Raw genomic sequence first — 57,465 nt, 5'->3', positions numbered from 1 at the left:
TGGAAGTGGTAGGCGACGGTGTCGTCGTCGATCTGGCTGAGCGACCCCTCCTGCGCCCGGATGGCGCCTGCGAAGTAGCGGAAGTGGTCGACCGCCAACGGGATGTCGGCGTTCAGCGTTTCGCGGATCGGCTTGCCGTTGTCCCACGACTCGGCGAGCGCGATGGACTCGAGGTTCTCCTCGATGCGGTCGGCGATCTTGTTGAGGATCACCGCGCGTTCGGCCGGTGACGTCTTACCCCATGCCGGCGCGGCAGCGTGTGCGGCGTCGAGGGCCTTGTCGATGTCGGCTGCGGTCGAACGGGCCACCTCGCAGAACGGCTGGCCCGTCACTGGGGTCGGGTTCTCGAAGTACTCCCCACCGACCGGCGGCACCCACTCGCCACCGATGAAGTTGTCGTAGCGCGGTTGGAAGGACATCAAAGATCCCTCGGCGCCCGGTCGTGCGTAAACAGTCATGGCGTTCTCTCCTGCCTTCAGACGGCGAAGGTGTGTCCGTCGTCACTAAAACTAGGCGGGAGGGGGTTGCAGCGCGGTTGCAATCGGCCGACTTCAGGAGAATTCGGCGTCTAGTCCGGCCAGGTGGCCGTGGGCATGGGCGCGGGCGACGGCGTCGGCCGAAGCGTGATCGTGCAGCGCCTTCCAGCCGTCGCGATCGTCGCGACCCTCGGGCAGTTCGAGCCAACGCCGCAGCAGCGCGAGGCTTCCGGTCGAGAGCACCGCGGCGCGCAGGCCGGTGGTCAGCTCGGTGCGCAGCCGGGCGATCGCCGGTGACACCGACTGCGGTAGCAGTGCGCCCGTGTATCGGCTCATCGCCGAGTCGACGTCGCCACGCTGCAACGCGTCGAACACTTCGTCCACGTCGCTGTCGATCGGGGCCAGCAGTCGGTACGGCCGCGACGCCAGGTACTCGGCGCCGATCACCCGGCGCAGTCGGGACATCTCGACGCGGATGGTCACCGCGTCGAGGTCGTGGTCGTCGAGCAGCATCGCCAGGTGATCGGCGCTCAGTCCCTCGGGATGGCGGCTCAGCAGCACGAGGATGTCGGCGTGGCGTCCGGTCAGCGTGCCAGCCCGCAGTTGGCCGTCGCCGTCGGTGATCACCCAGCGGGGCCGCGGGGTGCCGAGCACCGACAACCGAACGGCGGCGATGCCGGGCTGCCTGGCGTTGGCGTTGGTGTTGGCGTTGGTCAGCCGCAGCAGAGCCAGGTGGTTCTCCACGGCGACCGCGGTCGCCCGCACCAACGCAAGCGTCTGCGGGGTGGCGACCTCGGCTCCACCAGTCAGATCGATGGCCCCGAGCAGGGCTCCGGTGACGGGGTCGTGCACGGGTACCGCCGTACAACTCCACGGCTGCACGATCCTGGTGAAGTGTTCCGAGCCGACGATCTGCAGTTCGCGGTCCAGCGCCAGGGCGGTACCCGGGGCGTTGGTGCCCGCGCTGCGCTCACTCCAGTCGGCGCCAGGCACGAAGTTCATCGCCTCGGCCTTCTGACACGCCGCCCGATCACCTTCCACCCAGAGCAGGGTGCCGTCGACGGCGGTCACGGCCACCACGACACCGGCGTCGGAGGCGTCCTCGACCAGGAGTCGGCGGATGACGGGCAGGGCCGAGGCGAGCGGATGGGTGGCGCGGAGCTGCTCCAGGGTCAGCGGCGCGGAAGTGCCCTTGACGCCGCCAAGATTCGGATCGACTCCCGTCGCGAGGCTACGTTCCCAACTTTCGGCGACCACCCGCCGAAGCGGCGACGAGTCCAGATAGCTCGCGTCGACCTCACCGGCGACGAATAGTTCGTGGACCGCGCGCACGGACGATGCGGACGGCAGGGCACTGGCCTTGCCGCCCGAGGTATTCGAGTTACCCATCGGCGATCACGCTCCTCGCCCGCGGCCGATTCCCGCTGGCCACGGCGCGTTACCCCCGACCCTAGTCCTATCCGAGGGTGCGATGGGGCAAAGCATCGTGGAGTTGCCGTGCGAGATCGACCAGATCCGAGGCCACGACGGCTGGTTGGAGTGTGCCTGGCGCGGGCAGCGGCGCATTGCCCGAACGACGGATCAGGGCCCCGCTGAACCCGGCCGCCTGCGCACCGATGGTGTCCCAGGTGTGTGCAGCCACCATCATGCAGTCCGACGGCTGCACCCCCAATTGCTTTGCCACATCGAAGAAGTGGTCGAGTCCGGCGCGCTGAAGGGGTGCCTCGCCCCCTGGGCTCGGTGGCGAGTTGGTCAGCGTGACCAGCCGGTAGCCCTTGTCGCGGAGTTGGCCAAGACCGCTGGCGACGTCCTCGTGGGCCGGCATGGTGCCGAATCCGGCTCGCACCGCGTGCAGATCGTCATCGGTGATCTCCACCCCGTGGATGTCGCCAAGCATCCGCAGCACTGCCTCACCGAGTGTGAAGAAGTCGGTGTAGACGTCGGACAGGGTGAGCGTCATCGAGTAGGTCACCAGCCTGTCCGAACCACTCCCAAACCATCCCCCCGTCGCTCCGCTCGCCCCGACGCACCCGCGGGTCACCGAAGATCTTCGCGAACACCGGCTCCAGAGCGGTGATGTCGAGCAGCGTTTCGTTGACGTCGAACACCAGCACGGTGGACGTCATGCCGAGATGCGTCGCTTAAGGAAGTCGCGGATCAGGTCCGCGACCTGACCGCCCGCGGATTCCAGAAGGAAGTGACCGCCGTCGAGAAGGTGAACCTCGGCCTCCACTGCGTCTCGCGCGAAGGCACGGGCACCGTCGGGCCCGAAGATGGGATCGCCCTTGCCCCACACCGCAAGTACCGGCACCCCGCTGGAGCGCAAGTAGTCGTGCAACGCGGGGTACGCAGGTGCGTTGGTGGCGTAGTCGACGAACAGGCGCAGTTGGACCTCGTCGTTTCCTGGGCGGTTGACCAGGGCGGCGTCGTGGGTCCAGGTGTCGGGGCTGAGCAGGGTCTCGTCGGCGACACCAGTGACGTACTGCCACTTGATCGAGTCGATGTCCAGGGCGGTGCGAATGGCGGCTTCGGTGTCCGGGGTTTGTTCGCGCTGGTAGTCCCACACGGTCTTCCAGAAGGAGGCGATGAAACCGTCGTCGTAGCCGTTGCCGCTCTGGGTCACGATCGCGGTGATCGCTTGCGGGTTCCGCGATGCCAGCCGCCAGCCGATGGGTGCGCCGTAGTCCTGGACGTAGATGGCGTACCGGTCCACCCCGAGTTGGGCGAGCAGGTGCTCGGTCAGGTCTGCCAGAGCATCGAAGGTGTAGTCGAAGTCGGCCGTGGCGGGGGCGTCGGAGAAGCCGAAGCCGAGATGGTCCGGCGCAATCACGTGGTAGTCATCGGCCAGCTGCGGAATCAGGTTGCGAAACATGAACGAGCTCGTCGGAAAGCCGTGCAGGAGCACCAACGTGGGGGCGTCGGTGGGACCGGCCTCCTGGTAGAACAAGCGCTGTCCGTCGACGGTGGCGAACCGGTGGTGAATCTGAGGCGTCATGTCTAACCCTTATGTCGTCGTTAACTGGTTAGTGTCGATCTAACACTTCGTCATGTAACCTGTCAATAGCGATTTGGAGGTTATATGGACGTGGTTGCGGCGGATGCTGCCGACGAGGTACTCCTGCTCGACCTGCTGAACACCACCCCGGTTGTCGACGGCCAGTCGCGCGACAACCTCGAGAATCCGACGGCCGCGAAAACCTGGATGCGCGCGCACGGCATCACGCCCAACCGGGCGGAATTGACGGCGCTCCTCGACGCGCGGTCGCTCTTGCAGGCAGTCGTACGCGGAGAGCGCAGCCCTGCCGGTCTGCGGACCTACCTCGACGCGGTCACCCTCAAGCCCGTCGCCACCGCACGAGGTGTCGACTGGCGGGTCACGACGACCGGTGCAGGGGCTGGCGCCGTGCGCGCCGTGCTGGCGTGGGACGCGCTGCGCATCACCAGCCCGGGCCGGCTGCGCGCGTGCGCGAACACCGAGTGCCAGCTGTTCCTGATCGACCGCAGCAAGCCCAACACCGCGCGCTGGTGCTCGATGGCAGGCTGCGGCAACCGCATGAAGGCACGCAGGCACTATCAGCGCGGCCGCTCGACGCCGAGCTCCGACCCGACCGATTGAGCGGCCGCCAAAACGGCTCGCACACAATCCTTTCGGACAGAATTTCGCCACGATCTAACTGCTAAATAGATGTTGACAGGTTATCCGTGATCCGCTCGACTCGGACACGTCACTAACCGTATAACGCAAGATAAGACCGCCTTGGTGATTGGGCGCGGCAGCGGAATCGCCCGCGCCGTGACCCTGCTGTCCCTCTCCGAGGGAGCGCGAGTCATCGTGGCGGGCCGTGACCGCGCCACGCTCGCGGCGGCGTACGACGAACCCGACGTCACCGCCGAGACCGTCGACATCACCGATGACGAGTCGATTGCCGCACTGGCCGAACGCGTCGGGCCCATCGACCACATCGTGTCCACTGCCTCGGCAAGGGCTCGCGGCACGCTCGCCGATCTGGACCGCGCCAGCCTGCAGCTGTCGTTCGACACCAAGGTGATCGGGCCGACGATGCTGGCGAAACACTTCGCCTCACAAATCAATCCGGGTGGTTCGTTCGTGCTGTTCTCCGGTGTGCACGCATTCAAGGCCAAGGTCGGCTATCTCGGCGTGGCGATCACCAACGGCGTGGCCGAGGCAGTGCTGTTCGCGATGACCAACGCGTTTCTCACCGGTATGACACTGAAGATCGACGGCGGCGAACCGCTGACCTGACTCGCGTCACGGCGAAGATCCGTAGTGATCGTCGACGTGCTCGGCGAGTCGTTGTGCGATCGCAGCAAGCGTGGAGTGCGCGGGGATCACCGGCAGCGTCACATGCTGGCGGTCGGGCTCCACGCGCATCGCCCCGGTGGTGAAACAAACACGGTCAGCGTCGCGGCCCTTCTTCTTGAACCGTGGGAAACCGACAGGTTTGCCGGCCTTGTTGCCCGCCCTGGAGGTCTGCCAGTTCCAGTACCCGTTCACTGCGCCGGCGATCCCGTCCGCATAAGCCTCTTTGGAATACTCACTCCACCATGGCGAACCCGTATCGACATCGACACACACGCCGTCCTTGACCGTGTTCCAGCGTTTGCGCAGCACCTGAAGTGATGGCTTCTTCGTGTCAACCCCGGTCGCATGCCACGCCTCGATATCGGCTTTCAACGTCGCAACAGTCCAGTTGTATGCCTTGCGGCGGGCACCGAAATGCCGCGCCAACGCACGGAAACCACCTACACGCGGTCACCCGCGCAACACCAATGCGCCCAGCCCACCCCGCCAGATTCATACTTCTGTTCCTACAACACACCACCGACAACTACCGACCACACAAACCGCAACAGCTGACAACCCCTCACGTCTGGCCGTCGGAGACGGCGGCCTCGCGGCAGGGTTGAACGAGGCGTTCACCGGCGTCGCGGAGCTGGACAACGTCGTCGTCTTCATCGACGAAGTGGAGGAGGTCGCATCCCGGCGCGGCCCGCACTCCCCTGCGGCCACCGCCGTGGTCAACGAACTGCTCAAGTGCCTCGTGCAGTTCCGCGATCGCGCAGGGCGGCTGCTCATCTGTGCGACCAACTCGGTGGGTGATCTCGATGCGGCCTTCCTGCGGCACGGCCGATTCGACTACGTGATGCCCATCGGCCCGCCGGATGAGCAAGCGCGTGATGCACTGTGGCGTCGCCTCATCACCGACAGCGATATCGACATGCCTGCCTTGATCGCAGCCACCCGCGGCTACACGCCTGCCGACATCACCCACGCCGCGCGCGCCGTCGCACAGGCCAGCTTCGAGCGCACCGTCGACAGCGGCGTGCGATCCCATGCTGGTACGCAGGACTACCTGCGCATCATCGACGCGACCCGACCAACCTTGACCGCCGATCAGGTATCGCAGTTCGACGCCGACATCGATACCTACGCGCGCGTCTGAAGGCATAATCTGCGTTTTCACGCGGGCGAAACATTCTGCATGCACTCTGTGCGCATGAGCAGCAGTATCGATTGCCAAGCCGTTGCCGAGAACGACGCCAATCCGGCTCTGGTTGCGGCATTTTGGCGTTACGAGTCAGCGCTGATGTCCAATGACGTAGCGGCACTCGATGACTTGTTCCTGAATTCCGAGCAGACCATACGTGCCGACCACGTCGCGGTGCTGCTAGGACACGATGCCATCGCGCGATTCCGGGCGTCCCGTACCACAGGGGCACCGGCCCGAACCATCGTGGGCGTTCACGTTCGCAAGCTGTCGGACGACACCTCGCTGGTCCTCGCCGAGACCTGCCGCCCGGATGGCGCCTTCGGCCTGCAGACGCAGGTCTGGACGAACACCGAAGACGGGTGGAAGGTCGCCTACGCGCACGTGAGTGCCGGCGCGCCACGCGACGCGACGATCTGGCGGAAAGTCGGCGCGCCACTCGTCGCCGCAACGGCTGCGGGCACGCTCAGTGGGATGTCGGTCGCCGTGAAGGACCTGTTCGCAATCGCCGGAGAGTCGATCGGCGGAGGCGTGCCCCAGTATCTCGAGCAGGCGCCGATCGAGACGGCCAACGCTCACGCAGTCGCGGCCCTCATCGGTCAGGGCGCGACCGTCATCGGCCTCGCACAGACCGACGAACTCGCCTACAGCCTCGGCGGAACCAATCCGCACTACGGCACGCCACCCAACCCGGCCGCACGCGACCGGATCCCCGGAGGCTCGACCAGCGGTCCGTCGGTGGCCGTCTCGTTTGGTGAGGTGGATCTGGGGCTAGGCACCGACACCGCAGGCTCGGTCCGCGTCCCAGCCTCTTACCAGGGTATCTATGGGCTTCGCCCCACCCACGGCGTCATCGACTGCACCGGCGTCCTGCCGTTGGCGCCGTCCTTCGACACCGTCGGCCTCCTGGCCCGCGACGTCGACACCCTCACCCGCGCCGCCGACGTCCTGCTGCCAAGCCAACCGATCGACGACATCGACACGCTGATCGTCGACCCTACGCTCCTCGGCTTCGCCGAACCCGAAGTTGCGCAATCGTTCTGGTCGGCCGTCGAAGCCCTGCGCGGTCACATCGCAGTGGAGTACCGCGATGTGATCTGCGGTCGGATCGAGGGGTGGTTCAACGCCTTCCGCACGCTGCAGGCATACGAAGCCTGGCAGGTTCACGGCGAATTCCTGACCCGCCATCCCGACGCTCTCGGGGCGGACGTCGACGGTCGCTTCACCACCGCGTCCAAGGTCACCGCGCACGACGCCGAGACGTCAAGGACGGTACTCGCTGCCGCGCGGGAAGCGATCGACTCCGCACTGCCGCCCACGACGGCGCTTCTCCTGCCAAGCGCCTCCGGCCCCGCGCCGCTGCGTTCGGCCGGATCGGCGGAGCGCGCCCGCACCGCCACCTTGCACCTCACGTGCCTGGCGAGTTTGTCAGGGCGGCCGGCGATCTCGGCACCACTCTTGCATGCCGAGGGTGCTCCCGTGGGGCTGTGCGCCGTTGGGTCACCGGCGGGCGATCGATCGTTGTTGCGATTTGCCTTGGACCACTTCACTTCTCGCTGAGAGCGCGGCTCCAAGGCAGGTTCCGTCGCACCTCGAGTGTTACGAGCAGATTGCTGGACGTCAAGAACGTGTTGCCAAGCGTTCCTCGGCTTGCACGGTGGCTTGGGCGCTCTTACGGTCGGTTCGTCCGATTGTCGGACCAAGATACCGATGGAGCTTCAGTGCCAGACGCACCGCTAGCGGGATTCGTCCGCCGTTCCACCGCGGTGGGCGTCGAGATCGTCGCCCACTTCGAGCGACTCATCTCGACCGGCGAACTCGCCCCTGGTACCCGTCTGCCACCCGAGCGGGAACTTGCCGCCTCGTTCAACGTATCTCGCACTTCGCTTCGCGACGCGATGGCCGAACTGCAGGTCAAGAACATGGTGGTCCGCCGCCCGGGGCGTGGCACCGTCGTGACCGAACCACCGGCAAGGGCCAACGATCTGTACGAGCGCATTTCGGAAGCCGAACGAACCCTGCGCGACGTTGCCGAGTTGCGGGAGACGATCGAGCCACGATTCGCCGAGCTCGCAGGCCGACGGATCACCAATTCGACACTGATGGCGCTCGAATCGGTCCTCGAACGTACCAAACAGCCTATGTCCCAGGAGGAATCGATCGAGCAGGACATCGCGTTTCACATGCTCATCGCGCAGGCATCCCAGAACCGCCTGCTCGTGGCACTCGGGGCGCTGGCCAACGAGTGGACGGCTTCGACCCGTGCACTCTCACATGCCGATGTGCCAGCTCGAAGTTTGTCCCACGACGGACATCACCGCGTGTACCTGTGCTTGCGCGACCGAGATCCGGAAGCCGCGAGACTGGCTATGTTGCAACACCTTTCCGAAGTCGCCGACCTTACCCGCTCCCGCCACCCGTCGTTCTGATCAATGACGATCATGCTGTCACGTCTCCACTTCCTCTGACCCGAAGGTTTGCCATGTCTGCAGCACGTCCACGTCGGCGCCTCCGGCGCCTGACGGTTGCTCTCGTCGCCTCCGCTGTGACGCTTGCCCCGGTGGCTTGCAGCGATGACTCGCCGCCCTCAGCAACAGGCTCGACCAAGATAACCGTGGTCCTGCCCTGGTACGCCGACCCGGAAGGAGGCGGGTACTTCGCCGCCCAAGCCGACAACCTGTACAAGGACAAGGGACTCGACGTCACGCTGCAGCCGGGCGGCCCGCAGGTATCGGCGACTCAGCTGGTGGCATCAGGCCGGGCACAGATCGGCCACACCGACGCGGCAGGCATCGTGCAGGCGCAGCAGCAGGGCATTCCGATCATCGCGATAGCCGCGCTCTACCAAGACAATCCGGTCGGCATCCTGTCGCACAAGGACCAGAACATCACCTCCTTCGACACCATGGCGGGCCGCACCTTGGTGAGCCAAGCGGGCGCGCTGTACCCGGTGTGGTTGGACAAGGAACTGGGTGTGTCGATGAAGACCATGCAGTACCAGGGGTCCATTGCCTCCTTCCTCAAGGATCCGTCGCTGCTGCAGCAGGGCTGGCCGACCAACGAAGTCCTGCAGGCCGAGGAAGCCAACGTGCCCGTGAACTTCGTGCCGTACTCGAAGTCGGGATTCAACCCATACAACGACGTGGTCTTTACCTCGAAGACCTACTTCGACTCCCACAAGGACGAACTCAAGACATTCCTGGAGACCAGCATCACCGGCTGGCACGACTACATGTCCGACGTGAAGGTGGCTACGGCGGCCAACGACGCGATCCTCAAGGCCAACACCGAGCAGTCCAGCAAGTCGGTGTGGTACGCGTGGGACAAGCAGCGCGAGTTCATCGTCGCCGGTGATGGGGCCAAACAGCTCGGTGCGATGACCGAGGCGCGCTGGAACACGTTGGTCGACCAGCTGGCGAAGCTGGGACAGGTCACCACGAAACCGCAGTCGTCCGATCTGTACGACGCCAGCTTGCTCCCGACGATCTCCGCCCCCACCGAGCTGCCGGGACCGCCCGCCGGGCCGTAGGCCGCACACGGAGTGATCGAGACCATGGGAAGCAGGCAATGAGAACGGTATTCAGCGGTGGCGGGCTCATCGTCGACGCAGACAGCGAGCTAGCATCTGGTTTCGTCGTCGTCGACGACGGTGTGATCACCGACGTCGGCGAGGGCGACGCCCCCATTGAATACCGGCAAGCCGCCGACCGCGTCGTCGACACCACGGGGCTGGCGGTGATGCCTGGCTTCATCAACGCTCATTGCCACCTCTTTCAGTCGATGCTTCGCGGCATCAGCACGACGAAATGCCTTGAAGACTGGCTGGCCAAGGACATCTGGCCATACACCGGTCTGCTCCAGCCTGCCGACTTCTATCTGGCAGCAACGGCGGGACTCCTGGAGAACCTGCGATCGGGCGTCACCACCGTGCTGGAGAACCAATACGTCCACCACCATGCCGACAACACCGACCACGTGGCCCGGGCGTTCCGCGACATTGGCATCCGTGGTCTCATCGCACGCGGCGGCGTCGACATGGACGCCAGTGGTGCGCGGTTATCCCGACTGGAATCCGTCACCGAGTATCTCGACAACCTCGCGTTGTTCATCTCGACTTGGGATGGCGCCAGTTCGGGCCGGATCCGATGCGAAGCGGCGATCCAAACCACCTGGCTCGCCTCGCGCGAATTGTGTGACCGCGTCGGCACCTATCTCGCGGATACCGGCGTCGGCCTGCACGCCCACTGCGCCGAAACTCGCACCAGCGTCGCTTCCACCGTTGCCGGCCATGGTGTCCGTGAAGTCGAGTACTTCCGTGGCTTTGGCCTGTTACAGCCTGCAACCCAGCTCGTGCACTGTGTGTGGCTGGACCCCGATGAATGCGCGTTGGTCGCCGAGTCCGGTGCCACCGTCGTGACGTGCCCGACGTCCAACGCCTACCTGGCGTCGGGTCCGGCACCCGTCTCCGACCTCCGCGCTCTCGGCGTGCCGGTCGCGATCGGATGTGATGGACCGGCAAGCAACAACGGGCAGAACATGTTCGAGTCACTAAAGTGGTCGGTGCTCTCGGACCGGCTCCGAACCCTCGACGCAGAGCGCCTCAGCGAAGTCGACGCCCTTGACATGGTGTGGCGCGGCGGTGCCCGTGCCGTCGGCATGCCCGACACGCTCGGCGCCATCCGGCCCGGGTACTTGGCCGACTTGGTGACCATCGATGTCGAGTCGCCGGGCTACAGCGGGTCGTCAACTCTTCGTCGCGGTGTCGTCTTCGCCGGGTCGCCTGCCGATGTACGGGGCGTCTGGGTCGACGGCGAACAAGTCGTGCGGGATGGTGAAGTACTCACCGCCGACCGGCACGAGATACACACCTCGATGCGCAGGCGGCGCGCAGCGATCGTCAATCACGACCTGGTGGCGGTGCCGACATGACGGTGACCGACTCCGCACCACGGCAATCGGAAACCCTTGTCACCTTCTCCGGGGCAGACAAGGTGTACGGCAACGGATTCCGTGCGCTGGCACCGATAGACCTCGCGATCCAGCGGGGCGAGATAACCGTCCTCGTCGGACCGTCGGGTTGCGGCAAGACAACCCTGCTGCGGATGGCCGCGGGCCTCACCGAACCTACTTCGGGATCGATGACCCGCGACACCGAGCGTCTGTCCTACGTGTTCCAGGACCCCACCCTGCTGGCGTGGCGCACCGTGCACGCAAACGTGCAGGTGATCGCGAAGCTGCAAAAGGTGCCGCGCGCAGAACGTCGGGCTCGCGCGAATGAGGCAATCAAGATGGTTGGCCTCGATGGGTTTCAGAAGGCGTACCCGCGAGAGATGTCCGGAGGAATGAAAATGCGGGCGTCACTGGCACGTTCGGTCACCAGCGACCCTGAGCTCCTACTCATGGACGAACCCTTCGCCGCCCTCGACGAGTTCACCCGCGAGAAGATGGGCGCAGAACTATTGCGGCTATGGCGCGAAAAGGATTTCAGCGTCCTGTTCATCACTCACTCCATTTACGAGGCCTGCACCCTCGGCCACCAGATAGCGATCATGGATACCGGCCCTGGCCACGTCGTCGACGTCGTCAGATCACCAAGCCCGCCGTCGCTCGACCCGACCACCGAGCGCGATGAGACCGCATTACGTGCGCTGCAGCAGCAGATCTCGGTCACGCTCGGAAGCTTCCGCGAATGATCGTCCTCGAGCGCGGATCCCTGATCAGCCGGATCGTCAAGCCCAAACCCAAGTCCACACCCGTGCGACCGACGGCTTCGGCGCGCACACGCATCCGTCGCATCGCACCACCTGTCGGCGCATTCACCCTCGTCATCGCGACGTGGCAACTGATCATCACGATCTTCGACGTGCCCTCGTACATGCTTCCCTCGCCAATGACCCTGCTGCGAACTCTTTGGGACGAACGCACGTCGATCTGGCAGCCCACCTGGGTCACCGTCCAGGAGTCCTATCTGGGGTTCGTAGTCGCCACCGTCGCCGGCGTCGCCATCGCGCTGGTGATGATGCGGTGGAACATCGCTGAACGCGGCTTCTACCCGTATCTCATCGTGCTGCAGACCATTCCGATCGTCGCGATCGCTCCGCTGTTCGTCGTGTGGATCGGTCCCGGGCAGACCACCAATATGCTGGTCGGTGCCATGATCGCCTTGTTCCCGGTCGCGGCGAATGCCTTGCACGGGCTCAAGTCCATCGACCGCAACCTCGTGCAGCTCTACAATATGGCGGGCGCTGCACCCCGCGTGACCCTGTTCTCATTGCGGCTCCCCGGTGCATCACCATCGATCCTCACCGGCATGCGGATCGCCGCAGGCGCCTCGGTGATCGGCGCGATCGTTGGTGAGTTCGTGGCCGGAGTCGGCGGCGGCGAAGGCGGACTGGGCTACATCATCACCCAAAGCGCCGTGCAGCTGCGCACCCCGCAGTTGTTCGTCGCCGTCGTGATGGCCAGCGTGGTGTCGTTGGTGTTGTTCGGGTTCGTGGTCCTGCTCGAACGATTGCTGCTGTCCCGGTGGCACGAATCCGCTCTCCCCGAAGATGAATGAGGATCCGACGTTGACCCGCATGTTTCATCTCGCTCACCTCACCACATCCGAAGTCGACGCGATCGACAAGACTGATGCGGTCGTCGTCCAACCGATCGGAGCGATCGAACAGCACGGACCGCACCTACCGCTGATCACCGACGCCATGCACGCCGAAGCGATCACCATGGCCGCCGTCGAGAGCCTGCCCGACGACGCCAACGTCTGGGTACTGCCGACCCTGCACTACGGCAAGTCGACCGAACACCTCGGCCGCGCGGGGACGATTGCGATGTCGGCGGCCACCCTGATGGCGGTATGCATGGACCTCGGTACCTCGTTGGCAGCCAGCGGATTCCGAAAACTGGTGTTCGTCAACGGCCACGGCGGCCAGCCGAGCCTGCTGGACGTCGTCGCCCGCGACATTCGCCACCAGACAGGCTTGGAGGTCTTCGGAGTCATGCCTCTTCGGTTCCCCACACCACCGGAGGTCGACCGCGTCCACGACGATTTCGACATCCACGGCGGCTACGTGGAGACCTCGATCATGATGGCGATCGCTCCCGATCTCGTGCACCACGACCGCGCATTCCCCGACGGGCAGGACGCCGCAGCGGAATTCGCCAAGTACAAGCACCTCACCCTCGAAGGAATATTGCCCACCGCGTGGCTGACGGACGACCTCTCCGATTCCGGAACGATCGGTGACCCCACCCAGGCCAGCGCCGATGTCGGCAAGGTCATCCTGGCGTCGGCGGCACAACAACTCGCCGAGTCTCTTCTCGAGGTCCGCGCATTCAGCTTCCCCAAGCGGACACGCACATCGTGAGCCGAAATCTGTGGTCCCTGAGGCCCGGACATGCCGACCTGCGCCGCACCCATCAGCCGCAGCGCCCACTCGAGGTCCCCGCCGAATCATCCGACGTCACCATCGATCTGTCCCGAACTGCGGTAATCGTGGTGGACATGCAGAACGACTTCGTGACAGAAGGCGGCTGGCTTCACCACATCGGCGTCGACGTCTCGGGCGCGATCGGTGCCGTCGCCGTGCTCAACCACGGATTGCCCGTGCTCCGCTCGGCGCAGGTCCCGGTCATCTGGCTCAACTGGGGTAATCGCCCCGACAAGGCCAACTTGCCTCCTGGCGTACTGCACGTGTACGACCCGAACGGCGAAGGAGGTGGGATCGGTGACGGTGCCGCCAGGTCCGAAGCGGTACTGACCCGCGGAAGTTGGGGCGCCGCCGTGACATCCGAGCTGCAGCCCAGCGAGGACGACCTGTTCGTCGACAAATACCGGATGAGCGGGTTCTTCGACAGCGAACTCGACTCGGTGCTGCGCAACCTGCGAGTCGACACCCTGCTCTTCGCCGGCGTCAACGCCGACCAGTGTGTGTATGCGACCCTCGTCGACGCCGCCTGCCTCGGATACGACGTGATCATGCTCGCCGACGCCGTCGCCACCACGTCGCCGGCGTACTGCATGGAGGCGACCCTGTACAACGTTCGCCAATGCTATGGATTCACCACGTATCTCGATGCAATGGTAAGGAGGATTGAGCAGGCATGAGCGTCGCACCGACACTGCACGGCCTTACCGATCTCACCGCGTACAAGATCAGCCCCGACGACACGGTGACACTCACGGTGCTGTCCGGCCCCAAGACATCCGGGTCGAACACCACTGTGTGCTTCGAGATTTGGGAGCCCGGCGGATCGCAGCCGGACAACTCCCACCCGGAGTCGACCGAGACCTTCGTCGTGCTGCGCGGACACGGCGCCGCGCATTCCGACGAACACGTCGTGGCGCTGACTCCGGGCGCGGTGATCGTGCTGCCGACCGGCTCCGTCCATCGCATCGTCAACACGTCGACGACGGACAAGATGTACACCATCACCGTGATGGAGAACGACGGCGGATTCGAAGACCTCATTCTGCGCGGAACCCCGGCGGAGCTGACCGACGATGACATCGCGGTGCTCGCAGCGTCGCATGCGCGGCGGGCCGCCCCGAAGTGACGACCACGGCAGGCACTGGCGTCGTCCTCGGGTCACAGCACCTGACGTCCACGCCGGAAACCGTGTTGTGTCGTCCCGGCACGGCGGAGGTGCGTTACCCGACGACCACCCGTCGGGGGACGTCACCAGCGTGTTCTGCAAGGCGGTCGGCACAGAGGGGATCCTGCCTCTTCGGCAGGACGAGTCGGCGTATGCCGGTGCGCACCGCTCGATTCGGTTTCCGTTGCGTCCATTCCTGGGAATCATGGGTGTCGCCGCGGCCGGCAGCGTGCGGCCGAACTCCATCCCGCCTGGCCTTTACGGCGGAAACCTCGACATCACCTGCCTCGGTGTGGGGGCCACGCTGTATCTGCCCGTCCAAGTTCCCGACGCGTTGCTCTACGTCGGGGATCCGCACTACTCGCAGGGCGACGGTGAGGTCGCGTTGACGGCCTTCGAGGCACCGCTTCGCGCAACGCTCCACGTCGACGTGGTTCGCGGCGGTGCTAGGGCGGCGAACGGTCGGCCGTTCGCCGAGACCGAGGAGTTGCTCATCGGCATCGGCCTCGACGCTGACTTGGACGAGGCGTGTCGCGACAGTGTTCGTGCCGCGCTGGACCTGCTGTCGCATCGCTACGACATCCCCGCGCACCTCGGTTACGCCTATCTCAGCGCCGCAGCCGACGTCCGGATCTCCCAGGTCGTCGACCGGGTGAAGGGATGTCACACCGTGATCCGGAAGGCCGACTTCCGGGAATGGCCGTGACTGGTTCCTGGTTCGCGGTGCGTGACTACGGGTGTGGCATCCACCTACTGTCGGAGCCGGGTCACGTCAACAGCTACCTGATCGTCGGATCCGAGCGGGCGCTGTTGTTCGATACCGGTCTGGGGATCGCTGACATCGGTGATGCCGTCCGCGGAATCACCGACCGTCCGTTGGTCGTCGTCAACTCGCACCATCACTTCGATCATCGCGGCGGTAATCAGCACGTCGAAACCGACGAGTTCCTGTGCCATCGCTCGGGTATGTCGCTCTATGGCGCGGTGCCAAGCGCCGAGCTGGCCGCCTACGCGGTCGCCGCCACGCGAATGTGTCAGATCTACAGCCAGTTTCGTGAACTGGACAAGATGAAGTTCTTCCTGAGCCCGGACGACCTCACCATGCGCTCACTTCCCGACCTGAGCAGCTGGACCATCCCGGCGACCCCGCCGACTCGCGGGCTCGATCACGGCGATGTCATCGACCTCGGCGACCGGCGACTGACGGCACTGCACACACCCGGTCACGTGCCGGATTCGCTGTGTCTGTGGGAGCCGGAAACGGGCATGTTGTTCTGCGGCGACACACTGTTGACGACGACGCACTGGGCGCATCTTCCCGATAGCGACGTAGCCGCGTTCGCGGCGTCATTGGCATCACTGGCCGAGCTGTCGGTAACACGAGCGTTCGTCGGACACAATCTCGTCCCAGACGTCGATCACGCGTTCGTCCGCCACGTCGCGGAGACCTTCGCCATCCTGGCCCAAGACCCAACGCGCGGTCGGGTGGTGGACGGACCGCACGGCGATCCGGTCAGACGCCATGACGGCCAGGGGTTCGCGATCCTTACGCGGCTGTGAACGAGACTGTGCGGTCCCGCCGGGCTCTCCTCCCAGCGGGGACCGCACAGGGTCTTGGTGGGCCGATCTTGGTGGGGCGCTGCTTAGAAGCCCCACGCGGCGGCCGCGCGCCGATCGGTGTCAGCGACGTCGTCGGCGCCGTCGCGCACGGCGTTGCCGAGGTTGACCAGAATCTCGTTCAGCGCCGCCGCCGACTGGTCCCAACGGGCCTGTTCGACCCGATACGCCTCGGCCGCCTCGCGGGTCCAGACCGCCGTCAACGGCGCGATCTGGGTCCGCAGGTCGTCCAGCGCAGCGTTGAACCGGGCCGACGTGGCGTGGATCTGTTGACGGACGGTGTACTCGATCTCGGAGAAGTCGTAGGACAGAACCGGATCCATGGGAGCTCCATTCGGGTTGGCGGTTAGAGGGATTGGACAGTGGCTGAGATCCGGTGCGAGTGACTGTCGGTGGCCTCGCGCAAGGTTCGCTCGTTGTAGGTGATGGTCTCGGCGATCCGCTGCAGTGCGGCGTGCAGCTTCACCGACTCGGCGTTCCACCGGTCGACGACGTCTCTGAATCGGGCCGCCGCCGCTCCTCCCCACACCGAGGCAGGCACGCTGGTCATCTGGCCGATGAAAGAGCGCAGCATCGCCCGGACCTCCTCATTGCGGGTGTCAATCCTGCCCGCGACGGCCGTCATGAGGTCGAAGTCGGTGTTCAGTGCACCGGGTGTCGTCATCTAAGTCCTTCCGTGTTCTGTGAAGCGGGACATGATAATTGGACGCACACGATCGCGATTCGGTTCCATGAGCCGCGAATGTCGATCACGGCGCGGTCACGGCAAGGTCCTTGCCGATCGAATGGCCGCCTCGCAGATCCGTTCAGGAGCCGGGCGGTCCGGCGCGTGTTGGCAGCCGATGGCGATCCGCACGCCGCGGTCGAGCATCACGGTCCACTCGACGTGGTGCTCCGTGCGGATCTCGCGGTAGGTGATGACGTTCTTCTCGGCCCTGCGGTCCGACGCGGTGAACTCGACGAAGACCCCGTCCGGCTGCTCGCCAAGCGCTCGTCGCAACACCTCGGCCGCGACGGCCAGCGATTCCTGCCCCGGCGACTGGGTAACCTGGATCGCGACGTGCGGCTCCCGTGGCGAAAGCACTTGCACCCGAGCCGAACCGGGACCCGAGTTGATGCGTTCGGTGGACCAGTCGGCGGGCACCTCGACGGCAACCCGCCCCTCGACCAGCCATGCCGAGGTAGCCGTCGCGTCGTCGTCGGCACCGTACCCTGCTGCGGCGACGGTCAACGCCGTCACCACCAGCCCGGCCCCGGTGAGCGCCGCGACGCGGGGATGGGTGAACCTGGCAGGCAGGCCGACCATGCGACGCCTGCCCACCCGCCGCTCCCGCGCCGCGCGCAGCACGCGTCGGTCGTCGGCCATCGATACCGCGACGCCCCGAGACCGCAGGACACGCGCGAGTTCGCCGCTCAGTCTCGCCGCCCCATCCATGCCACTTGGTACGTCGATCACCACGACCGCCTGGTCGACGAGCGTGTCGATCGAGTCGGCGACGACGCGCGGTTCACCGACGCGAGGCACGACGGACGTTGCCGCGCCGGGAGCGTGGACGACGACGAACTCCGGTGCGATCTCGACGATGGTCTTCGAGTCATCGGCCTGCAGGACGTCTGCCCGCCGCAGCTGCACGACATTGGTGGCCATTTGACGGGCGGCGTTGCCCACCATCTCGATTCGTGGCGGTCGCCACCATGACGGGCAGACGAGTACCACGGTGCCTGCGGCGTGACCGATGGCCGCCGCCATCACCTCCCGCCACACTTCGTCGACCGGCACGACGCGGTCGCCGACCAGAGCGGTGGCGTCGTCGATGGATTCGAATGCTGCCGTGACGAGTTCGCCGTCCACCGCGCGGGCACCGACGATCTCGGTCGGTCCCACCACGAGTACGGCATCGGGCGCGGTCACGGTGGATCCGTCCAGGACACCTGGACCACCTGGTTCGGCTGGCCACGCCGAGTCAGCGTGCCGCGGCCCGGCGGCTGTGTCGTCGGGCGAACCGCGCCCAGCAGCACGCCGTCGTCCGGGCCGGCGCTCATCGTCAGCCCCATGCATCCGAGGTCACGCAACCGGGCCAGGAACGGATCGAACATCGCACGCGCCGCACCACCCGACCGGCGTGCCACGACGACGTGCAATCCGAGGTCACGGGCATGCGGGAGCAGGTCGAGCAGCGCGGTGAGCGGGTTGACCGTCGATTCGGCGACCAGGTCGTAATCGTCGACGATGACGTACATTTCGGGACCCGACCACCAAGACCGGTCGCGCAGCTGCCGCTGGGTGACCTCGGCACCGGGCATGCGTGCATGCAGGCTTCGGGCCAGGTTTGCGACGTGCGTCTCCGCCGCCGCCGCGGACATCGCATAGCCGGCGAGGTGATCCGATTCGACCACGCCGAGCAGCGACCGGCGCGGGTCCACGATCAGGATCTGCACGTCACTCACTGGGCTGTTGCGAACGAGTTCGTGGCACAGCGCGCGCAGCGTCGTCGTCTTTCCGCACTCCGTTTCGCCGAGCACGACGAGGTGCGACTGTCCCCCGAAGTCGACGGCGATGGGCCGCAGGTCGTCCTCGGCGAGGCCGATCAGGATGTGTGTCGGCGGCCGCGCACCGGACGCCGCTGCGACGACGGCGTCGGAGGTCACCTTCGTGGGCAGCAGTTCGACGGGCGGCGCGACGGTCACCGGATGGCGGGCCCGCAGCAGTTCGGCATCCGCCCGCAGCGCCGCGTCCAGACCCACGCTCGACGAGCGACCGTCCAGCCGCGGCAATGCGATCACCATGTCCAGACCGTCACGGGTGATGCCCCGGCCGGGTGGGCAGTCGCCGAGGAGCCGGGCCCTGCGCCGGTCCATCTCCGAGTCGGCCGGATCGCCAAGCCTGAGTTCGATTCTGGTGCCGAGTTGGTCCTTGAGCGCGGGCCGCATCTCCACCCAGCGGGATGCGGTCACCACCACGTGCACCCCGACCGCTAGGCCCTGCATGGCAACGGCCGTGATGGACTCCTCCAGGCCGTCGAAGTCCTGCCGGACCGCTGCCCAGCCGTCGACGGCGAGGAACACGTCGCCGTACGCATCGTCGAATCCGGCGTCGAACCGCGCGTCGGCACCGTCACGGCGCAACCGTGCCTCGCGCGTCCGGATCAGCGCCTGCAGCTGACCGACGATGCGCCGGACCAGTGCGGGCTCGAACCGTCCTGCGACCGCACCGACATGGGGAAGCACCCGCGTGGACGCCAGCACTCCGCCGCCGAAGTCCAGCCCGTAGACCTGCACCCGTCCGGGCGGGTGCATCGCCGCCAGTCCCAACACCAACGTGCGCAACGCGATGGACTTGCCCGACCGCGGGCCGCCGACGATCGCGACGTGGCCACCTGGTCCGCTCAGATCGGCGATCAGCGGGTCGCACCGTTGTGCGAAGGGCTTGTCCACCAAACCGATCGGGACAACCAAGGGTGGTAGGCCCACCGACGATGCGAGCACCGTGTCGAGCGTGGGTGACTGCGCCAGCGGCGGCGACCACACCCGATGTGCAGGGGTGCCATGCCCGGCCAGCCGGTCGAGCACCGTGTCCAGAATGGTTCGGGTGGTGGCGTTTGGATCGTCGGGTGGAACCTCACTCGAAGTTCGTGGGACGTGACGCGCCGTGAACAACGAAGGGGCCAAGACACATTGCTCATTCCCCGGCATCACCGATCGCGGGACCGGGCTCGACACGAAGGCCGTGCGGAACCGGACGAGGTGGCCTGCTGCGGTCTTGAGGTAGGCCATCCCAGGCGTGCTTGGCAAATCGTATGCCTCCGGGGTGCCGAGCACCGCGCGGGATTCGGCAGCCGAGAACGTCTTCAGGCAAATTCGGTAGGAGAGGTGGTTCTCGAGCCCGCGCAGCCTGCCCTCGTCGAGACGTTGGCTGGCGAGCAGCAGGTGCATTCCGAGCGAGCGTCCCACCCGTCCGATCGCGGTGAACAAGTCGGCGAAGTCCGGCTGCTGGCTGAGCAGTTCGGAGAACTCGTCAACCACGATGAACAGCACGGGCAGTGGAGGTAGCGCGGCGCCCGCTGCCCGCGCGGCCTCGTAGTCGGTGACGTTCGCGTAGTTCCCCGCCGCCCGTAAAGCCTGCTGCCTGCGCGTCATCTCACCGGCGAGCGCATCCCTCATGCGGGCCACCAGGTGGGCCTCGTCCGACAGGTTGGTGATGACGGCCGCCACGTGCCTGAGCCTCTCGAAGCCGAGAAACGTTGCGCCGCCCTTGAAGTCGACGAGTACCAGGTTCAAGGCCTCCGGCGGATGGGTGGCGATCAGGCCGAGGGCCAGCGTCCGCAGGAACTCCGACTTTCCCGAACCCGTCGCGCCCACGCAGAGCCCGTGCGGCCCCATGCCGTCGTGAGCGGCCTCCTTGATGTCCAGTTCGACGGGCTCGCCTGCGTCGGAGACGCCAATGGCCACGCGGAGTCGCCGATTTCCGGTGCGAGGTGGCCAGCACGTCGCGGCGTCGAGGCGCTCCACGTCACCGACCCCGTTCAGAGCCGCCCAACCGCCGAGTGCATGAGGCGGGCCGACGATCCTCGACGAACCGACGCGAAACGGCGCCAGCCGACGCGCGCACGCCAGCGCCGCGACCGCCGGCAGGAAGTCCGGGCATTCAGCCAACCCGGTCCCGGGGCCCTCGGTACCGATCACCACCATCGTGACGCGGCCGGCAGGCGGGTCGCCGGAAACGTCACCGCCATCTACAAGCACCATCACGTGGGCGGCACCGTCGGCGTGGACCTCGGCCATGCTGCGATACGTCATCTGCGACGGCCCCGCGCCGTCATGCGAACGCGAGTCCGCGTGATGTGGAAGCCATTTCAGCCAGTCCCATTCGGGCGCCGCGGCTTCATCGACAACGGCCGCGATCTTCACGTGCTGGGGTCCGTGCAACATCGCCAGCTGACAGATCATCGCACTGGCCAGGCCGCGCGCCGCGAAGACGTCGTCGCCGCCAAGCGTGATCCGGGAATGCTCGCGCATGTCGATGACGACCGGCAGGTTCGACACCGTCGACCGGGTCGCCATCAAACGGTGCAATGCGTCCGCGGTCACCGGATCGCTGGATTCGGACGGCGTCGGTGATGGCGCGATCAGTCTGGTGGACAGGGCGAGCGTGCCGAGTCCGACGCGGACCTGGCAGAAGTCGGCGTCGTCGGGTTGGCGTTCCCACATGCGGCTCCCACCAGCCAGCCTCCACAACGATCCCGGATCGGGATGACTCCAGTGCATCGACCTGTGCTGAGATCCAGCAGTCCTGACGGTGGCGTCGTCCAGCGCTTCGAGGTAGCGCAGGTACTCGCGCCGATCCTGGTCCAGCTCGCCGGTGCGGCGGGTGCCGCGCGAACCGTAGGCCAGCGAGCCGACCACGGAGACCAGCATCATGACGGGGAACAACATGAACATCGGGCTACGGCTGGTACCGGATGTGAAGTACAGCAACGCCATTCCCAATGCGGCGACCAGCATTGCCGCAGGCATCAGCCACATCAGCGGGTTGGCCGGTGCCTGCCGCGGTACGTCTGGCGGCGGTTCGACGACGATGTCGCCGGCGTCGAGTTGCGGAGCGGCGAGGCGCGGAGCGCATACGAAGTCCATCGGTGAAAGGACGCGGCAGACGTCGATTCCGTTCCATCGCGAGGCGAGAGAATTGCCGCGCGGCCACCCCGTGCCAGTCGGTTACGGTGGCAATGCTGGACATCTACCGGGGGGTGATGCGATGTCAGTGTGTCGACTGTCGATTCAGAGCGACCGGGACGGTCAACCCGTCATGGTCGATTTGGCCCTGCCCTCGGGCACGCCGGTCGGGGAGCTGCTGCCGACAATCGTCGCGCTAGCCAGGCAGCATCCCGACGAGTCGCCGCTGTGCTGGCGACTGGACCGTCTGTCCGGGGCATCGCTCGACGAGTCGATCACCCTGGCCGAGAACGGTGTTCACGACGGCGAGGTCCTCATCCTCGCCGCGTCCGACGCACCGGCGCTCGGGCCGATGCGGTGGGGCCCGTTCCGCACGGTCGCAGAAGCTGGTCCGCCAGCAGACGTCTCTCAGTTCATACCCGCGGTCACCTGCGTGTGGGCGGCGGCCCTCGCCTCGCTGGCGTTGTGCGCTAGCCTGACCGGACACCCGAGCATCCATGTGCTGATCGCCGCGATCGGGACCAGCATTGCCGCGGCGATGGCGGTCACCGGCCAGAGCCCGCCAGCGGCCGTCGCCGCGGTGTCGTTGGCCGTCGCGACCGGCTTCCTGACGGTGCCCTCTGGCCCGGACCCCGCCAACGTCTTCCTGGCGGCCGCGGCATCGGCGTCCATGGCGCTGGCGCTGCTGCGGTGGGCCGATCAATCGGCGTCGACACTGGTTGCGACGGCAACCTTCTCGGCACTCGTCGCGATCGCGGTGATCGTTCCGATCGTTGCCGTGGTCCCCGTCGCGACCGTCGGGGCAGTCCTGGCCGTCGCCGCCCTCGGTGTGTTGGGATTGTCCGGCCGGATGGCGATTCTGCTGTCAGGACTCACCGTCGACCGACACGCCGACATCGACGAACGTGCACTCCGCGGCCACGCCACGTTGACTGGTCTGGTCGGGGGATGCAGCGGCGCAGCAACACTCGGCGCCGTTCTCATCGCGGTCGGATGCCATCGGTATGGCGCGCCTAGCCCGCCTGGAGCCGGGTTCGCCGCGGTGATCGGCGTCGTGTTGCTGCTGCGAGTGCGCACTTACGTCGACGAAGCACGACGTACGGCCCTTGCGATCGGTGGATTGGTCAGTGCGTCAGCGGCTTTCGTGATCTTCGTGACGGCACACCCAGCCCAGGTCGGGTGGGTGAGCGCCGTGCTCATCGCGATCGGCCTTGGAGCCACCCGTCCCCCGCGGCTCAATGCCGTCACGGCGCGCGCCGTGGAAGTCCTGGAGTACGCGGCGCTCGTCGCGGTGGTTCCGCTGGCCTGTTGGGTCGGCGGGGTCTACGCGATCGTGCGCGGCGTGTCTCTGCCATGACGTCCGCATTCGTCCTCACGTTACGAGTCGCCGCGGTCGTCGCGGTCACGTGGACGGCCGGTTTGACGTCCCCGCCAGCCGGTGCCGTGAATCCTCCGATCGTGGACGACGCATTGTTGCCCGTCCCGCAGTCACCTGCACCGCGGGAGCCGACCGAGCAGAGCGAACGCTGCCATTCGGCGGCCAGGCCCGCCGACGTCGGATCGGAGTCGCAGCTGAGCGGGATTGACCTGCAGTCGATCTGGCGACTGTCCCGCGGCCGGGGTCAGACGGTGGCGGTCATCGACACCGGCGTCGCCCGGCACCGACTGCTGCCGCACCTGGTTCCCGGCGGCGACTACGTGTCGGTTGGAGATGGCACGCAGGACTGCGATGGTCACGGCACCGTGGTCGCCGGAATCATCGGCGCGACAGAGGTCGACGTGGCGGGCACGTCGTTCGGTGGCCTTGCTCCCGATGCCGCCATCATGGGAATCCGGCAGTCGAGCAACGCGTTTCGCCGCGTCGGCGATCCCGGAAGTTCGGGGGTCGGTGACGTCGAGACTCTGGCCATGGCGGTGCGCACCGCGGCCGACGCGGGAGCGACGGTCATCAACATCTCCTCGGTCGCCTGCATTCCGGCGACCGACGAGATCGGCGACGGCGCCCTTGGCGCGGCGCTCGCCTACGCCGTCGACGTCAAGAACGTCGTCGTCGTCGCGGCGGCGGGCAACGTGGGCGGTCCTGGTGTGTGCCACGAGCAGAATCCGCCGTCCGACCCGTCCCGTCCCGGTCTGCCGGATTGGGACGCGGTGAACGTCGTGGCGAGCCCGTCGTGGTACGACGACTACGTCCTCACCGTGGCATCCGTCGACCTGGACGCCCGCCCGTCGACGTTCAGTCTCGCCGGGCCGTGGGTGGACGTCGCAGCTCCGGGCGAGGCGGTCGTCGCCCTGGATCCGGACGGGGAGGGCCTGATCGATACAGCACCCGGTTCCGATGAGCCGCTGTCGATTTCGGGGACCAGCTATGCCGCGCCGGTGGTCACCGGCATCGCCGCGCTGATCCGATCGCGCGAGCCGCAGCTCACGGCGAGGCAGGCGATGCAGCGCATCGAGGACACCGCGCGACACCCCGCGGCCGGATGGGACCCCCACGTCGGTCACGGCGTGGTCGACGCGCTGGCCGCGATTAGCGCGGACGGCCCCGGCGTTTCGCCGTCGACGCCGATGCCGTCCGTCCCGCCCGCCCCGGACGCTCGCCGGCCCGACCCGATGTCGCGGCAGGTCGCCTTCGGCGGTGCCGCGATCTGCGTTGCGGCGGTGACGGTCGCTTCGGTCTCGGCGGGTCGACTACGACGGCGCCGCCAGCCCGTCGCGCACGACTGAGGCCGCCTCGGTGCTCAGTTCCGGTCCCCGCGGCAGCGCCGCGAGAATCGGCCACGGGGCCGACACAGGCGGGCCGGCGAGACCGAGGTGGGACGCCACGTCGTCATCGTGAATGCCGTACACCACGCCCATGTCGCTGACCAGATACCGCGGACCGGACGTCCCGTCGTCCCCGATGATCGCGGCGGCCCTGGCGTCGACGGCGCGACCCGCAGGAACGACCACGGCGTCGACGTTCGGTCCGTCGCCATCGGCCTGGGCGAGGCTCGTCATCCCAACGGCGCTGATCGGCGGCTTCCCTGTCAGCACGACACTGCGCGACCGATCGTCGACCCGGTCGGCATGCCACAGCACGCACACCGCTGCGGAACCGTCGGCTCCTACCGGCTCGCGGGCGCGTTGCGGGAGGTGCCCGACGGCCAGCCCGTCGACGGCGCTGGTCCGCGCGATCGCCGACGGCGCGACGACAGGCACGCCGTCGAGGCCCCGGTAGGTGAACCTGATGAGGTCGGCGGCCACCTCGCCGATCCGTTGCACCCCCTCGCGCAGGACGGCGTAGTAGTCGGTGGCGTCGGCGCGCACCACGCGCACGACGGCACCGACTGGGACTCCCTCCAACGATCGGGGCCCAGCGGCACCGGCGCCATCAACGACCGGCGCAGCGATCGCCGGGACCTCGGGCAGGGTGTCGAGCAGTGCCCGCGAAACCAACACAGGGACAACGCCTTCGAGGCGAAGGGCACGCACCACTGCCGGGTTGCGGAGGTCCACCTCGGCACGCCGACCGTCGTAGAGCAGATAGGTCGTGGCGGGGCCCTCGCCGCGCGGGGCCACCAGGACGCTGCGCGCATCGTCGAACCTGTCGGTGGCCGAGGTCTCGGCGCCGACGATCACGACGGTGCGATCGGTGTCGCACACCATCCACGACGGCGCTGCCAGCGGTGCACCGATCGCCGCTGGCGCACCGGGAATGCCCATCGCCGGGCCCCGCTGCGCGCTCGCGATGGTCGCCTCTGCGACCACGACGGGGTTGGCCGCCGATCGGGCGATCATGCGGGCCGACGCGAGGTTCGGGACCGGGTGCAGCACGTCGTCGAGCCGCACGTAGAGCGCACCGGAATCGCGAGCCATGACGATCGGCGCGCTGCCCAGGCTGCCCTGCGGCCTGACGAACGCCAAGATCGCACACGCCGCGACCGCGATCACCGCGAGGACGCATCCCGCCGCCAGTGACAGAGATTGAGCGCGCAGCGGATCGTCGTGCATTGCAATGTTTCTGCGCACCAACGCATGTTCCATGCGCCGCATCAGAAAGCGATGACCACTCGCGGCAAGCCGGGTGGTCGGTTGATCGGCCATCAGTCCCCCGGCATCGAGCCTAACCTCGCTGGAGGGCCCGCCGGAGCACTGAATTCAGCGCCACCGCGCCCAGACGTAGGGCACCAGCGCGCGGAGGAAGTCGAGGTCGGGCCCGGAGGCGAAGGCCTGTCGGAAGCCTTCCTCGACGACCACGGCCCCCCGTCGCCACTAACACGAGCGTCAGTTTGCCTTCGAAGAGATCACCCAGATCTCACTCATCCAGCCCGCGTTGGGTTCATCCCGTCACTACGATGAGCTGACTGTTCGGCAAGAGGGGGACCCGGCATGCGCACCTTGCGATCCCCGTGGCCTGTCGTGCGGAGGGAGGCGCGCACGACGGTGGGCGGCATGCCGTGACGACTCCGGTACTCGACTTCGACGGCCGTGTGGTCGACCGGCGGGAGGAGATAGCGGAACTCCGCGAAGCCATTGAAGCGGCCGGACGCGTCGACGGAGGATGCGTCCTTCTCAGTGGGGTTCCCGGCGTGGGTAAGTCGACCCTCATGCAGGCCTTCGGCGCCGAGGTCGCCGGGCGCGACTGCGTTTTCGCCTACGGCAGATGCCGCGACGGCGCGCCCGCACCGTACTCGGCGTTGGGCGACGCCCTCGGTTCGCTCATCCGCACCATGGAGGCCACCGGCCCGGCTGAGCGGGCCCGCTGGCATGCGGGCCTGGTCAGTGGGGCGTCAACACTCGCCGGTGTCCTCAGCGAGCTCGTGCCCGGCCTGGCCCAAGTGCTTGGCGAAGTCTCGCACGTGGCCGACCTCGATGCAGCCGACGCTCGCCGCCGACTGCACCGCGCCGTTATCCGGCTCGTGTCGGACACCGCTTCCTATCGGCCGGTGGTCCTAGCGATCGACGACCTTCAGTGGGCCGATCGAGACACGTTGCTGCTGCTGTCGGAACTGTTGACGGTATCGCCTCGCAACGTGTTGTTCCTCGGTGCGCACCGAGCGGGTGAGTTCGACCCGGGCGCAGCGGGTCTCACCTCCGCGACGCTCCGTCCGATCGAGCTCAACCCGCTGTCCCGCGATGACGTCGAGGAGCTGCTCGCTGCGGTGAGCGGCCAGGGTGTGGAGCTCGGCGACGTGGCCAGCGAATTCCACCATCGGACCGACGGAAATCCTCTTCACGTCCGTCAGCTGCTGTACCGCGCACAACAAGAAGGCGCCCTTATCCCGGTCGGCCCAGGCGGACACCCGAGTTGGGACTTGCGCGTGCTCTCGTCAATCGAGGTCACGGCGACGGCCGCGGAGTTCCTCGGCCGATACCTCGACCAGCTGAGCCCTATCGACAGGGACGTGTTGACCTCGCTGACGTGCATCGGTGGCGAGTTCGATCTCGCCGACGCCGCGGTGGCGGCGGCGCAACCGCCCGACGTGGTAGTCCACGCGGTCTGGTCGGCCCTCGAGCTTCGCCTGCTCGAAGCCCTCGACAGCCGTGGCCAACGAATCACCAACGCGATCAGCCGCGACGCCCGCTACCGATTCAGCCACGACCGAGTGGCCGAGGTGGCGCGGGAAGGCATCTCCGCTGACGCCCAGCGCGAAACGCATCTTCGGATCGGCCGGCGGCTGGTCGCGCTCGGGGACGACCGGCTCTTCGAGGCCGCCCGCCACGTCGGCATCGGAGGCCGAGGGCTCGCCGACGACGACGAGCGGATCCGGTTCGTCGAGGTGCTGCGCCGCGCGGCACTCAAGGCGCGGGCGCAGGCATCCTTTCCGCTTGCCCTCGACTACTGCCGCAACGGTCTGGACTTGCTTGGCGAGCAGCGCTGGACAGTCGAGTTGCCGCTGGCCCGTGAGCTGCAGCTCGACGCCGCGGATGCCGCCATGTTGGTGGGTGACGTGGCGGCGCTACACGAATTGCTCGATGAGGCCGAGGAATTCCTGCACGACCCTGCCGACCGCGCGCGACTCGCCTACCTCAGACTCAAGGGGCGGGTGGCACAGAACCGCCTCAAGGAGGCGCTCGAAACCGGACTCCGAGCGCTCGACGAGCTCGGCGAGCCGCTGCCACCCGATCCAGGCAAACCAAGAATGGCCATCGCGCTAGCACGGATGAAGCTCTCGATGAGCCGTTGGACCAACGAACGGCTGCTCGAGCTACCTCACTGCGAGGATCGGCGGGTCATCGAGATCCAGCGGATTCTCGCCGAGCTACGCAGCATGTCCTACATCATCCGGCCCAACATCTTTCCCCTGGTCGTGCGCAAGCAGCTCGACCTCGCCCTCGAGTACGGCCACACCCCTTCCTCGCCACTCGTGCTCGCCAGTTATGGGCTTCTGTTGGTGATGACCGGCGACAGAGCGGGCAGCCAGCGCTTCGGCGAGGTCGGTCTGCTGCTCACGGAGCGGGCGGACTTCCGCGAGGCACGGCCGGAGACTTTGTTCTTGTACCTGAATTTCATCCGCCATTGGCGACACCCGCTCCGCGATGGGCTGGGCCAGCTGCGCGATGCCGTCGCGGAGGCGCTTGACCAAGGCGACCAGGAATACGCTGGATTCCTGGTCGCGGCCCTGCTCTCACAGTCATTCTTTGCCGGTCGCCCGCTTACGGAGATCGACGCCCTCGCCCAGTCCCTCATCCCCGAGATTCGTGCGCAGCCGGTGCCCCGCAGGCTTTGCCAGGCCACCCACCAGTTCTGCCTCAACTTGATGGGACGCAGCGAAGATCCCTTCCTGCTCGCCGGCGAGAGCGGCTACGACGAGCGTGAAGTACTGCCTGCGGCCAAGCGCGAGGGCGACGAGGTGGCTCTGAGCGCAGCCGCGACTCAGAAACTCGGTCTTCACTTCTGGTCCGGTGACTATCCAGGCGCGGCCGCCGCCACGGACGAGGCCATCGAGCACGTCGGTGGAATGGCAGGGACCGCGATCTGGCAACTCGTGTACATGATCAGCTCCCTGAGCAGAATTCACGCCGCGCCGAACGACCGCTCGACGCGGCATCTCGTGCGCAAGACGCTGACGATGCATCGCAAGTGGGCGGCGGGTGCGCCGGCAAACTATGCGGCACCGTGTGCGTTGATCGAGGGAACGTGGGCGCGAGCACGCGGTAAGCACCGCGATGCGGAGCGTTACCTCGATCAGGCCATGGGGCTTGCGGAGGATCATCAGCTGCCCCTGATCGGCGCACTAGCCCGCGAGGAGGCCGCCGCCCTCTACTCCCAGACGGGTCGGGCGACGCTCAGTGAGCACATGCTTCGGTCGGCGTACCAGCGGTTTTTGAGCCAAGGTCTGATTGTGCGCACGGACCGGCTTGCGCGGGCACATCCGTGGCTACTCAGCCGTGATCTCGTCCAGGCCGACTCCGCGGGTATCGACCAGATCAGCGCGCATCACCTGGTGCGTGCGCTGTCGGCAGCGCGGACCCCCGACGACTTGGCCAACATCATGCTCGGCACAGTCGTGGACACCACCGGTGCGGGCCGCGTTCTGTTCCTCACCGGCGAAGCCGAACACCTCATGGTCCGCGCCGTCCGCGAGCGCGGCGACACCACGACGGTCGATGGGCCCTGGACCGCGGTGCCCTACGACGAGACCATCGTCCGCCGCGTCGTGGACAGGGGTTCCCCCGTCGTCGTCGCGGGCGATCCGGTCCGCCTAGGCAACCGACCACCCGCACGACATCAGCCTCAAACGACGACGTCGTCCACCCTTGCTGTTCCGATAACGGTGCAGAACAAGACAATTGGCGTGATCTACGCCGAGCAGGACGAGTCGGGCAGGCGCTTCACGGCCGACCACGAGGAGGCAGTGGCTTTCCTGTGCGCCCAGGCCGCCGCGCCGTTGTGGAACTTCCAGCTCGAGGACCGGTTGCGGGACGCCGATGAGTACCGGCAGTCCCTGATGGACGTGCAATCGCGGTTCGTGCCCAACGAACTGCTGCGCATCCTCGACATCGACGACCTTCGCCGCGTCCGCAGCGGCTACCGGGTCGATCGCGAGATGACGGTCCTCATCAGCGACATCCGCGGCTTCACGACCATGCTCGAGGACATGGACGTGTCGGAGGCCAGCAGCTTGGCCATGGGATTCCTGCGGGCCGTGGAGATGCCGATCATCAGCTGCAACGGAATGATCCAAGACGTGCGCGGCGACGAGATCGTCGCGGTCTTCGAATCGGAGCCGGACGCCATCCGCGCAGGACTCGCCATGCTGCGCTCGCTGCGCGAGCACAACGAGGAGCGGCGGGCCCTCGGCTCCGTGGAGTTGCGGGCAGGAATCGGCATCAACACCGGGCGGGTCGGGGTCGGGCTCGTCGGCGGCGTGAATCGCATGGTGCTGACCATCATCGGCGATGCAGTAAACCTCGCCGCGCGCATAGAAAGCACCACCAAGCGGTACGGCTCGGCGATGCTCGTCTCCGATACGACCCGCAAACGCCTCCCCAACGGCGACGAGTTCGACATCCGCCGCATGGAGCGGGTCATGGTGGTTAACCGGCGCCGACCAGTGACGATCTACGAGGTATACGACGAGGACCCGACGCAGCTTCGCGATGCCAAGCGGGCCGCGCAGTCCGCCTTCGACGAAGCCTTTGCACTGTTCGACGACGGCGACGCCGATGGAGCGCGGGCCGCCTTCGAACGATGCCGCGACTTGCTGCCGGACGACCCGGTCGCCCCCCTGCATCTGGCGCACTGCGACGCGGTGACCCGAGGCGAGATGACTCCTGGTCAAGACGTCGTGCTCCTTCAGAAATGACACGCGTAACCATGCTGTCTGCGATGATTTGAACCACATTCGACCTGGGGGGTTCTAGTCATGTACGTGAGCGCAGAACGGCTGGCCATAGCCGACCGGGAAGTGGCGGAAACCTTCGAGCAGACCAGCATCGCCTGGCAGGCCATCCCGCATTGGGACACAGGCGATCCCGGTCAGAACAAGGTGTCCAACGACATCGTCAACGGTCCGGGGTTCCTCAACCTCGCGCTCGACGATGAACCGTTTAATGCCACACTCGCCCAACTAGGGTCTCCAACGCCGGACGCTCTCCTGGCCGAGGTGATGGCGAAGTCGGCGGATCTCGCCGCGAGTGTCGACGCGACGGTGCTGAACGCGTTGGCGAGTTCCAGCCCCTCCGTTCCTCTCACGTCCACTACCACGCTGGACCTCATGAATTTCCTCATCGACGCCAGGGCAAAAGTCGAGGATGCCGGGTACCGGGCGCCGTCCTGCCTGATTACCAACACCGACGGGCTCAAGGCGCTCAACGCGTTCACACTTGGCAGCTACCCGGTGCTGGACTACATCCTGTCCGCCGCCAACATCAACTCGCTGCACCGTGCCACGCAGTTGGCGGTGCTGAAACCCACCGCGCCCAACAAGGGATCGGATTTGCACAAAGTTCGCATGATCCTGATCGGACGGCGGCAGCGCATCGCTCACGGAGCTGCCGCGGATGCCTCCCCCGGCGAGGAGCCGGTGGACCTCGCGGTCAGCGCTCTGCCCAGCCTGGAGGTCGACGGCGAAAACGCCTCCGGAAGCATCGGAATGAGTGTCCAAATCCGCTACGTCACGAGAATCAAGGACACCGCCGGCGTCGTCGTGCTCCTAGAGCCGTGACGATCTCGTCGCCACCGCGTCATGACCTCCACCCTGCCCGAGGCCCGGTCAGTCCCAACCGCGCCTGACGCACTCGAGGACTATCTCACCGAGTGCAGGCACGTCTGCGACGGCGAGCTCAACCGGCTCTACGCACCCGACCACGGTCGAAGCCAACTTCAGGAGCTGATCCTCGATTACCCGCTCCGCGGCGGGAAGGCGCTGCGGCCCGCTCTCTCGATCGCGACCTGCCTCGGGCTCGGCGGCCACCTCGATGCCATCCTGCCGACCGCGGCGACGCTCGAGCTCTACCACAACGCCTTTCTCATCCACGACGACATCGAGGATGAATCATGGTGGCGCCGTGGCAAACCCACGATGCACATCGATCATGGCATCCCGATTGCCGTCAACGTCGGTGACGCCATGCTCTCGCTATCGCTGCAGCCGCTGCTCGACAACGTCGAACGCGTCGGGCTCGGGCCTGCGCTGCGCATCCTGCGGGCAGTCGCGCACATGACGCGACAAACCGTCGAGGGCCAGGCCCGCGAGCTCGAGTGGGTGCGCTCGAACTCCTGGCGGCTGGCCGACGCGGACTACCTCGAGATGGTGGAACTCAAAACGAGTTGGTACTCGTTCATCACGCCGTTGCAGGTCGGTGCGATCGCCGCCGGCGCGGGACCCGAGCGACTTGCTCCGCTCGAGTCGTTCGGCCGGCACCTCGGGGCGGCCTTCCAGATCACCGACGACCTGCTGAACCTTCGCGCCGACCCGGAAGATTACGGAAAGGAGATCGGCGGGGACCTCTGGGAGGGCAAGCGCACGCTAATGGTGTTGCACGCCTTGCGATGTGCCGAGCCCGGTGACCAAACGCGCGCCGTGCAGATCCTGTCCAAGCGCCGCCCTGGCGCCGACGGCGAGCTCGGACTGACCGACCTGTTGGACCGACTCACCGCCCGGGGCCAGCTCTCCCACGAGGGACGTGCCGAGATCGCGGCGGAATTGGCCGGACACCATGCATCGGACCCGAAGAGCCTCGATGACATCCGTTGGCTCTACGAACTGATGCAGCGCGTCGGCTCGCTCAAGCACGCCCGCGACATCGCGTCCCGACACGCCCGCGAGGCAGCGGGAGTATTGCTTGATCTGGACTGGCTGCCTAAGAGCCACCATCGCGACGTCCTTTCGAGTCTCGTCGAATTCGTACACGGGCGTGCCCGATGACCCCCGAAGTTCTGATCAGCATGCTGGCCGAGCTTGAACGCGTCAGGGAGCTCACGCTCGATCTCGTCGAGAAACAGGCGCCGCACCTGCTTCCGACCCCTCCGGACGCCGCCGACGGAACCGAACGGACGGTGTTCGAGCTCCTCCTCCACGCGCGCCGCGCGGTGCTTGGCAACCCCGCCGCCGCCCGCGGTGTGCACGATCTGCTGGTGGCCGAGGGCCGTCGGTACGCGGCTACCGCCGCCGGGGCGGAGCTGCGCGACGGGCTCATCAATTCTGAAGCGGTCGAGAACCTTCGCCGAGTCTGGGAGACCGTGAGCCTCAACGTCCTCGACGGTCCTGCGGCTCCGAACGCCACGCCGGATGCGTGGGCCGATCTGCTGGCCGACGCCGTCATCGGGCACGGACTAGACGACTCCATCCTCGCCCGCCTCCGGCCCGAGGGGTTCGCATGACGCTGACCAACCCCCGCGAGGCACTCGCCGACCAGAGCAACTTCATCGGCTATCTGTTGGGCTTGAGCGGCATGGCCCGCGCAGTACGCGAGCTGGCCGCCGACGACAACCGCCGCACCGACGCGCCACGCGACGCCGACGACTTCTTACACGCGCTGCTGGGCATCGCAAGCCTGGGCGAGCTCATCGAGCGGCTCGGCGAATCCACACCCGCCCAGCAGAATCCGATCGCCGAGGCGCCCGTGTCAACGATGACCAGGTGGCTGCGATGACCGCCGCGCTCGCCGCAAGCGACTTCCTCCGCGCACCCGTGCTGGCGAGTGCCCGTCCCCAAGGTTTCAAGGAGTGGCACCATTTCGTGGTCCACGGTCGCGGCCATCATTTCCTGATCAACTTCAGCCTCACCAACGAAGCCTCCGACGACCTCCGGCTCGCGCCACGCGTGATCGTAATCGCGCACGACGAACGGTGGGCCGGAGCCATCGAACGGTTCGCCGACTCCGACCTGAACGTGTCGGCCGACCTCGGCGACCTGACGATCGGCGGCAACCGGATGGTGCTGCGCCCCGACGGCTACCGCGTGGTGATCGACATGCCCGGGCCTGGCATCCGCGGCGAGCTCGACTTCACGTCGACGAGCCGGCCTTTCGTCGTCAACAACCAGCCGGTGGGCGACGGCCGAATGTGCTGGCTGTTCGTGCCGAGGCTGCGTGCGCACGGCTGGCTTCGCATCGGCGGCAAGGAGCATCGGGTCGAGAACGACCTCGCCTATCACGACCACAACTGGGGCCGGTTCTGGTGGGGCGACGACTTCGGCTGGACGTGGGGCACCATCCTCCCGCAGCATCCCGACGATCCGTGGTCGATGGTGTTCCTGCAGATGACCGACCGAAGCCGGCTGCGCTGTCTGTCCCAGGCGCTTTACGTGTGGCACCACGACGAACCTGCCGTGATCTTCCGGCATGCGGCATTGACGACACGCTCGAGCGGCACGCTCGGCCGTGGCGCGGACTGCACGCTACCGCCGCCCATGCGGCTGCTCCTCGACGGCGACGTACCCGGAGTGCCGGAGCTCGTCCAAGTCAGCGCATCACGGGCCGGCAACAGCGTGCACGCCGAGTTCCGTCCGCAGTCCTACGCGCGCCTCGCGCAGCCGAGCGAGGTCCATCTGGACCGATCGACGGTGCTGTGCGAGACGAGCGGCACCGTCCACGTGACTGGCACGGTCAAGGGTAAGAACGTCGACTTCGTCGGCGATGGAATATTCGAGTTTCTCCATGGCTGAACGGATTTCGGCGCTGCTGCGGCGCTCGGTCGGACACCTCGCGGACGAGGTACCCGACAGTTACCAGCTGGTGCTCGACAAGCTCGGAACCCTGGTCGTCGCCCTCGACGTCGACGGCGAACTCTTCACGCTGTCGGCTGGTCACGGGCTCGAGGTGATCGACGGCTCCCCAGGCACGGCGGGCGCCACGATCGCGACCTCCCGAGCAGCCATCCTCGACGTGCTCGATGCCAGAGTCGGGCTCCAAGAGGCCGTGGAAGCCGGCACGGTGTCGGTCAGAGGCTCACTCGACGACGTCCTGCGTGCGCACGACACCCTGCTCGCCTACGTCCACGCCGCCGTGCGGGCGCCGTCGCAGCCCGAACTGCTGGACGCGCTGCGGACGGAGTCGCCGTGACCGAGCACATCACGACGCCAGCCTCGTCCGAACGACGCCCCACCGTCGCGGTGCTGGGAGCGGGCATCGCCGGCCTCACCGCAGCGCACGAACTGGCCGAGCGTGGCTTCGAGGTCACGGTCTACGAACCCCGCTCCGACGAGCGCGACGGGCTGGGCCCCGAGCCGCCGGGATTCTTCCCACCCGTCAAGCTCGGTGGACTCGCTGCGTCCCAATACTCGACGATGGGCATACGCGACGGAAGCCCGGCCGAACTTCGGCCGTTCCCGGGCAGGCGCGGCCAACCGCCCACGCCGGGACGTGCGGTTGCCGGCGAACACGGCTTCCGCTTCTTCCCGGCCTACTACCTGCACACCTGGGACTTGTTCCAGCGCATCCCGACCTACGAGCCCATGGTTTCCGCCAGGGGTGAGGTCACCTGGCAAGCGACGTCGCGCACGGTCATGGACAACGTGAGGCGAGTGATCACGCAGGGCACCACGGTGGAAGGCCAAGCTTCCCTTGTCTTCCCGCGCGAGGCGCCGCGCACCCCCATCGAACTCATCAGCACCGTCGGCCAACTCATGAAGTTGGGATTCACACCGATCGACATAGCGACTTTCCTGAGCAGGGTACTGCGCTACCTCGTCACCAGCCCGCTACGTCGGGCCAAGGAACTGCAGAACCTCTCTGCCTATGACTTCTTCGTCGGAAGAGACAACGCGGCGGGGGCCCGTAGGTTCACCTACTCGCCGCACTTCGACAAGTATCTGCTCGAAATGCCGCGCGTGCTGGCCGCATTCGACGCGCGCTGGGGAGACGCCCGCACGAACCTCACCACCTACCTCCAGCTTCAGCTGCAGATGGACCGGCGCGACAACAAGGCCGACGGCGTGCTCAACGGCCCCACGACCGAATCGTGGCTCGACCACTGGTACCACCATCTCGTCGCACTCGGAGTCCGCTTCGTTCGCGGCGCGGCCGAGCGCATCGATCCGCCCGCCACCGACATCGACCTGCCGCCCCACCTCAAGCCGCGCGTTCAGGTCTCGCTGGCCGACGGCACACGGGTGACCCCGGACTACGCGGTGGTCGCCGTCGATTCCCCTGCCGCCGAACGAATCACCGCCCCGATGCGCGCGGCGGGCACGGGCGGAACGGTGGCCGGGCTCGACGGATTCACCACCTCCGTTCCGCCGCCCAACGGCCCACTGGAGCCTAGGGGCACTCGACCCAAAGCCAGGCGGAACCCCTACGCCATGGACGAGATGGGACTAGTGCCCTGGGATCGGTTCCAGACGTTGGCCGGCATTCAGTTCTTCTTCGACACGGAGTTCCAGCTGCTCCGGGGGCACATGTATCACTCGGGTTCCGAGTGGGGGCTCTCGTCGATCAACCAGCACGGTATGTGGGAGCGGCGCCCGTCGCTGGTTCGCGACGGCCACGTCGCGGTGCTCTCGGTCGACATCGGCGACTTCAACACGCCCTCCCGTCATCTCGTCGACGAACACGGGTGGGGTAGAGCGGCGCGCGACTGCACGGCGGACGAGATCGCCGCCGAGGTGTGGCGACAGATCACCGTTGCCATCACGGGCGGCGCGGGCAACGTCCCCGAGGCGCTTCTGCCGTGGCCGTCGTGGTACGCCCTCGACCAAGGTCTGGTGATGGCAGGCGGACCCGGACAGGGCGGAAGCCGTGCCGTTCGCAACGAGACACCGTACTTGGTGCCGATCGTCGGCGATTGGAACAACCGGCCCGGTCCTGAGCCGTGGAATCCGCACAACACGTCGCTGAGGGCGATTCCATCCGAGGACCGATGGCTCGAAGACCTCGAGCACCGCGATGTCTGGCAGGCCCGTCACGGGGGCTATCAGGTCCACCACAACTCGGTGGTCTTCGCAGGCACGTGGACCAGGACGTTCACCCGGATGACGTCGATGGAGGCGGCTGGCGAGTCGGCGCGCCACGCCGTCAACGCCATCCTCGACCACTACGTCTGGGTCGGGTCGGGCGGGCTCGATCGCCGGGAGAGAACATCGCTTGCCTGGCAGTTTCCCTTCGGCTTCCTCGACCAGAGCTACTCGAGTCCCATTCGGATGCCATCGCCGGCCGGGGACTACTGCTACGTCTTCGACATCGAGAACCGCGAACCGGCCGACACCCGCCTTCTACGCTTCCTCGACTCGTACTACTGCGCCAACTCGCTGCCTCACCCGTTGGATAGCCCGGCAGCGGTTCCAGCAGGCGCCTCAACGCCACCCGTACCCCCATCAGCCGGAGGTCAACCGATGACATCACCTCTTGAGTACAACCAGCAGTTGCTTGCCTACCTCCAGGTGTGGCGACAGCTCCTCGAACAGTCGGCGAACCTAACGGCGGGACTGCCGGCCCCGAATTCTTCCGGCGCGCCGCCGGGCTTCCCGGCGATGCCGTCCGGCATGCCGTTCATGCCGTTCATGCCGCCCGGCATGCCGTTCATGCCGCCCGCTGTCACGAATCCACCCATGCCGCCGACGTTTCCGTTCATGGCGCCCGCACCCAGCCAGCCCATGCCACCTTCGCCAACGGACTACACCCAGCAGCTGTTCGGCTATCTGCAGGCGTGGCGACACTATCTCGAGCAGGCATCAAACGCCGCGGCGCCACCGCCGTCACCGTCCCACGCCACTTCGTTGCCACCTCAGTCGTCCCCGCAAGCTACGCCCACGCAATCGAACGAACCGACCGCACAGTCGGTCCCGACGGGGGAACAGCCGAATTCCGTGCCGGAGATTCCGCCCAACGCGATGAAAGCGGCCATCAATCAACTCGGAAATCAACAGCCATTCGAAAGCAGTCTGACCGACGAAACCGAGCTGCAGAATCCACACTTGAGGCGCCCCTTCAACGAAGTGGGCAGCAAGTTCGCCGATGCCAGGAGCCTTTACAAGCGCGGATCCGGCGCGGTGGTCACCCCGCAGGTGACGACATTGGGAAGCGTTGCCTCCGAGCGTCCGGCCGCTGACGACGCCACTCGGGTCACCGCGACGTCCAACGCGCCGCTAAGGCGGCCCTTGGACGAATCCATGACCGACGGCCTGTTGGGACGCGGGCGAGACGCAGCCATCGCTCTCGGGCGCGATGCAGCGAAACCGGTGCTCGCGCAAACACCACGCACTGCGTTCTCGGGTTTGGCGGGCCGCGTCGATCCGGCACGCGCCTTACGCAAGGAGACCGGTCAGGGTCCCGCGCACTAAGCCGAGTACACGCCCTAACCGACTACCCGTTGGCTCGCCGTTCCCGATACGCCGCGACGTGCTGGCGATTGCCGCAGTTGCCGGTGTCGCAGAACATCCTGGACCGGTTGCGCGAAAGGTCGACCAGCACCGCATCACAGTCCGGCGCGGCGCACACCTTGAGGCGCCGCAACTCGCCGCCGCGAATCAGGTCGGCCAGCGCCATCGCGATCTCGGCACCCATCCGTTGCCACAGCGGGTCGTGAATCGAGGCCAGGTGCAGATGCCATTCCGGCATCTCGGCGTGCCTGGTCAGCCAGGGCATCGCCCGGGTATCGCTCAGCAGCGCGTTGACCTGACCGACGGCCCGCTCCTCGTCGTCGGCGACGGCCCAGATCTTGCCGAGCCGTTCCCGCAACCGGTGCACAGCGCTCAGCTCGACGGTGTCCTTGTCGCGTCGGCCCGTCCAGCCGAAACCGTCCAGGTACTCGTCCAGCTCGTCGATCTCACCGAGCTGTTCACCGTCCACTCGATCGGTGTTGACCAGCACACACGCGGCACGCAGTGTGAGTTCGGTGTCATGAGTAAAAATCATTTGACCCATGACTCCTTTCGGCGATAGCGTCATGACCAACATCGATTTTACTCATTACATGCCAGGAGGTGCCAGGTGACGGCCACGATGAAACCCTCCGTTGACCACTTCCGCCTCGGTCTCCTGTTCGCCGTCGCGTCCGCATTCGCATTCGGCGTGTCGGGGCCGCTGGCCAAGTCTCTGATGGAATCGGGATGGAGCCCGACCGCCGCCGTCACCGCCCGGCTCGCCGGTGGCGCCGTGGTGATGGCGATCTTCGCCACCATCGTCAAACCCGACTGGTTCCGCGAAGCGCTGCAGCACCGCAAGACCGTCGTGGCCTACGGCTTGATTCCCATCGCAGGCGCCCAGCTCTGCTACTTCAACGCCGTCTCGCACCTGTCCGTCGGCGTGGCCCTGCTGCTCGAGTACACCGCCCCGGTTCTCGTCGTGGCCTGGCTCTGGGCGAGCACCCGTCGCCGCCCCAGCAACCTCACGCTGGCAGGCGTCGCGATCGCCATCGCAGGAATCATGTTGGTGCTGGACGTCTTTTCTGGCGCCCACATCAACCTCGTCGGCATCGCCTGGGCCTCGGCTGCGGCGATCTGCGCGGCCTGCTACTTCGTGATGTCCGACGAAGTCACTGCCGACGGCAGCGGACTGAACTCGATCACGCTCGCGGCCGGTGGCCTGATCGTCGGCAGCGTCGCGGTGGCACTGCTCGGGCTAACAGGAGTGTTGCCGCTGACCTTCGCCACACATGACGCCGTCGTCGCGGGGTGGACGACGTCATGGGTGGTCCCGGCCATCGCGCTGGCAGTCATCCCGACCGCCATCGCCTACACGCTTGGCATCATGGGCATCGCTCGGCTACGGCCTCGGTTCGCGTCGCTCGTCGGGCTATCCGAGGTGATGTTCGCTGTACTGGCAGCGTGGGCGCTGTTGGGCGAGGCGATGTCCCCGACCCAGGCGGTCGGTGGCGCCGTCGTCCTCACCGGGCTCGTCCTGGCCAGGCAGGGCGACCGCACGGACAAGGTCGCCGAGCTCACCTGGCCGGAAATGCCTGCCGGGGACGGGCACCCCGAGCAAACGGTTGGTCGTAGCTGAACGTCGTATGTGAAGATGGGCTGCGTGACCTTGCTCAGAATGTCGGCTCGTCTGGCCGCGATCACGTCGGCTTTGGTAAGTGTGGCCACGATGCTGGCAGTCGCCCCCGCGGCGACGGCCGAACCGTGCTCCGACATCACGGTGATCTTCGCCCGCGGTACCGACGACACGCCTGGTCTCGGACGCGTCGGCGATGCCTTCTCCGCAACGCTGAGCGGCCTTGTCGGCGGCCAGAGCCTGAGCACGTATGCGGTGAACTACCCCGCCTCGTATGACTTCCTGACCGCCGCAGACGGTGCCAACGACGCCGCCAACTACATCGCGACCCTGATTCAGCAGTGCCCGTCGACCAAGATCGTGCTCGGCGGATACTCGCAGGGCGCGGCAGTGGTGGACATGCTCGCCGGCATTCCACCACTCGGCAACAAGGTTGGCGAGATCGGATCGGCGCCCCCGCTGGCGTCAAGCCTCGTCCCGTCCATCAAGGCCGTCGCCGTCTTCGGCAACCCCTCGGCGAAGTTCTCGATTCCGATCACGAATTCGGTCTTCGGCGGGCGGGCCATCGACATCTGCAAGGACGGCGACCCGATCTGCTCCCGCGGCCGCAATCCGTTCGCTCATAGCGATTATGTGTCCGCTGGCCTCACGAATCAGGGCGCGAGCTTCGTTGCTGGACTGGTCTAGCTGAATCCCGCGTTACTATTTAGCGTGGCTTCTGATCTTGTCCGGCGCACAGCGTTCGCCGTCGCGGCGGCATGTACCGCCGTCCTCGCTCCCGTGATGACCAACGGCCCCATCGGCGCACTGCCGACGGCGTCGGCCGACGACTGCCCCGACATCGAGGTGGTGTTCGCCCGCGGCACCTCGGAAGCACCAGGTCTCGGACTGCCCGGCGGGGCCTTCGTCGACTCGTTGCGCAACAAGGTGGGCGGCCGCTCGGTCGGAACCTATGCCGTGAACTACCCGGCCACCTACGACTTCCTTGCAGCCGCAAACGGAGCCAACGACGCGAGCGCGCACATCCAGTACATGATGGGTGCCTGCCCAGGGACGCGTCTGGTGCTGGGCGGCTACTCGCAGGGCGCAGCGGTGATGGACGTGATTGCCGCAGTGCCATTCCCGGCGATCGGGTTCAACAACCCGCTGCCGCCCGACGCACCCGAACACGTCGCCGGCATCGCCGTCTTCGGCAACCCGTCGGCCAAGCTCGGCCTGCCGCTGACCTCGAGCCCGGTGTGGGGTGGCCGGTCCATCGATCTGTGCAACGGCAACGACCCGATCTGCCAAACCGACGGCGAGAGCGTGGCCGCGCACAAGGCCTACGCGGGCGGGCCTACCAACCAGGCCGCCAACTTCGTCGCAAGCCTGCTGTAACGATCTTCGGTAGGCATTGGATATCCCTGGCGTGACCACATCCGTGTTGGGCCGGTTCCGTGGCTGGGTTTCGGTGTCGGCGTTGACGATTCTGGCGGCGGCGGGAGTGACGGCCGTGACGGTCTCCGGCACCGTTGGGACCCCCAAGGCCGCGGCCGCGCCGTGCCCGGACGTGCAGGTCTTCTTCGCCCGCGGCACCGACGAACCGCCGGGACTCGGACAGGTGGGCGAGGTCTTCGTGCAAGGCATTCGTGACCGGACCGGCCGCGACGTCGCCGCATCCGCAGTGAACTACCCGGCCCATCAAGACATCGGCCCCGGCGTGAATGACCTGACCGCACAGCTGAACTCGTTCGCCAGCCGGTGTCCGAACACCCGGATCGTCGTCGGCGGGTACTCGCTCGGTGCCGCCGTGACCAACCGGGTGCTCAACGATCCTCTGGCACCGGGGGTCGACGATCGCATTGCTGCGGTCGTGCTCTTCGGCAACGCCAGTCGACTGTTGGACGTGCCACTGGCGCCTGGTCCCGAATTCGCTGACCGGTTCCTCGACGTCTGCAATCCGGGCGACCCCATCTGCTCTGGCGGACCGTTCGCCCTGTCTCACCTCCAGCTGGCCTACGTCGCGGGTGGTGGCCTGAACTCGGGGGTCGACTTCGCCATCAGCAAACTGTAGGTCTGCCAGAAGCCGCAGACCGTCGTTTGCCAGCCGGTCACTGACGTCGTTCGTCGCAGGTCAGCCGCAACCCGGAAGCCACGAGCTGGCGACTAAGGCGCCAATTAGTTCGGCTAACATCGGTCCGGTGAGCCTTCAGCAGATTCGCAGACTCGTCGTCGCCGCCCTCGCCACCACACTCTCCGCCGCTACCCTGTTGGTCGGTCCCGCACTCGCGACGCACGGCCTCCCGACGGCGTCCGCGGCGGCCTGCTCCGACGTCGAGGTCATCTTCGCCCGCGGCCGCATGGAGCCCGCAGGTGCCGGGACGATCGGAAACACCTTCGTCAGTACGCTTCGGCAGGAGACGAAGAAGAACGTCAACCTCTATGCGGTGCGCTACCCCGCCGACAACCAGATCGACGTCGGCGCCAACGACATGAGCCAGCGCATTCAGAGCACCGCCACGAGCTGCCCCAACACCCGGATCGTGCTCGGCGGGTACTCGCTCGGGGCCGGCGTCACCGACGTCGTGCTCGCCCTGCCCTTCCAGTTCTTCGGCTTCAGCCAGCCACTGCCCGCGGACATGGAGCAGCACATCGCCGCAGTCGCGCTCTTCGGCAACGGCATTCAGTGGGCCGGACCCATCGGGAACTTCAACCCGGTCTACCGCGACAGGACCATCGAGCAGTGCCACGGCGCCGACCCGATCTGCAATCCTGCCGACCCGGACACGTGGAAGGACAACTGGTCCGATCACATGGCCAAGGCCTACATCGACGCCGGCATGGTCAACGCGGCCGCCGACTTCGTCGCAGGCAGGCTCGCGCCACCACCGCCGCCGCAGTAGTCAGCGCTGAACCTCGTCGGCCGTTCGCACTTCGCGGGTCACCGTCATCCGCGCCTCGAGTTGGTCGTCAGGCGGATAGTCGACGGCGACGAAGGTGAGGCCACGCGCGGGCGCGGCGGCGAACTCGCTCGATCGCTTCGTAGCCGTCAACAACTCGGCGCACCAACCGGGTTCGCGACGGCCCTCCCCCACTGCCAGCAGCGCGCCGACCAACGACCGCACCATCGACCAGCAGAACGCGTCGGCGGTGACGTACGCAGTGACCGCGTCACCGTCGCGCGACCAGTCCAGCCGTTGCAGGTCCCGAATCGTGGTGGCTCCCTCGCGATGCCGGCAGAATGCCGCAAAGTCCCTCAACCCCAATAGGCTTCGTGACGCCTCGGTCATCGCGTCGACGTCAAGGGGGCGCGGCCACGGCGTGACGAAGCGGGCCTCTTGCGGGTCGACACCGTATGGCGCGGTGGACAGCCGGTAGGAGTAGTGGCGCCGCAACGCCGAGAACCTGGCGTCGAATCCGGCTGGCGCCCTTACGGCGTCGAGCACGCGGACGTCTTCGGGCAGGAACTTTCCCAATCGCCTTACCAGCGGCAGGAATTCGGGCTCACCATCGCGTGGGCTGCGCGGGTACGCCTGCGCGAGCGCATCGACGGGCACGTCGCAGTGCGCGACCTGACCCGCGGCGTGCACGCCGGTATCGGTACGACCTGCCGCGCGCGTCACGACAGGAGTGCGGAACACCGTACTCAGTGCATCGTCGAGGACACCGGCCACGGTGCGCTGCCCGATCTGGGCCGCCCAGCCGGCGAAATCGGTTCCGTCGTAGGCGATCTTGAAGCGAAGACGAACAAGCCCGCCACCGGAATCGATGGCGGGCTCGTCGTTCATGCGCTTAGGACTTGTCGGCATCCTTGTCCGAGTCAGCCTTCTCCTCGGCGTCGGCTTCGACCTCAGCGGTCTCGGCCTCGGCGGTCTGGGCGTCTTCGATCGCTGAATCTTCCTCGATGGACTCGGCCTCTGGGACCTCGTCGACCGACTCCTCGACGACCGTGTCCTCCTCGACCGGAGCCTCCTCGACAGCCGGAGCTGCCGCGGCGGGTTCAGCCTTCTTGGACGCGGACGCGCGGCGAGCACGGTTGGCCTCGGAGGTCACCGTCTTCTCCCGAACCAGCTCGATGACGGCCATCGGGGCGTTGTCGCCCTTGCGTGCCTCCACCTTGATGATGCGGGTGTAGCCGCCTGCGCGGTCGGCGAAGAAGGGTCCGATCTCGGCGAACAGGGCGTGCACGACGTCCTTGTCGCGGATCTTCTTCATCACCTCACGCCGGTTGTGCAGCGTGCCCTTCTTGGCGTGGGTGATCAGCTTCTCCGCGTACGGCCGCAACGCCCGCGCCTTCGGCTCGGTCGTCTTGATCCGGCCGTGTTCGAACAGCGACGTGGCCAGGTTGGCCAGGAGCGCCTTCTGGTGCGAGGACGACCCGCCGAGGCGAGGACCCTTTGTGGGCTTGGGCATTGCGACTATCTCCTAATGTGGCCGATCCCCGTATCAGGTAGGACCGGGACGGAATTTGTTAGAGCTGTTCGGTTTCGGCGAAGTCCTGGTCGGTGTCCAGGTCGTAGCTGGCGTCACTGTTCCAGGTGCCGGTGGCGACGTCGTAGCCGGCAACCTCGGACGGATCGAAGGTGGCCGGGCTGTCCTTCAGCGAGAGACCGAGCTGGTGCAGCTTGATCTTCACCTCGTCGATGGACTTCTGGCCGAAGTTGCGGATGTCCAGCAGATCGGACTCCGTGCGCGAGACGAGCTCGCCCACCGTGTGCACACCCTCACGCTTGAGGCAGTTGTACGAACGAACGGTCAGTTCCAGGTCGTCGATCGGCAGCGCGAACGACGCGATGTGATCGGCCTCGGCAGGCGACGGCCCGATCTCGATGCCCTCGGCCTCGACGTTGAGTTCCCGTGCCAGACCGAACAATTCGACCAGGGTCTTGCCCGCCGACGCCAGTGCGTCACGCGGCGTGATCGAGTTCTTGGTCTCGACGTCGAGGATCAGTTTGTCGAAGTCGGTGCGCTGCTCGACGCGGGTCGCCTCCACCTTGTAGGTGACCTTGAGCACCGGCGAGTAGATGGAATCGACTGGGATGCGGCCGATTTCGGCACCCGACGCCTTGTTCTGCACGGCAGGCACGTAGCCGCGGCCGCGCTCGACGACCAGCTCCACCTCGAGCTTGCCCTTGTCGTTCAGGGTCGCGATGTGCATGTCGGGGTTGTGCACGGTAACGCCGGCGGGCGGCACGATGTCACCCGCGGTGACCGCACCCGGGCCCTGCTTGCGCAGGTACATGGTGACGGGCTCGTCCTCTTCGGACGACACGACCAGACCCTTGAGGTTCAGGATGATGTCGGTGACGTCTTCCTTCACTCCGGGGACGGTGGTGAACTCGTGCAGCACACCGTCGATGCGGATGCTGGTGACCGCTGCGCCCGGGATGGACGACAGCAGGGTCCGCCGAAGCGAGTTCGCCAGGGTGTAACCGAATCCGGGCTCCAACGGTTCGATGACGAACTTCGACCGGTTCTCGGCGAGGCTCTCCTCGGACAGTGTGGGTCGCTGAGAGATCAGCATTTTTCCATCTCCTTCTCGGCACCCGCTATTTGATGCCGGTTTGGTGTAAGCCCTCGATCACCGGATGTGGTGGCCGGGGGCCCTTCTTACTTCGAGTAGAACTCGACGATGAGCTGCTCGGTGAGCGGCACGGTGATCTGCGCCCGCTCGGGCAGCTGGTGGATCAGGATGCGCTGACGCTCCCCAACGACCTGCAGCCACGACGGGATCGGGCGATCGCCTGCGGTCTGCCGCGACAGCTCGAATGGCAGCGTGTTCAGCGACCGCTCCTTGATGTCGATGATGTCGTACTGCGACACCCGGTAGCTCGGGATGTCGACCTTGACACCGTTGACGGTGAAGTGGCCGTGGCTGACCAGCTGGCGCGCCATGCGACGCGTACGGGCGAGCCCGGCGCGGTACACGACGTTGTCCAGCCGGCTCTCCAGGATCTGCAGCAGGTTCTCGCCGGTCTTGCCGACGTGGCGGTTGGCCTCTTCGTAGTAGCGGCGGAACTGCTTCTCCATCACGCCGTAGGTGAAACGGGCCTTCTGCTTCTCCTGCAGCTGCTGGCGGTACTCGCTCTCCTTGATCCGCGCGCGGCCGTGCTGGCCGGGCGGGTAGGGGCGCTTTTCGAACGACTGATCTCCACCGATCAGGTCGACGCCGAGACGGCGCGACTTGCGGGTGGCGGGTCCGGTATAACGAGCCATGTTTCTAGTTCCTCCTAGACCCGGCGCCGCTTGGGCGGACGGCAGCCGTTGTGCGGCTGGGGGGTGACATCAGAGATTGCGCCGACTTCGAGTCCGGCGGCCTGCAGTGAACGGATCGCGGTTTCGCGGCCCGAACCCGGGCCCTTCACGAACACGTCGACCTTCTTCACACCGTGCTCCTGCGCCTTGCGGGCGGCGTTCTCAGCAGCCAGCTGCGCGGCGAACGGCGTCGACTTGCGCGAACCCTTGAAGCCGACATGGCCCGAGGATGCCCAGGCGATGACGTTGCCCTGCGGATCGGTGATCGACACGATCGTGTTGTTGAACGTGCTCTTGATGTGTGCGGCGCCGTGCGGGACGTTCTTCTTTTCCTTGCGACGGGTCTTCTGCCCCTTCTTGGGAGCAGCGCCACCCTTCTTTGCTTGTGCCATCCGGGGTTACCTGGCCTTCTTCTTGCCGGCGATGGTGCGCTTCGGGCCCTTGCGGGTGCGCGCGTTGGTCTTGGTCCGCTGGCCACGCACCGGCAGGCCACGGCGGTGCCGCAGGCCCTGGTAGCAGCCGATCTCGATCTTGCGGCGGATGTCGGCCTGCACCTCACGGCGCAGATCACCCTCCACCTTGAGGTTGCCCTCGATGTACTCGCGCAGCTGCGCCACCTGATCGTCGGACAGATCCTTGGTGCGCAGGTCGCGGTCGATGCTCGTCGCCGCCAGGATTTCCTGGGAGCGGGTACGGCCGATGCCGTAGATATAGGTCAGCGCGATCTCCATGCGCTTGTCGCGCGGGAGGTCAACGCCCATGAGACGTGCCATCAGGCAGTGTTTCCTTCTACTTTGCGGAGGTCTGTTCCCAGTCCGTTCCCGCCTGCTAGCGGGGCCCGGCCTCCGTGCCGGACGTGTTGAGCTGGCCCAATCTCTAAAGATTCCAGCCGCTCAGTGGTACTGGGAGGTCATCATTCAGTTGTGATCGTGCGTACTACTCGCGCTCTTAGCCCTGACGCTGCTTGTGGCGCGGATCGGAGCAGATCACCATGACCCGCCGATGCCGACGGATCACCCTGCACTTGTCGCAGATTGGCTTGACGCTCGGGTTCACCTTCACGGCGCTTCGATCCTTCTGTCTGTCTTGGTCTAGTTACTTGTACCGGTACACGATGCGGCCCCGGGACAGGTCGTACGGGGACAGCTCCACGACGACACGGTCCTCGGGCAGGATGCGGATGTAGTGCTGCCGCATCTTGCCGCTGATGTGGGCGAGAACCTTGTGGCCGTTCTCCAGCTCAATGCGGAACATCGCATTGGGCAGGGGTTCGACAACGCGTCCCTCGACCTCGATGGCGCCGTCTTTCTTTGCCATACTTTTTTGGCGATCCTTGCTTTGGTTTCGTATTCGCTTGCGCCGTTCCAGCACAGCCTTCGATCCGACTAAAAACGTGAGCCGGATCGGGAAGATTCCCGTGAGTCCTGGGGAGCACGCACAAAGTCGGCGCGGAAAGCCGCACCGTTGGTCCATGCTACGCGTTCTGCGGCCAGGCTCCAAAACCACCGCGACCGGCGCCTGGCAGGCGAACCGCGCCGCGATCGCGTTCACCAAGGGCGCATATGCCGAACCGATATCCGCTGGACGTGAAGGCGCATACTTATGAGTGATGACTGGACCTGATCCCCAGCCCCGCAAGCCCGTGATTTTGACCGTTGACGACGATCCCGCCGTCTCTCGCGCTGTCGCACGTGACCTCCGTCGACACTACGGCGAGAACTACCGGATCGTCCGCGCCGAATCCGGGCAGGACGCGTTGGAAGCGCTCAACGAGCTGAAGCTACGCGGCGACACCGTTGCGGTGTTCGTCGCCGACTACCGGATGCCGCAGATGAGCGGCATCGAGTTCCTCGAAGCGGCGATGGACCTGTACCCGCTGGCCCGCCGGGTTCTGCTGACCGCGTACGCCGACACTCACGCCGCGATCGATGCGATCAACGTCGTCGACCTCGATCACTACCTGCTCAAGCCGTGGGATCCGCCGGAGGAGAAGCTCTACCCCGTCATCGACGCGCTGCTCGAGGCATGGCGCGCGGTCGGCGACCGCGCGATCCCGCACACCAAGGTCATCGGCCACCGGTGGAACCCACGGTCGTGGGAGGTGCGCCAGTTCCTAGCCCGCAACCAGCACACGTTCCGGCCGTTCAACTCCGACGAGCCGAAGGGCAAGCAACTGCTCGACGCGGCGAACCTGGACGGACACCAGCTTCCCGTCGTCATCACCGAGGGCGGCGAGACGCTCGTCGACCCGACCAACGGTGAACTCGCCGCCATGCTGGGTCTTTCCACCGAACCGTCGCTACCGATGTATGACCTGGTGGTCATCGGCGGTGGACCCGCGGGCCTGGCCGCAGCGGTCTATGGCGCCTCCGAGGGGCTCGGGACCGTGCTCATCGAGCGCACCACGACGGGCGGGCAGGCCGGGCGCAGCTCGCGGATCGAGAACTACCTCGGCTTCCCCACCGGCGTCTCCGGCGCCGAGCTGACCACGTCGGCACGCAGGCAGGCCGAGCGGTTCGGCGCCGAAGTGATCACCACCAGGCAGGCCATCGGACTCGAGGTCAGCGGGTCGGCGCGCAAGATCCAGTTCGAGGACGGCAGCACGATCGGCGCGCAGGCCGTGATCCTGGCTACCGGCGTCGAGTACCAGCAGCTGCGGGTCACGGGCTGTTGGAACAACCCCGACGATCCCGACGGATGTAATTACGTCGGCGCGGGCGTCTATTACGGCGCCTCGGTGTCGCAGGCCTCGGAGTGCAGGGACGAAGACGTCTACATCGTCGGCGGCGCCAACTCGGCAGGTCAAGCGGCGATGTTCATGTCGAAGGAAGCCAAGTCGGTCACGCTGCTGGTGCGCGGACCGTCACTGGAGGCCTCGATGTCCTACTACTTGATCCAGCAGATCGAGAACAACCCCAAGATCCAGGTCAGGACGTGTACCGAGGTCGTCGACACCTGCGGCGAGGACGGTCACCTGTCGGGTCTCTGGCTGCAGAACAGACAGACCGGGGTGCGCGAGAGGGTTGACTGCGGGCGGCTGTGCTGCTTCATCGGGGCGACCCCACGCACCGAATGGCTCGACGGCGTCGTCGCACGTGACGACCACGGTTTCATCCTCACCGGACCCGACCTGAAGGACGTCTGCGGTTGGACTCTGGACAGACCGCCGCACCATTTGGAAACAAGTGTGCCCGGTGTGTTTGTTGCAGGAGATGTGCGCGCCGAGTCTGCGAAGCGTGTCGCGGCGGCCGTCGGCGAAGGATCGATGGCCGTAATGCTGGTGCATCGCTACTTGGCCGAGGCCTAGAAGGAGACCCGTATGGGCGAGAAGTGTCTACCCACCGAACTGAGGACACTGTTCCTGTTCGAGTCGCTGTCCGACGCACAACTCGCGACGTTGTGCGACAACGGGCACATCGCCACGTACGAACCGGGCCCCATCTGCATCGAGGGTGAGCCTGCGACGTGCTTCTACGTGCTGATCGACGGCGAGCTGGTGATGTCGAAGCGCTCCGGCGGCGACGACATCGAGACCAACCGGACCTCCCAGCGCGGGGTGTACTGCGGCGCGTGGTCGGCCTTCGATCCCAACGAGGACCATCTGTACGAGGCCTCGGTCCGGGTCACCAGGCCGTCGAAGTTCTTCGTGCTCGACGCCGACGCCTTCGGCCGTTTCGTCCAGACCGAGTTCCCGATGGCGGTACACCTGCTCGAGGGGCACAAGGTCGGCGGGATGCGCACCCGCAAGATCATCGATCAGCGGGAGAAGCTGCTGGCCCTCGGCACCATCACCGCGGGCCTGACGCACCAGCTGAACAACCCGGCAGGCGCCAACGCACGCGCCGTCGCCGATCTCCGCGACCGGGTCGGCAAGATGCGCCACAAGCTGGCCATGCTGGCCGACGGCAAGTTCAGCCCCGAGGCGCTGCGCGTTCTCGTCAGCGTCCAGGACGAGGTCGCCGAGCAGGTGGCCAAGTCCAAGTCGCAGGAACTCAGCGCGCTTGAGGCCTCCGACCGCGAGGACCAGCTCGGCGACTGGCTCGAAGACCACGGCATTCCTGGGGCGTGGGACTACCCGTCGACGTTCGTCGAGGCCGGCCTCGACATCGACTGGCTGGAGCGGGTGTCGGCCGCCGTCGACGAGGTGGACGCGTCCGCGTCGTTGCAGGGCGCCATCGGCTGGCTGAAGTACACCATCGAGACCGAGCTGTTGATGAACCAGATCGGCGAGGCGAGCGACCGGATCTCGGCGCTGCTGGCAGGCGCCAAGCAGTACTCGCAGATGGACCGGGCGCCATATCAGAGCGCCAACGTCCACGACCTCCTGCGCAGCACCGTGATGATGTTCGGCGACAAGATCGGCCAGGGCAAGGCGGTCGTCCTGTGCAAGGAGTTGGACCACTCACTTCCCGAATTGCTTTGCTACCCAGGCGATCTCAACCAGGTGTTCACGAACATCATCGACAACGCGCTGCAGGCCATGGATGGCCACGGCCGCCTGACCTTCCGCACATCGCGCGTAGGCGACAGCTCGATCGAGGTGCAGATCTGCGACGACGGTCCCGGCGTCTCCGACGATCTGATCGAACGCATCTTCACCCCGTTCTTCACCACCAAGCCGTTCGGCGAGGGCACCGGACTCGGCCTCGACCTGGCCTGGCGGATCGTCGTGGAGAAGCATCACGGCACCCTGCGGGTGGAGTCCAAACCGGGCGACACCCGCTTCATCATCGTGCTGCCCTTGGTCGCCCCCGGGCCACCGGAAGAAGCCATCCCCACCGAGTAGTTCACGCGGAGTTCGCGACCTCGTTTCCGATCAGCCCGATCGAAACGGAATAGGCGCGGCGACGCGGCGGGTTGACCCAACCATGACGAAACCTGATCTCGGCAAGTTTGGCGTCTTCGGTCACCACGAGGCCCTGTGGCAGAAGGTGACCCCCAAGCAGTTTCAGGACATCGAAGCCCTCGGCTATGGGGCGATCTGGGCAGGCGGCTCGCCCGCAGCCGAGCTGTCGTGGGTCGACCCCATCCTGGAGGCCACCACCAACCTGAAGGTGGCCACCGGCATCGTCAACATCTGGACCGCCGCGGCGGGACCCGTCGCGGAGTCCTACCACCGCATCGACAAGGCCTACCCCAACCGGTTCCTGCTCGGCATCGGGGTTGGGCATCCCGAGGCGCTCGCCGAGTACAAGAAGCCCTACGACGCGCTGACCGAGTACCTGGACGAGCTCGACGAGCACGGCGTGCCCAAGGACCACATCGTGGTCGCCGCACTCGGCCCCCAGGTGCTCAAGCTCTCGGCGCGGCGCAGCGCGGGCGCCCACCCCTACCTGACGACACCCGAGCACACCGCACAGGCCCGTGAGCTGCTCGGGCCCGATGCGTACATCGCCCCCGAGCACAAGGTCATCCTGACCACGGATGCCGAACAGGCGCGCGCCACCGGCCGCAAGGCACTCGACATGTACCTGGGCCTTGCCAACTACCTGAACAACTTCAAGCGGCTCGGCTTCACCGACGAGGACCTGGCCAAGCCCGGCAGCGACCGCTTCATCGACGCCGTCGTCGCGTACGGCACCACCGACGCCATCGCCGCGCGACTCAACGAACATCTCGCTGCCGGTGCCGACACCGTGGCCGTTCAGGTACTGACGTCTCCTGACAAGCTGGTACCTGCACTCACCGAACTGGCAGGTCCACTCGGCTTGCAGTGAGCCGGCCCCAACCTTGAAGGGACTCGCATGACTGACGCAGTAGCCCTCAAACCCGATCTTGGCCGATTCGGCGTTTGGACGTTTGGCGCTCCCACACCGGAGCAGGCGGTCGAGATCGAGAAGCTCGGCTACGGCGCGATCTGGGTCGGCGGGTCACCCAAGGGTGATCTGGCCTTCGTCGAGCCGATCCTCGAGAAGACCGAGACGCTGCAGGTGGCCACCGGCATCGTCAACGTGTGGACGGCGCCCGCCGACCAGGTCGCAGAGTCGTATCACCGCATCGAAGGCGCCTACCCGGGCCGCTTCCTGCTGGGCATCGGCATCGGCCATCCGGAGCACACCGAGGAGTACCGCAAGCCCTACGACGTACTGGTGGAGTACCTGGACGCGCTGGACGCGGCCACGGTGCCGACCAGTCGACGCGTCGTTGCGGCGCTGGGACCCAAGGTGCTCGAGCTGGCCGCCAAGCGCAGCGCCGGTGCCCACCCCTACCTGACCACACCCGAGCACACCGCCCAGGCGGACCAGCTCATCGGCAACACGGTGTTCCTTGCGCCGGAGCACAAGGTGGTGTTGACCAGGGACGCCGAGCAGGCCCGTGCGATCGGCCGCGAGACCGTGGACTTCTACCTGAACCTGAGCAACTATCTGAACAACTGGAAGCGGCTCGGCTTCACCGACGCCGACCTCGCCAAACCGGGCAGTGACAAGCTGATCGACGCGGTGGTCGCGCACGGCACCCCCGAGGCGATCGCCGCGCGGCTGACCGAGCATCTCGACGCAGGCGCCGATCACGTCACGATCCAGGTGCTCGGCGGCAAGGACGCCCTTCTGCCGACGCTCGCCGATCTGGCCGGTCCACTGGGCCTGACACCCAAGTCGTGACACGGCTGGGGCGCGTCGGAGTCGCGGTCGGCGGGACCGTCACCGGCGAGGAAGTGCGCGAGGTCGAGCGGCTCGGTTACGGCACGCTGTGGGTCGCGGGCTCGCCGGCGGCCGAACTGGCGTTCGCCGAGCCGATCCTGGCGCACACGACCACCTTGCAGCTCGCCACCGGCATCGTGAACGTGTGGACGGCTTCGGCGAAGGACGTCGCCGAGTCGTTTCACCGCATCGAGGCGGCCTACCCCGGCCGCTTCCTGCTTGGCATCGGCGTCGGGCATCCAGAACACACCACCGAATACCGCAAGCCCTACGACGCGCTGGTCGACTACCTCGACGAGCTCGACGCCGCCGGGGTGCCTGCCCACCGCCGCGTGCTCGCGGCATTGGGGCCAAGGATGCTCGAATTGGCCGCCAGGCGCAGCGCAGGGGCTCACCCCGCTCTGACCACACCCGAGCACACTGCGCTGGCACGCAAGACGCTCGGCAGCGAAGCCCTCCTGGCACCGTCGCAACTGGTGGCGATCAACCCCGACCCGGACGCATCCCGCACCATCGGGCGGCAGATGATCGGCAACTACCTCGGCACGGTCAACTACGCCAGCAGTTGGAGGCGTCTCGGTTTCACCGACGACGACCTCGCCCCGCCGGGCAGTGACCGGTTGATCGACGCGCTACTGGCACACGGCACCGCGGAAGCCGTCGCCAAACGGGTGAACGAACACCTCGGCGCAGGGGCTGATCACGTGGCGGTTCTCTCGCCCGACCCGGCGAAACTGATGTCCACCCTCGCCGAGCTGGCAGGCCCGCTGGGACTGTCGGCCGGAGAGTAGATCCGCCGCCCGCTAGGGTCTGAGCATGCGGATGCTGGTCACCGGTGGCGCCGGATTCATCGGCGCGAACTTCGTACACGCCATGGTGCGCGAGCACCCCGAGGTCGCGGTGACGGTCGTCGACGCCATGACCTATGCGGGCAGCCAGGACTCACTGGCACCGGTGCAGGACGACGTGGAACTGGTCCGCGGCGACATCACCGACACCGAATTGATCGGCAAGCTCGTCGCCGGATCGGACGCCGTGGTGCACTTCGCCGCGGAGACGCACGTCGACAACGCGCTGGCCGATCCGGAGCCGTTCGTGCGCACCAACGTGATTGGCACGTTCGCGATTCTGGAGGCCGTGCGTCAGCACGGAGTTCGGCTGCACCACGTGTCGACCGACGAGGTGTACGGCGATCTGGAGCTGAACGACCCGCACCGCTTCACCGAGGGCACGCCCTACAACCCGTCGAGTCCGTACTCGTCGACCAAGGCCGCCGCCGACCTACTGGTGCGTTCCTGGGTGCGGTCGTACGGCGTACGGGCGACCATCTCCAACTGCTCCAACAACTACGGGCCATATCAGCACGTGGAGAAGTTCATCCCCCGCCAGATCACGAACGTGCTGACCGGCAGGCGGCCCAAGTTGTACGGCGCGGGCGCCAACGTGCGGGACTGGATCCACGTCGACGACCACAACCGCGCGGTATGGCGGATCCTCGCCGACGGTGCGATCGGCCGGACGTATCTGATCGGGGCCGACGGCGAACGCGACAACCTCTCGGTGATGCGCGCGGTGCTGCGATCGATGGATCGCGATGCCGACGACTTCGACTTCGTCCCCGACCGCGCAGGCCACGACGTCCGCTATGCGATCGACCCGTCCGTGCTGCGCGATGAATTGGGTTGGGCGCCAGAGCACACCGACTTCGAGGCCGGCCTGCGGGAGACGATCGACTGGTATCGCGCCAACGAATCCTGGTGGCGGCCGTTGAAGGACGAGGCCGAGGCGGTCTACCAGGAGCGTGGCCAGTGACGTCCCGAGAACTCAGCGTTCCGGGTGCATGGGAGATCACGCCGACGGTGCACGGGGACGAGCGTGGCGTGTTCTTCGAATGGTTCTCCGATCGCGAGTTCGCCGCGATGACCGGGCATCGGCTGGATCTTCGGCAGGCCAACACGTCGGTGTCGTCGGCGGGCGTGCTGCGCGGTCTGCACTTCGCGCAACTGCCGCCGAGCCAGGCCAAGTACGTGACGTGCCTGCGCGGCGCGGTACTCGACGTCGTCGTCGACATCCGGGTCGGCTCGCCGACGTTCGCACAGTGGGACTCGGTGCTGCTCGACGACAAGGACCACCGGTCTATCTACATCTCCGAGGGTCTCGCCCACGGATTCGTTGCACTGCAAGATGATTCGACGGTGTCCTACCTGTGCTCGGCCGGCTACTCCCCCGAGCGCGAGCACACCATCTGCCCGACCGATCCCGTCATCGGCGTGGACTGGCCCGTCACCGACCCGACGCTGTCCGACCGCGATGCCGCGGCTCCCACGCTCGCCGAGGTTCAGGCAGCCGACCTGTTGCCGACGTGGGATGACGCGCAGGCGTTCGTCGAAAGGCTTCGCCGCCTGCACCCCGCGGACTAGCCCCAATCCGTTCCGCTTGAGAGCACTCGGCGGTGAGCCATGTCACTTGTCAGCCATGCCCTCTGAATACTAGGATATCCTAGTATTCACCGCAGAGCGTTCTCAAAGGGCAGGTCATGACCACACAGATTCCGCACTTCATCAACGGCGAGCGCACGGCAGGGTCATCGACCCGCACCGCCGACGTCCTCGACCCGAGCACCGGCAAGGTCCAGGCGCAGGTTCTCTTGGCATCCGCGGCCGACGTCGACGCCGCAGTGGCGGTCGCGGTCGAAGCGCAGAAGGACTGGGCCGCATACAACCCGCAGCGCCGGGCCCGCGTGATGATGAAGTTCGTCGACCTGGTCAACCAGAACATGGATGAGTTGGCCGAGCTTCTCTCCCGCGAACACGGCAAGACCGTCGCCGACTCACGCGGCGACATCCAGCGCGGCGTCGAGGTCATCGAGTTCGCCGTCGGCATCCCGCACCTGCTCAAGGGCGAGTACACCGAGGGCGCGGGCGGTGGCATCGACGTCTACTCCATGCGCCAGCCGCTCGGCGTCGTCGCGGGCATCACGCCGTTCAACTTCCCCGCGATGATCCCGCTGTGGAAGGCGGGACCGGCGCTTGCGTGCGGCAACGCCTTCATCCTCAAACCCTCCGAGCGCGACCCGTCGGTACCGGTCCGGCTGGCCGAACTGTTCCTCGAGGCCGGTCTGCCCCCCGGTGTCTTCCAGGTGGTGCAGGGCGACAAGGAAGCCGTCGACGCCATCCTGCACCATCCCGACATTCAGGCCGTCGGCTTCGTCGGCAGCTCCGACATCGCGCAATACATCTACTCCACCGCAGCGGCAAACGGCAAGCGCGCCCAATGTTTTGGCGGCGCCAAGAACCACATGATCATCATGCCCGACGCCGACCTCGATCAGGCCGTCGACGCATTGATCGGCGCGGGCTACGGCAGCGCGGGTGAACGATGCATGGCCATCAGCGTCGCCGTGCCGATCGGCGAGCAGACCGCGGATCGCCTGCGCGCCAGGCTGGTCGAGCGCGTCAACAACCTTCGGGTCGGACACAGCCTCGACCCGAAGGCGGACTACGGCCCACTGGTCACCGGTGCGGCCCTCGAGCGGGTGCGCGACTACATCGGCCAGGGTGTCGCCGCAGGCGCAGAAGCAGTGATCGACGGCCGCGAACGCGCCACCGACGAGCTCACCTTCGGTGACGAGAGCCTCGAAGGCGGTTACTTCATCGGGCCCACCCTGTTCGACCACGTGACCCCCGACATGTCGATCTACACCGACGAGATCTTCGGACCCGTGCTGTGCATCGTGCGGGCGAACGACTACGAAGAGGCCCTGCGACTGCCGTCGGAGCACGAGTACGGCAACGGCGTGGCGATCTTCACCCGCGACGGCGACACCGCGCGCGACTTCGTGTCCCGCGTCCAGGTCGGCATGGTCGGCGTGAACGTGCCGATCCCGGTTCCGGTCTCCTACCACACCTTTGGCGGTTGGAAGCGCTCCGGCTTCGGCGACCTCAACCAGCACGGACCGCATTCGATTCTGTTCTACACCAAGACTAAGACGGTCACGCAGCGGTGGCCGTCCGGCATCAAGGACGGCGCCGAATTCAGCATCCCGACGATGAAGTAGGGCTAGGGCCGTGAGCACTCAGCGCTACTTCGGTCTCGACGATGACGAGCGTGTCATCGCCGAGACGGCGGCCGAGTTCGCCGCCAAGCGCATCGCACCGTTCGCCTTGGAATGGGATGCCACCAAGCACTTCCCGCTCGACGCGTTGCGCGAGGCCGCCGAGTTGGGCATGGCGGCCATGTACTGCAGCGAGGACGTCGGCGGCAGCGGTTTGCGGCGCCTCGATGCGGTGCGCATCTTCGAACAGTTGGCGATGGCGGATCCCTCGACGGCAGCGTTCCTGTCGATCCACAACATGTGTGCGTGGATGGTGGACACCTATGGCACGCACGAACAACGCAAGGCGTGGGTGCCCCGGTTGGCGACGATGGAAACAGTGGCCAGTTACTGTCTGACGGAGCCGTCAGCCGGTTCGGATGCGGCTGCACTGCGCACCAAGGCAGTTCGTGACGGCAGTGACTACGTGCTCGACGGCGTCAAGCAATTCATCTCCGGTGCCGGGGCGTCCGACGTGTACGTCGTGATGGCCCGCACCGGTGCCCCGGGTCCGCGCGGCATCTCGGCCTTCGTCGTCGAGAATGGCACGCCCGGTCTGAGTTTCGGTGCGCAGGAACTCAAGATGGGGTGGAACGGCCAGCCGACCGCTCAGGTGATCATGGAGGGCGTGCGGGTACCCGCCGACGCGATGCTCGGTGGCGCTGAGCGCGAGGGCGCCGGCTTCGGGATCGCGATGAGCGGGTTGAACGGCGGCCGTCTCAACATCGCGGCGTGCTCGCTCGGCGGGGCGGCATCCGCGTATCAGA

At 66.5% G+C, this 57,465-nt stretch carries 55 protein-coding genes and 2 pseudogenes (2 of these 57 only partly in view); 38 read left to right on the top strand and 19 right to left on the bottom strand.

Annotated features, from left to right (window positions below):
- The 4 genes and pseudogenes from adh to HNP02_RS21905 form a co-directional block, all read right to left on the bottom strand.
- On the bottom strand, positions 1–458 hold the 5' end (the start) of the coding sequence (gene adh, locus HNP02_RS21920; protein ID WP_184442434.1) for an aldehyde dehydrogenase. The gene continues 1,066 nt to the left of window position 1, outside the view; 458 of the gene's 1,524 nt are visible here — the first part of the coding sequence; it begins with the start codon at positions 456–458; its stop codon lies off the left edge, out of view.
- Between the two features lie 93 nt (positions 459–551).
- A complete protein-coding gene (locus tag HNP02_RS21915; protein ID WP_184442431.1) occupies positions 552–1,865 on the bottom strand; it encodes a GAF domain-containing protein in 1,314 nt (437 codons plus the stop codon).
- 67 nt (positions 1,866–1,932) lie between these two features.
- Positions 1,933–2,602: pseudogene (locus tag HNP02_RS21910) on the bottom strand (HAD family hydrolase).
- The gene (locus HNP02_RS21905; protein WP_184442422.1) at positions 2,599–3,471 is read right to left on the bottom strand and encodes an alpha/beta fold hydrolase; all 873 of its coding nucleotides are present in this window, start codon (positions 3,469–3,471) and stop codon (positions 2,599–2,601) included. The pseudogene HNP02_RS21910 and the gene HNP02_RS21905 overlap by 4 nt, the downstream one beginning before the upstream one ends.
- 84 nt (positions 3,472–3,555) lie before the next feature.
- Between HNP02_RS21905 and HNP02_RS21900 the strand changes: the two genes are divergently transcribed.
- Both HNP02_RS21900 and HNP02_RS21895 read left to right on the top strand, forming a co-directional pair.
- Positions 3,556–4,092, top strand: coding sequence for a CGNR zinc finger domain-containing protein (locus HNP02_RS21900; RefSeq protein ID WP_184442420.1), 537 nt, complete (start codon positions 3,556–3,558; stop codon positions 4,090–4,092).
- Positions 4,093–4,236: 144 nt separating this feature from the next.
- Positions 4,237–4,740, top strand: a complete 504-nt coding sequence (locus HNP02_RS21895; RefSeq protein WP_309241656.1) for an SDR family oxidoreductase — start codon at positions 4,237–4,239, stop codon at positions 4,738–4,740.
- 84 nt (positions 4,741–4,824) lie between these two features.
- Here HNP02_RS21895 and HNP02_RS21890 read toward each other — a convergent pair.
- Positions 4,825–5,232: pseudogene (locus HNP02_RS21890) on the bottom strand (IS607 family element RNA-guided endonuclease TnpB); the annotation flags it as partial.
- A 169-nt stretch (positions 5,233–5,401) separates the two neighbouring features.
- Between HNP02_RS21890 and HNP02_RS21885 the strand changes: the two are divergent.
- From HNP02_RS21885 to HNP02_RS21830, 12 genes are all read left to right on the top strand, one after another.
- Entirely contained in the window at positions 5,402–5,941 is a 540-nt protein-coding gene (locus tag HNP02_RS21885; RefSeq protein WP_255506771.1) for an ATP-binding protein, read from the top strand.
- A 54-nt stretch (positions 5,942–5,995) separates the two neighbouring features.
- Positions 5,996–7,546, top strand: coding sequence for an AtzH-like domain-containing protein (locus HNP02_RS21880; protein ID WP_184442416.1), 1,551 nt, complete (start codon positions 5,996–5,998; stop codon positions 7,544–7,546).
- Between the two features lie 161 nt (positions 7,547–7,707).
- Positions 7,708–8,415: a FadR/GntR family transcriptional regulator gene (locus HNP02_RS21875; protein WP_184442414.1), complete on the top strand. Its 708-nt coding sequence runs from the start codon at positions 7,708–7,710 to the stop codon at positions 8,413–8,415.
- A gap of 185 nt (positions 8,416–8,600) precedes the next feature.
- Positions 8,601–9,515: an ABC transporter substrate-binding protein gene (locus HNP02_RS21870; RefSeq protein ID WP_184442412.1), complete on the top strand. Its 915-nt coding sequence runs from the start codon at positions 8,601–8,603 to the stop codon at positions 9,513–9,515.
- 38 nt (positions 9,516–9,553) lie between these two features.
- Positions 9,554–10,915 (top strand): amidohydrolase family protein, encoded by a 1,362-nt coding sequence (locus HNP02_RS21865; protein ID WP_184442409.1) that lies wholly within the window; start codon positions 9,554–9,556, stop codon positions 10,913–10,915.
- Entirely contained in the window at positions 10,912–11,679 is a 768-nt protein-coding gene (locus HNP02_RS21860) for an ABC transporter ATP-binding protein (RefSeq protein ID WP_184442407.1), read from the top strand. The genes HNP02_RS21865 and HNP02_RS21860 overlap by 4 nt, the downstream gene beginning before the upstream one ends.
- A complete protein-coding gene (locus HNP02_RS21855) occupies positions 11,676–12,545 on the top strand; it encodes an ABC transporter permease (protein WP_184442405.1) in 870 nt (289 codons plus the stop codon). Before HNP02_RS21860 ends, HNP02_RS21855 begins: the two co-directional genes overlap by 4 nt.
- Positions 12,538–13,353, top strand: coding sequence for a creatininase family protein (locus HNP02_RS21850; protein WP_255506769.1), 816 nt, complete (start codon positions 12,538–12,540; stop codon positions 13,351–13,353). Before HNP02_RS21855 ends, HNP02_RS21850 begins: the two co-directional genes overlap by 8 nt.
- Positions 13,350–14,093: a cysteine hydrolase gene (locus tag HNP02_RS21845; protein ID WP_309241655.1), complete on the top strand. Its 744-nt coding sequence runs from the start codon at positions 13,350–13,352 to the stop codon at positions 14,091–14,093. The genes HNP02_RS21850 and HNP02_RS21845 overlap by 4 nt, the downstream gene beginning before the upstream one ends.
- Positions 14,090–14,542, top strand: a complete 453-nt coding sequence (locus tag HNP02_RS21840) for a cupin domain-containing protein (protein ID WP_184442403.1) — start codon at positions 14,090–14,092, stop codon at positions 14,540–14,542. The genes HNP02_RS21845 and HNP02_RS21840 overlap by 4 nt, the downstream gene beginning before the upstream one ends.
- 67 nt (positions 14,543–14,609) lie before the next feature.
- Positions 14,610–15,287: an acetamidase/formamidase family protein gene (locus HNP02_RS42920; RefSeq protein ID WP_309241654.1), complete on the top strand. Its 678-nt coding sequence runs from the start codon at positions 14,610–14,612 to the stop codon at positions 15,285–15,287.
- Positions 15,284–16,141, top strand: coding sequence for an MBL fold metallo-hydrolase (locus HNP02_RS21830; RefSeq protein WP_184442399.1), 858 nt, complete (start codon positions 15,284–15,286; stop codon positions 16,139–16,141). Before HNP02_RS42920 ends, HNP02_RS21830 begins: the two co-directional genes overlap by 4 nt.
- Before the next feature lie 83 nt (positions 16,142–16,224).
- On the opposite strand, the gene HNP02_RS21825 is transcribed toward HNP02_RS21830, so the two are convergent.
- From HNP02_RS21825 to eccCa, 4 genes are all read right to left on the bottom strand, one after another.
- Positions 16,225–16,521 carry a WXG100 family type VII secretion target gene (locus HNP02_RS21825; RefSeq protein ID WP_184442397.1) on the bottom strand — a complete coding sequence of 99 codons (297 nt, stop codon included), beginning with the start codon at positions 16,519–16,521 and terminating at the stop codon, positions 16,225–16,227.
- A gap of 23 nt (positions 16,522–16,544) precedes the next feature.
- On the bottom strand, positions 16,545–16,862 hold the full coding sequence (locus HNP02_RS21820) for a WXG100 family type VII secretion target (RefSeq protein ID WP_184442395.1): 318 nt from the start codon (positions 16,860–16,862) through the stop codon (positions 16,545–16,547).
- Between the two features lie 96 nt (positions 16,863–16,958).
- Complete coding sequence (locus tag HNP02_RS43785) at positions 16,959–18,110, bottom strand: type VII secretion-associated protein (RefSeq protein WP_184442393.1); 1,152 nt, start codon at positions 18,108–18,110, stop codon at positions 16,959–16,961.
- Positions 18,107–21,829, bottom strand: a complete 3,723-nt coding sequence (gene eccCa, locus HNP02_RS21810; RefSeq protein ID WP_184442391.1) for a type VII secretion protein EccCa — start codon at positions 21,827–21,829, stop codon at positions 18,107–18,109. Before eccCa ends, HNP02_RS43785 begins: the two co-directional genes overlap by 4 nt.
- Between eccCa and eccD the strand changes: the two genes are divergently transcribed.
- Positions 21,774–23,225: a type VII secretion integral membrane protein EccD gene (gene eccD / locus HNP02_RS21805; protein ID WP_309241653.1), complete on the top strand. Its 1,452-nt coding sequence runs from the start codon at positions 21,774–21,776 to the stop codon at positions 23,223–23,225. The genes eccCa and eccD overlap by 56 nt on opposite strands.
- The gene (mycP, locus tag HNP02_RS21800) at positions 23,222–24,592 is read left to right on the top strand and encodes a type VII secretion-associated serine protease mycosin (RefSeq protein ID WP_184442386.1); all 1,371 of its coding nucleotides are present in this window, start codon (positions 23,222–23,224) and stop codon (positions 24,590–24,592) included. The genes eccD and mycP overlap by 4 nt, the downstream gene beginning before the upstream one ends.
- Here the strand turns inward: mycP and eccB are convergent.
- Entirely contained in the window at positions 24,557–25,951 is a 1,395-nt protein-coding gene (eccB, locus tag HNP02_RS21795; RefSeq protein WP_184442384.1) for a type VII secretion protein EccB, read from the bottom strand. The genes mycP and eccB overlap by 36 nt on opposite strands.
- Before the next feature lie 353 nt (positions 25,952–26,304).
- On the opposite strand from eccB, the gene HNP02_RS21790 reads away from it, so the two are divergent.
- The 8 genes from HNP02_RS21790 to HNP02_RS21755 are packed head-to-tail and all read left to right on the top strand — an operon-like array spanning position 26,305 to position 38,073.
- Positions 26,305–30,657: an AAA family ATPase gene (locus tag HNP02_RS21790; RefSeq protein WP_184442382.1), complete on the top strand. Its 4,353-nt coding sequence runs from the start codon at positions 26,305–26,307 to the stop codon at positions 30,655–30,657.
- Between the two features lie 60 nt (positions 30,658–30,717).
- The gene (locus HNP02_RS21785) at positions 30,718–31,518 is read left to right on the top strand and encodes a hypothetical protein (RefSeq protein WP_184442380.1); all 801 of its coding nucleotides are present in this window, start codon (positions 30,718–30,720) and stop codon (positions 31,516–31,518) included.
- A 21-nt stretch (positions 31,519–31,539) separates the two neighbouring features.
- Entirely contained in the window at positions 31,540–32,721 is a 1,182-nt protein-coding gene (locus HNP02_RS21780) for a polyprenyl synthetase family protein (protein ID WP_184442378.1), read from the top strand.
- The gene (locus tag HNP02_RS21775) at positions 32,718–33,176 is read left to right on the top strand and encodes a hypothetical protein (protein WP_184442376.1); all 459 of its coding nucleotides are present in this window, start codon (positions 32,718–32,720) and stop codon (positions 33,174–33,176) included. The genes HNP02_RS21780 and HNP02_RS21775 overlap by 4 nt, the downstream gene beginning before the upstream one ends.
- The gene (locus HNP02_RS21770) at positions 33,173–33,448 is read left to right on the top strand and encodes a hypothetical protein (RefSeq protein WP_184442374.1); all 276 of its coding nucleotides are present in this window, start codon (positions 33,173–33,175) and stop codon (positions 33,446–33,448) included. Before HNP02_RS21775 ends, HNP02_RS21770 begins: the two co-directional genes overlap by 4 nt.
- Positions 33,445–34,461 (top strand): hypothetical protein, encoded by a 1,017-nt coding sequence (locus tag HNP02_RS21765; protein WP_184442588.1) that lies wholly within the window; start codon positions 33,445–33,447, stop codon positions 34,459–34,461. Before HNP02_RS21770 ends, HNP02_RS21765 begins: the two co-directional genes overlap by 4 nt.
- Positions 34,454–34,858: an SCP-2 sterol transfer family protein gene (locus HNP02_RS21760; protein WP_184442373.1), complete on the top strand. Its 405-nt coding sequence runs from the start codon at positions 34,454–34,456 to the stop codon at positions 34,856–34,858. The genes HNP02_RS21765 and HNP02_RS21760 overlap by 8 nt, the downstream gene beginning before the upstream one ends.
- A complete protein-coding gene (locus tag HNP02_RS21755; protein ID WP_309241652.1) occupies positions 34,855–38,073 on the top strand; it encodes an FAD-dependent oxidoreductase in 3,219 nt (1,072 codons plus the stop codon). The genes HNP02_RS21760 and HNP02_RS21755 overlap by 4 nt, the downstream gene beginning before the upstream one ends.
- Before the next feature lie 22 nt (positions 38,074–38,095).
- On the opposite strand, the gene HNP02_RS21750 is transcribed toward HNP02_RS21755, so the two are convergent.
- Positions 38,096–38,647, bottom strand: a complete 552-nt coding sequence (locus tag HNP02_RS21750; protein WP_184442371.1) for a CGNR zinc finger domain-containing protein — start codon at positions 38,645–38,647, stop codon at positions 38,096–38,098.
- Positions 38,648–38,734: 87 nt separating this feature from the next.
- Between HNP02_RS21750 and HNP02_RS21745 the strand changes: the two genes are divergently transcribed.
- From HNP02_RS21745 to HNP02_RS21725, 5 genes are all read left to right on the top strand, one after another.
- A complete protein-coding gene (locus HNP02_RS21745; RefSeq protein WP_184442586.1) occupies positions 38,735–39,733 on the top strand; it encodes a DMT family transporter in 999 nt (332 codons plus the stop codon).
- 15 nt (positions 39,734–39,748) lie between these two features.
- Positions 39,749–40,417: a cutinase family protein gene (locus HNP02_RS21740; protein ID WP_184442369.1), complete on the top strand. Its 669-nt coding sequence runs from the start codon at positions 39,749–39,751 to the stop codon at positions 40,415–40,417.
- 24 nt (positions 40,418–40,441) lie between these two features.
- Positions 40,442–41,107, top strand: a complete 666-nt coding sequence (locus HNP02_RS21735; RefSeq protein WP_309241651.1) for a cutinase family protein — start codon at positions 40,442–40,444, stop codon at positions 41,105–41,107.
- Between the two features lie 31 nt (positions 41,108–41,138).
- Entirely contained in the window at positions 41,139–41,783 is a 645-nt protein-coding gene (locus tag HNP02_RS21730; protein WP_184442367.1) for a cutinase family protein, read from the top strand.
- A 127-nt stretch (positions 41,784–41,910) separates the two neighbouring features.
- Complete coding sequence (locus HNP02_RS21725; RefSeq protein WP_375373698.1) at positions 41,911–42,612, top strand: cutinase family protein; 702 nt, start codon at positions 41,911–41,913, stop codon at positions 42,610–42,612.
- On the opposite strand, the gene truA is transcribed toward HNP02_RS21725, so the two are convergent.
- The 8 genes from truA to infA all read right to left on the bottom strand — a co-directional run bounded on the left by truA (position 42,613) and on the right by infA (position 47,281).
- The gene (gene truA / locus HNP02_RS21720; RefSeq protein WP_184442365.1) at positions 42,613–43,497 is read right to left on the bottom strand and encodes a tRNA pseudouridine(38-40) synthase TruA; all 885 of its coding nucleotides are present in this window, start codon (positions 43,495–43,497) and stop codon (positions 42,613–42,615) included.
- A 4-nt stretch (positions 43,498–43,501) separates the two neighbouring features.
- A complete protein-coding gene (gene rplQ, locus HNP02_RS21715; protein ID WP_184442363.1) occupies positions 43,502–44,122 on the bottom strand; it encodes a 50S ribosomal protein L17 in 621 nt (206 codons plus the stop codon).
- Positions 44,123–44,180: 58 nt separating this feature from the next.
- Positions 44,181–45,233, bottom strand: coding sequence for a DNA-directed RNA polymerase subunit alpha (locus HNP02_RS21710; RefSeq protein ID WP_184442361.1), 1,053 nt, complete (start codon positions 45,231–45,233; stop codon positions 44,181–44,183).
- An 86-nt stretch (positions 45,234–45,319) separates the two neighbouring features.
- Positions 45,320–45,925 (bottom strand): 30S ribosomal protein S4, encoded by a 606-nt coding sequence (gene rpsD / locus HNP02_RS21705; protein WP_184442359.1) that lies wholly within the window; start codon positions 45,923–45,925, stop codon positions 45,320–45,322.
- Positions 45,926–45,939: 14 nt separating this feature from the next.
- Positions 45,940–46,356 carry a 30S ribosomal protein S11 gene (rpsK, locus tag HNP02_RS21700; RefSeq protein ID WP_149375640.1) on the bottom strand — a complete coding sequence of 139 codons (417 nt, stop codon included), beginning with the start codon at positions 46,354–46,356 and terminating at the stop codon, positions 45,940–45,942.
- A gap of 6 nt (positions 46,357–46,362) precedes the next feature.
- Positions 46,363–46,737 (bottom strand): 30S ribosomal protein S13, encoded by a 375-nt coding sequence (gene rpsM, locus HNP02_RS21695; RefSeq protein ID WP_149375641.1) that lies wholly within the window; start codon positions 46,735–46,737, stop codon positions 46,363–46,365.
- 175 nt (positions 46,738–46,912) lie between these two features.
- The gene (gene rpmJ, locus HNP02_RS21690) at positions 46,913–47,026 is read right to left on the bottom strand and encodes a 50S ribosomal protein L36 (protein ID WP_079925868.1); all 114 of its coding nucleotides are present in this window, start codon (positions 47,024–47,026) and stop codon (positions 46,913–46,915) included.
- A 33-nt stretch (positions 47,027–47,059) separates the two neighbouring features.
- Complete coding sequence (gene infA / locus HNP02_RS21685) at positions 47,060–47,281, bottom strand: translation initiation factor IF-1 (protein ID WP_003418601.1); 222 nt, start codon at positions 47,279–47,281, stop codon at positions 47,060–47,062.
- A 292-nt stretch (positions 47,282–47,573) separates the two neighbouring features.
- Here infA and HNP02_RS21680 point away from each other — a divergent pair, with 292 nt between their 5' ends.
- The 9 genes from HNP02_RS21680 to HNP02_RS21640 form a co-directional block, all read left to right on the top strand.
- Positions 47,574–49,271 (top strand): response regulator, encoded by a 1,698-nt coding sequence (locus HNP02_RS21680; RefSeq protein ID WP_184442357.1) that lies wholly within the window; start codon positions 47,574–47,576, stop codon positions 49,269–49,271.
- A 12-nt stretch (positions 49,272–49,283) separates the two neighbouring features.
- On the top strand, positions 49,284–50,750 hold the full coding sequence (locus HNP02_RS21675; RefSeq protein WP_184442355.1) for an ATP-binding protein: 1,467 nt from the start codon (positions 49,284–49,286) through the stop codon (positions 50,748–50,750).
- An 82-nt stretch (positions 50,751–50,832) separates the two neighbouring features.
- Positions 50,833–51,681, top strand: coding sequence for an LLM class F420-dependent oxidoreductase (locus HNP02_RS21670; RefSeq protein ID WP_184442353.1), 849 nt, complete (start codon positions 50,833–50,835; stop codon positions 51,679–51,681).
- A 27-nt stretch (positions 51,682–51,708) separates the two neighbouring features.
- Positions 51,709–52,566 carry an LLM class F420-dependent oxidoreductase gene (locus HNP02_RS21665; RefSeq protein WP_184442351.1) on the top strand — a complete coding sequence of 286 codons (858 nt, stop codon included), beginning with the start codon at positions 51,709–51,711 and terminating at the stop codon, positions 52,564–52,566.
- Complete coding sequence (locus tag HNP02_RS21660) at positions 52,563–53,396, top strand: LLM class F420-dependent oxidoreductase (protein WP_184442349.1); 834 nt, start codon at positions 52,563–52,565, stop codon at positions 53,394–53,396. Before HNP02_RS21665 ends, HNP02_RS21660 begins: the two co-directional genes overlap by 4 nt.
- Positions 53,397–53,421: 25 nt before the next feature.
- Positions 53,422–54,417: a dTDP-glucose 4,6-dehydratase gene (gene rfbB, locus HNP02_RS21655; RefSeq protein ID WP_184442347.1), complete on the top strand. Its 996-nt coding sequence runs from the start codon at positions 53,422–53,424 to the stop codon at positions 54,415–54,417.
- The gene (gene rfbC, locus HNP02_RS21650) at positions 54,414–55,025 is read left to right on the top strand and encodes a dTDP-4-dehydrorhamnose 3,5-epimerase (protein WP_184442345.1); all 612 of its coding nucleotides are present in this window, start codon (positions 54,414–54,416) and stop codon (positions 55,023–55,025) included. Before rfbB ends, rfbC begins: the two co-directional genes overlap by 4 nt.
- Positions 55,026–55,141: 116 nt before the next feature.
- Positions 55,142–56,662, top strand: a complete 1,521-nt coding sequence (locus tag HNP02_RS21645) for a CoA-acylating methylmalonate-semialdehyde dehydrogenase (protein ID WP_184442343.1) — start codon at positions 55,142–55,144, stop codon at positions 56,660–56,662.
- Positions 56,663–56,672: 10 nt separating this feature from the next.
- On the top strand, positions 56,673–57,465 hold the 5' portion of the coding sequence (locus HNP02_RS21640; protein WP_184442341.1) for an acyl-CoA dehydrogenase family protein. The gene runs 383 nt beyond the window's last position; the window shows 793 of its 1,176 coding nt (coding positions 1–793); its start codon is at positions 56,673–56,675; its stop codon lies off the right edge, out of view.

The organism is Mycobacterium sp. AZCC_0083, from assembly GCF_014202335.1.
In the GTDB taxonomy this organism is placed as follows: Bacteria; Actinomycetota; Actinomycetes; order Mycobacteriales; family Mycobacteriaceae; genus Mycobacterium.
Note: the sequence above shows the minus strand (reverse complement) of the source record. Positions and strands in the feature narration are given on the sequence as shown.

What these genes read in the sequence shown, in the direction of transcription:
- infA (WP_003418601.1), bottom strand. Translation starts at nt 47,281, where the DNA reads ATGGCAAAGAAAGACGGCGCCATCGAGGTCGAGGGACGCGTTGTCGAA.
- rpsK (WP_149375640.1), bottom strand. Translation starts at nt 46,356, where the DNA reads ATGGCACAAGCAAAGAAGGGTGGCGCTGCTCCCAAGAAGGGGCAGAAG.
- HNP02_RS21675 (WP_184442355.1), top strand. Translation starts at nt 49,284, where the DNA reads ATGGGCGAGAAGTGTCTACCCACCGAACTGAGGACACTGTTCCTGTTC.
- HNP02_RS21900 (WP_184442420.1), top strand. Translation starts at nt 3,556, where the DNA reads ATGGACGTGGTTGCGGCGGATGCTGCCGACGAGGTACTCCTGCTCGAC.
- HNP02_RS21915 (WP_184442431.1), bottom strand. Translation starts at nt 1,865, where the DNA reads ATGGGTAACTCGAATACCTCGGGCGGCAAGGCCAGTGCCCTGCCGTCC.
- HNP02_RS21865 (WP_184442409.1), top strand. Translation starts at nt 9,554, where the DNA reads ATGAGAACGGTATTCAGCGGTGGCGGGCTCATCGTCGACGCAGACAGC.
- HNP02_RS21820 (WP_184442395.1), bottom strand. Translation starts at nt 16,862, where the DNA reads ATGACGACACCCGGTGCACTGAACACCGACTTCGACCTCATGACGGCC.
- rpsD (WP_184442359.1), bottom strand. Translation starts at nt 45,925, where the DNA reads ATGGCTCGTTATACCGGACCCGCCACCCGCAAGTCGCGCCGTCTCGGC.
- HNP02_RS21760 (WP_184442373.1), top strand. Translation starts at nt 34,454, where the DNA reads ATGGCTGAACGGATTTCGGCGCTGCTGCGGCGCTCGGTCGGACACCTC.
- HNP02_RS21745 (WP_184442586.1), top strand. Translation starts at nt 38,735, where the DNA reads ATGAAACCCTCCGTTGACCACTTCCGCCTCGGTCTCCTGTTCGCCGTC.
- HNP02_RS21670 (WP_184442353.1), top strand. Translation starts at nt 50,833, where the DNA reads ATGACGAAACCTGATCTCGGCAAGTTTGGCGTCTTCGGTCACCACGAG.
- eccCa (WP_184442391.1), bottom strand. Translation starts at nt 21,829, where the DNA reads ATGGACTTCGTATGCGCTCCGCGCCTCGCCGCTCCGCAACTCGACGCC.
- mycP (WP_184442386.1), top strand. Translation starts at nt 23,222, where the DNA reads ATGACGTCCGCATTCGTCCTCACGTTACGAGTCGCCGCGGTCGTCGCG.
- eccB (WP_184442384.1), bottom strand. Translation starts at nt 25,951, where the DNA reads ATGGCCGATCAACCGACCACCCGGCTTGCCGCGAGTGGTCATCGCTTT.
- HNP02_RS21680 (WP_184442357.1), top strand. Translation starts at nt 47,574, where the DNA reads ATGACTGGACCTGATCCCCAGCCCCGCAAGCCCGTGATTTTGACCGTT.
- eccD (WP_309241653.1), top strand. Translation starts at nt 21,774, where the DNA reads ATGTCGCCGGCGTCGAGTTGCGGAGCGGCGAGGCGCGGAGCGCATACG.
- HNP02_RS21785 (WP_184442380.1), top strand. Translation starts at nt 30,718, where the DNA reads ATGTACGTGAGCGCAGAACGGCTGGCCATAGCCGACCGGGAAGTGGCG.
- HNP02_RS21825 (WP_184442397.1), bottom strand. Translation starts at nt 16,521, where the DNA reads ATGGATCCGGTTCTGTCCTACGACTTCTCCGAGATCGAGTACACCGTC.
- HNP02_RS21860 (WP_184442407.1), top strand. Translation starts at nt 10,912, where the DNA reads ATGACGGTGACCGACTCCGCACCACGGCAATCGGAAACCCTTGTCACC.
- rpsM (WP_149375641.1), bottom strand. Translation starts at nt 46,737, where the DNA reads ATGGCACGTCTCATGGGCGTTGACCTCCCGCGCGACAAGCGCATGGAG.
- HNP02_RS21765 (WP_184442588.1), top strand. Translation starts at nt 33,445, where the DNA reads ATGACCGCCGCGCTCGCCGCAAGCGACTTCCTCCGCGCACCCGTGCTG.
- HNP02_RS21905 (WP_184442422.1), bottom strand. Translation starts at nt 3,471, where the DNA reads ATGACGCCTCAGATTCACCACCGGTTCGCCACCGTCGACGGACAGCGC.
- HNP02_RS21880 (WP_184442416.1), top strand. Translation starts at nt 5,996, where the DNA reads ATGAGCAGCAGTATCGATTGCCAAGCCGTTGCCGAGAACGACGCCAAT.
- HNP02_RS21855 (WP_184442405.1), top strand. Translation starts at nt 11,676, where the DNA reads ATGATCGTCCTCGAGCGCGGATCCCTGATCAGCCGGATCGTCAAGCCC.
- HNP02_RS21750 (WP_184442371.1), bottom strand. Translation starts at nt 38,647, where the DNA reads ATGATTTTTACTCATGACACCGAACTCACACTGCGTGCCGCGTGTGTG.
- HNP02_RS21780 (WP_184442378.1), top strand. Translation starts at nt 31,540, where the DNA reads ATGACCTCCACCCTGCCCGAGGCCCGGTCAGTCCCAACCGCGCCTGAC.
- HNP02_RS21710 (WP_184442361.1), bottom strand. Translation starts at nt 45,233, where the DNA reads ATGCTGATCTCTCAGCGACCCACACTGTCCGAGGAGAGCCTCGCCGAG.
- rplQ (WP_184442363.1), bottom strand. Translation starts at nt 44,122, where the DNA reads ATGCCCAAGCCCACAAAGGGTCCTCGCCTCGGCGGGTCGTCCTCGCAC.
- HNP02_RS21840 (WP_184442403.1), top strand. Translation starts at nt 14,090, where the DNA reads ATGAGCGTCGCACCGACACTGCACGGCCTTACCGATCTCACCGCGTAC.
- HNP02_RS21775 (WP_184442376.1), top strand. Translation starts at nt 32,718, where the DNA reads ATGACCCCCGAAGTTCTGATCAGCATGCTGGCCGAGCTTGAACGCGTC.
- HNP02_RS21770 (WP_184442374.1), top strand. Translation starts at nt 33,173, where the DNA reads ATGACGCTGACCAACCCCCGCGAGGCACTCGCCGACCAGAGCAACTTC.
- HNP02_RS21740 (WP_184442369.1), top strand. Translation starts at nt 39,749, where the DNA reads ATGGGCTGCGTGACCTTGCTCAGAATGTCGGCTCGTCTGGCCGCGATC.
- truA (WP_184442365.1), bottom strand. Translation starts at nt 43,497, where the DNA reads ATGAACGACGAGCCCGCCATCGATTCCGGTGGCGGGCTTGTTCGTCTT.
- HNP02_RS21850 (WP_255506769.1), top strand. Translation starts at nt 12,538, where the DNA reads ATGAATGAGGATCCGACGTTGACCCGCATGTTTCATCTCGCTCACCTC.
- rfbB (WP_184442347.1), top strand. Translation starts at nt 53,422, where the DNA reads ATGCGGATGCTGGTCACCGGTGGCGCCGGATTCATCGGCGCGAACTTC.
- HNP02_RS21665 (WP_184442351.1), top strand. Translation starts at nt 51,709, where the DNA reads ATGACTGACGCAGTAGCCCTCAAACCCGATCTTGGCCGATTCGGCGTT.
- HNP02_RS21645 (WP_184442343.1), top strand. Translation starts at nt 55,142, where the DNA reads ATGACCACACAGATTCCGCACTTCATCAACGGCGAGCGCACGGCAGGG.